This is a genomic window from Aeromonas sp. 603079, assembly GCF_049172135.1.
Taxonomy (GTDB): domain Bacteria; phylum Pseudomonadota; class Gammaproteobacteria; order Enterobacterales; family Aeromonadaceae; genus Aeromonas; species Aeromonas veronii.
In genome coordinates this window covers 172,407-216,122 of the sequence record NZ_JAAKPX010000004.1, presented here as the reverse complement: position 1 = coordinate 216,122, position 43,716 = coordinate 172,407, and the positions used below count along the sequence as shown (strand labels likewise).

Genomic DNA, 43,716 nt, shown 5'->3' with positions numbered 1-43,716 from the left:
GGGCTGGCCAAGACCATGCCCAAACGTACCCAGACCATTGAACTGCCGTTGTCAGCTGATACCGGCTTGATCCTGCCGGGGGCGTTGCTCGCCGTGGACGGTTGGAAGGGTTACAACCGGGGCGTCAGGGTCTCTGCTGCGTTGCAGAACAGGGCCATGACGGTGCGCCAGCAACTCAGTGTGGAGCGATTTGTATGAACCTGTTTAAGCGATTCCTTGAGTTGGTACCCGGCGCAGATCCCTTGCTGGTTGGTACCGTGACCGCAGTAGGTACCACGACCACGACTCTCAGCGCGTTGGCGGGTGGAACAGTCACAGTACGGGGCACCGGGGTAGCCATCGGCAAGAAGGCGTTTTACAGGGGAGGGGAGCTGGCAGGAGAGGCGCCGGATTTACCGACCTATGAAATAGAGGTTTAATGCCGGTTTAACCTGCTTATCAAACTGGGCGATTCCGGTGCCACCAAGTTTGATAAACTACTGGGCCTGTAGCTTTTCATTTTCCCCGTAACTCTTTTTCATTTTCGGCGGCGGGCTACATTTCTGGAGTTGCTCAATCCGGTACCCTATGTGGTAGTGCGCGACATAGCCATCGGCGGCATCGGTATTCTGGGGGCCATACGGCTGAAAGAGGGGGATGAGTTGGTGATTGCCATTCCCTCTGGCGAGAAGCTGCGCGGTCTGGTCGTGAGATCCCAGCCAGACCCGCTCTTTCCCAAACTCTATCGCACCGGTATTCGTCTGCATCGATATCCGACGGCCGAGCTGTTTGCCCGCTGGCAAAGTTACATTCAGCCGCAAGATAAAGCGGATTTCGACCATGAGTGTCAAGTCTTGAAACAGGTACGTGGCGCGTGAGCCAAATGCCATTTCAGTGGCTGTTTTCCCCACCTTCAGCATGATTTGTCGATGGATTCCGCAGATCAGCAGGCTTGGCTGTTCCGAGTGGTTTATCTTGCTGCATGTGTTTTCATCTTTATGTTTTTATTGAATTTTATCTGTGCCTCTGAAGTCACGGAGGATACGGATCATTTTCCCTTTTCGTGATCCCCCCCGAAGTAGTTCCCCCTGATATCCCTTAGTATCTGGCCAGCATGACTCCCTTTAGGGGGAGGATAACAAGAACAAAAAGGAATGATGGATGAGATCCGTGAGCAACCAGTGTCTGTTGATGCAGATCCAGCCGACCATCTTGCGCTTTGCCAAGATGCTCGCGAGTGTGCTGCAGCTTGAGGTCGAGATTGTGGATGCCGATATGGTTCGGGTGGCTGGTACCGGGCCCTATGGCAAGTTCTTCGGACGTCAGCTGGAGGGGGATTCCCGCCTGCTGCGCTATGTGATTGATAATCAGCGGGAGAAGATCGTTACCCACACCAGCGATGATCCCGTGTGTGACGGCTGTACCTGCAAGGAGAGCTGCCGTGAGCGCGCCTTCCTCGGGGTGCCCATCATGGTGGACGAGCGCTGCATAGGGGTGATCAGTCTGGTGGCCTTCAGCGACGAGCAGCAGGCGCGCCTCAACAACAATCTGCAGGATGTGTGCGACTATGTGCGCCACATCTCCACTATCTTTGTGGCCAAGTTGCTCGATTCACGCGGGCTGTCGGACGGGGTCAACAAGGTGTTCCTCAATCTGATGACCAATATGGATCAGGGTTGCCTGCTGCTCGATGACAAGAGTCAACTGCTCTACGCCAACGAGGCGGCACTCCATCATCTGGGTTGCCAGCAGGAACAGCTGCAGGGGCGCGAAGTGGGGATCCGCCCGCTCACCTTCTCCCAGCAGGGGCTGAGTGGTCATCTTCAGCACATCATCACTTTTGAAGGTCGTCAGGAGCTGATCATCGGCCAGCTACATCATGTGCAGGGCCAGCAGCTCTTTCTGATGGCGTTTCACCAGTCCCACTCCGGTCAGGTTCAGGAGCCGGATCCGGATGTGCGGATCGATCAGCTGATCGGCGAGAGCAAGCCGATGCGCACCCTCAAACGACTGCTGCACCGCATCGCCCAGAGTCCCTCCAGCGTGCTGATTTGTGGCGAGAGCGGCACCGGTAAAGAAGTGGTGGCCCGCGCCGTCCATCGCCTCAGTCCGCGTCAGGACAAGCCTTTTATTGCCATCAACTGTGCCGCCATTCCCGAACAACTGCTGGAGAGCGAGCTGTTTGGCTATGTGAAGGGCTCCTTTACTGGCGCCTCCAGCGGCGGCAAGCAGGGCCTTATTCAGGCGGCCCATCAGGGCACCCTGTTCCTCGACGAGATTGGCGACATGCCGCTCACCATGCAGGCCAAGCTGCTGCGAGTGCTGGAGCTGCGGGAGGTGACCCCCATCGGTGCCAGCCGACCGGTGCCGGTGGATATCCGCATCATCGCCGCCACTCACCAGCATCTCGATCAATACATCGCCGAAGGGAAGTTTCGCGAGGATCTCTACTACCGCATCAACGTCATCCCCCTCAACCTGCCGCCACTGCGGGAGCGGGAAGGGGACGTGGAGCTGCTGACCCACTACTTCCTCAACCTGCACACCAGCCGCATCGGCATCGTCTATCCCGGTCTGGCACCCGAGGTGATGGCGCTGCTCAAGGGGTATCGCTGGCCGGGCAACGTGCGCGAGCTCAGCAACCTCATCGAATATCTGGTCAACGTCAGCCAGGCGGGCGAGGTGATTGACGCCAGCCTGCTGCCCCCCAACATCATCCGCAATCAGGAGCCCCATCACGTCTCCGCCCAGTCGATCCCGGTGACCAATCTGGATGCGGCGTTCAATGTGCCTGCCACAGCGCCGCTCGCCGCCACGCCGGAGAAACTGCCTGAACCCGTCCCTGGTGAGAGCGGCCTTGAGAGCATGGAGAAACAGATGATAGAAGAGACCCTGCAGCGGCTCGGCAACAAGAAACTGGCCGCACAGGCGCTGGGGATTGGGATTGCTACCCTCTATCGCAAGATAAAGAAGTACGAGATTGCCGTGCAGAGCTGAGGCGCTGGCGACATCTATCCGGCCCGTGTCGTTTATCAGACGACACGGGTTTTTTATGGGAACAAGGTTCTGCGCCATTGCCGAATTGTGCTGAACGGAGTGGCGGGGCAGGGGAGTGGCGGCATGGCAGAATGCAAAAAGCCCGCTCGATTAGCGGGCTTTTTTAATCTGGTGCGTCCTAGTGGATTCGAACCACCGACCCCCACCATGTCAAGGTGATGCTCTAACCAGCTGAGCTAAGGACGCAGGGTGCGCAATGCGACTTTTATTTCTTTATGCAGAAGTGGTGGGTTTAATTGGATTCGAACCAACGACCCCTACCATGTCAAGGTAGTGCTCTAACCAACTGAGCTATAAACCCACATCTGCATTTCTTTCAAACTGAATGGTGCGTCCTAGTGGATTCGAACCACCGACCCCCACCATGTCAAGGTGATGCTCTAACCAGCTGAGCTAAGGACGCATAACAGCAATCTGTGATGGTGCGTCCTAGTGGATTCGAACCACCGACCCCCACCATGTCAAGGTGGTGCTCTAACCAGCTGAGCTAAGGACGCATCACAGAAAAAGTGGTGGGTTTAATTGGATTCGAACCAACGACCCCTACCATGTCAAGGTAGTGCTCTAACCAACTGAGCTATAAACCCACTTTCTCTTACTTCACTACGCCAGCGCTGCTGACGTGGTCGGCATACTACCCATGCCCCCCAAGGCTGTCAACAGGCCATATGCACAAAGGAGACTGTTTGCCCAGTTCTTGCGCAGCCTGTTGATTTTGCAGGCGAGTTGTCGCTCGCCAAGCCCTGTTACTGAGATCGCGACAGGGTAGTGCAGGCTTCCGGAGTGGCAAAACGGCCATAGATGTAGCGCAATCTCGCCCCCAGCATCAGGGCCGCACTGGTGAGGCCGACGATAAAGCCGATCCAGAAGCCCTGCGGCCCCATCCGCGGCACCAGCCAGTCGGTCAGACCCAGGATCATGCCGGTGGGCAGCCCCAGTCCCCAGTAGGCGACGATGGTGACGTAGAAAATCGCCTGGGTATCCTTGTAACCGCGTAGTGCGGCGGCCGCGACCACCTGCACCGAGTCGGAGATTTGATAAATGGCGGCGAAGAACAGCAAAATGGCCGCCAGGACGATCACCTGCTGATCATCGGTATAGATCGAGGCGATCTGCTCGCGCAGTAGCACCGTCATGGCGGCAGTGGCCGCGGCAATGGCCATCCCCAGCATCAAGCCGGTGCGAGCCGCTACCCGAGCGTGATGGGGCTGCCCTTCACCTATGCTGTGGCCAACCCGGATGGTGACACCCACCCCGATGGAGAGGGGTAGCATAAAGACCAGGCTGGAGAAGTTGAGCGCAATCTGGTGGCTCGCCACCGTCTCGGCACCGAAAGGAGCCAGCATCAGGGCTACCACGGTAAACAGGGTCACTTCGCAGAAGATCGCCATGGCGATGGGGAAGCCCAAGCGAAACAGTCGCCAGGTCCGGCTGCCGTTGGGGCGAGCCAGCTGGGAGAAAAGCCGGATCTCGGTGAAGTGACGGGAGAGCTTCACATAGAGGATCATCGCCAGCAGCATGGCCCACAGCACGATGGCAGTAGCCACGCCACAACCCACACCGCCCAGTTTCGGCATGCCGAAGTGGCCGTGAATGAAGATGTAGTTGGCGGGAATATTGACCGCCAGCCCGACAAAGCCGATCACCATGGTAGGCATGGTGTGGGAGAGCCCCTCACTGAAGTTGCGCAGCACCTGGAACATCACGAAGGCAGGCAGGCCCCACAGGATGGCGTGCAGATAACCAGTGGTCTTGGCAGCCATCACCGATTCCACATCCATAAACTGCAACGCCAGCGGGCTGTAATAGAGGGCGATCATCGCCAGCGGGGTGACGATCAGTGCCAGCCAGAAGCCCTGATGAACGGCCGGACGGATTGCCTCCCGTTTACGGGCGCCATTGAGCTGGGAGACGATGGGGGTGAGCGCCATGATGATCCCCTGCACCAGCAGGATCACCGGTAGCCAGAAGCTGGACGCCACCGACACGGCAGCCAGATCGACCGCACTCACCTGACCCGCCATCACGGTATCGACGAAGTTCATGGCGACCTGGGCCACCTGGGCGACCAGAATGGGGCTGGCTAGACGGACGAGCTGCTTCGCCTCGGACCAATAACGTTGCACTGACACCTCCGAGTGGATCAGATAAGAGTAAAAAAGAGCGGAAATCGGGAAGAGCCTTTGCACTTTCGGACGAAAGTGCAAAGGGTGGGGGAGGCATTCTAGCCTGAAAACGATACAGGGTGAAACGTTTGGCTTTGAATGTGGTCGATCAGGCGTCTTGGTGATCGCTGATCAGCAGGTTGGCAGCGGCATAGGCAGCCTGCTCGCGCAGCTCGGCGGGTACCCGCTCATCGACGGCGACCGCGTTGAGGGCGCGGATGGTGGCGGCGATGGCGTTTGGCACATAGCCCTGCTCACCGGAGCCAATCTGGTTATAGGCGATACGGATCGCTTCACAACATTGATATACCTGCATTTCTTTTTCCTTGTTTACCCGGATGTGAACGGCGTCACTATAGCGATCGGACGCAAGCTTGTCAGCCTGTACCCTTGTCTCACCCTCTGCCCGAGGTTAACCTGCCCTTTTTGCCGTAGCAGGAGACGAGAGATGTTCACTGGCATAGTGCAGGGGACCGCCGAACTGGTGGCCATCGAGGAGCAACCCAACTTCCGTACCCATGTTATCCGCATGCCAAGCCCGGCGTGGGGGGAAGGGCTGGTCCTCGGCGCCTCGGTCGCCCACAACGGCTGCTGCTTGACCGTTACCCGGGTAGAGGGTGAGCTGGTCAGCTTCGATCTGATGCAGGAGACCCTGCGTCTCACCAACCTCGGCAAGCTGCAGGTGGGGGACAAGGTCAACGTGGAGCGGGCTGCCCGCTTTGGCGACGAGATCGGCGGTCATGCCATGTCTGGCCATATCATCGGCATGGCAGAGGTTACCTCGGTGATCGATACACCCAACAACCGTCAGGTGTGGTATCGCCTTGCTCCCGAGCTGATGAAATATGTGCTGACCAAGGGGTATATCGGCATCGACGGCATCAGTCTGACCATAGGTGAGGTGCGCGAGCGGGAGTTTTGCGTCCACCTGATCCCCGAGACCCTGGCCCGCACCAACCTGGGTTGGGTCAAGGCTGGCTGGCAGACCAATATCGAGATCGATCCCCAGACCCAGGCCATCGTCGATACGGTGGAGCGGGTACTGGCGGCGCGCGCGGGTAACTGAAGGCACTGTCCAGTTATATGTTTAAAGGGAGCATTGTTGCCCAAATTGATGCAGCTTGAATGAAACTAACTGAGGACTCGGTGATCTGATCACCACTACCCTCTATCAAGTCTGCATCATGGGAGCGTCCCTGCCCCCCCATCACCAACGGGTTTGTAGTGGTCTAATCATCTTGGCCACCATCGTAGGGGGAGCAGTTATCACCATGGTCTGCTTAATGACCTGATGAGATCAGGTCGCTATCTCTATAACCTCCATCTACATAATTTCGATTCTATTAATGAAGCTGCTTTAATTTTCCATATTTTATTATTTTTATAATCAGAAATTTATTATTTGATTGTGCTAGTGGGGTCTCTTTTTTATATACTTCCATATGGTGCTGGTGTAATCGTTTACATCGGTGTGTGTTACGTCACAATATGCATCGTAATTAGTTCGTAATCTTGTCATGAGGCGAGGGCAGTCTGAGGACATTCTCTCAAGTCAATGGTTTATTATGGACAATGGATGGATATTTGATGAGTATAGAAAGATTGTTTGGATTGAATAGGAATATGGTAATGTTCGGTGCCATATTTTTTCTTTACTTTTTTATAATGGGAGCTTATTTTCCATTTTTCCCGATTTGGCTGCATGATGTCAATGATATCAGCAAGGCTGAAACTGGAATTGTCTTCGGCACTATTTCTTTATTTGCACTTCTATTTCAGCCAGTATTTGGGCTGATTTCTGACAAGTTAGGGCTGAAAAAGCATTTGCTCTGGATAATCATTGGACTACTGGTATTCTTCGCGCCCTTCTTTCTTTATGTATTGGCACCATTGCTGAAATTGAACATCTATCTCGGTTCTATCGTAGGGGGCATGTACATCGGTTTTGTATTTGCAGGCGGGGCTCCAGCCATAGAGGCTTATGTTGAGAAGATGAGTCGCTCCAGTCAGTTCGAGTTTGGCCGAGCAAGGATGTTTGGCGCAATAGGCTGGGCCCTTTGTGCCTCTATTGTAGGGATCATGTTTACCATCAACAATGAGTTCGTGTTCTGGATGGGGTCTGCTTTTGCTGTTGTAATGGCGGTTTTATTCTATTTTATCAACCCTGGTCGTGGTAGCACCAGTGAAGTGCTAGATAGTATTGGCGCCAATCAGAAAGGGTTTAGCGTAAAACTGGCAATGGGATTGTTAAAACAACCAAAATTCTGGTTCTTCACCCTCTATGTCGTCGGGGTGGCATGTACCTATGACGTATTTGATCAGCAATTCGCGAATTTTTTTACCGCATTCTTTGATACAAAAGAAGAAGGTACTCGTTACTTTGGTTATGTCACTACGATGGGGGAGTTACTGAACGCCAGCATCATGTTTTTTGCCCCACTGATTGTGAATCGAATTGGCGGAAAAAATGCCCTGCTAATCGCTGGGACCATCATGTCTATTCGAATCATCGGCTCCTCATTCGCCGAGACAGTTAGCCATGTCATTTTGCTGAAAACTCTACATATGTTGGAAGTTCCATTCCTGTTGGTCGGTACATTCAAGTACATCACTAGTGAATTTGATGTTCGCTTTAGTGCGACTATCTGGTTGATTGGCTATCAGTTCTTCAAGCAGCTAGCAACCATGTTTATGTCTGTGTGGGCTGGATCTATGTATGAGGTGATGGGCTTTCGTGAAACCTACTTGGTATTGGGCATTATTGCCGCAACTTTCACCTTTATTTCTGTCTTTACCCTCTCGGGAATGGGACCACTTGGGCTGTTAAAGGGTAGAACGATGGTTTTAAAAAAAGCCGCTAGTTACTAACCGACCATTTTGTAATCAGAGATTTGAAAAAGGTTATAAAAGATGAATAACAGTATGGCGTTACACCAAATCATTTGTCGTGCCGATTGGCAAACACAGGCTGTGACCAGTGTTAATCGTTTACCCACCCATACCCCCATGTTCAGCTGGCGCAGCGAAGCGGATGCCAGGGGTGATCTGGCCTCTTCCTCCCGTCTCTTGCTCGATGGCGAGTGGCGCTTCTCCTTCTTTGCCGCCCCCGAGCGGGTGCCCGAGAGCTGGCTGGCGCAGGATCTGGCGGATGCTTGCCCCATTACAGTGCCGGGTAACTGGCAGCTGGATGCCGCCTATCCGGCTACGCGGCCGCTCACCGATGACCCCATCTACACCAATATCAAGTACCCCTTTCCTTGCGATCCACCGCGAGTGCCAGCAGAGAATCCTACTGGCTGCTACTCCCGCGAGTTCGAACTGCCCGCCGACTGGCTGGCAAGCGGCCAGAGCCGGATCATCTTCGACGGGGTGAGCAGCGCCTTCCACCTCTTTTGCAACGGCCGCTGGGTCGGTTACTCCCAGGACAGCCGCCTGCCCGCCGAGTTCGATCTGACTCCTTATCTGCACACCGGTCGCAACCGGTTGGCGGTGCTGGTACTGCGCTGGTCCGACGGCTCCTATCTGGAAGATCAGGATATGTGGTGGCTGTCGGGGATCTTCCGCTCCGTCAGCCTGCTGCACAAACCGTCCCGCCATCTGATGGATATGCGGGTGGCCCCCGAGCTGGACGCCTGCTATCGGGATGGTCGTCTCAAGATTGCACTGCAGGTGGTCAATGGGGCCGGTCTGTCGGTGGAGGCCAATCTTTATGACGGTGGCGAGCGGGTTGCGACCCTGCGCCAGCCGATCGGCACCCAAGTCATTGATGAAAAAGGAGCATACGACGATCACGCCGAGCTGTGGCTCGACGTGGCAGCGCCGCGCAAGTGGAGCGCCGAGACGCCCCATCTCTATCGCCTGACCCTGACCCTGCTTGATGAGCAGGGTCAGGCCATCGAGAGCGAAGCGTGCGATGTGGGCTTTCGGGTGGTGGAGATCCGTGGCGGCCTGCTGCGGGTCAACGGTCAGCCGCTGCTTGTGCGCGGTGCCAACCGTCACGAGCATCACCCCGCCAAAGGCTATGCCATCGATCGCGCCACCATGGAGCGGGATCTGCTGCTGATGAAGCGCCACAACTTCAATGCGGTGCGCTGCTCCCACTATCCCAACCACCCCGACTTCTATCGCCTCTGCGATCGGCTCGGTCTCTATGTGGTGGACGAGGCGAATCTGGAGACCCACGGCATGACTCCGATGGGGCGGCTGGCGCGGGATCCCGCCTGGAGCAACGCCTTTCTGGAGCGGGCGACCCGCATGGTGGCGCGGGATTTCAACCACCCCTCCATCATCATCTGGTCGCTGGGCAACGAGTCGGGTTACGGCCCGGCCCACGATGTCATGTATGGCTGGATCAAGCGCAGCGATCCGAGCCGTCCGGTGCAGTACGAGGGGGGCGGGGCCGATACCCCGGCCACCGACATCATCTGCCCCATGTATGCCAGAACCCATCAGGATCAGCCCTTCCCGGCGGTGCCCAAGTGGGCGCTGGCCAAGTGGATCGGCCTGCCGGAAGAGACCCGGCCGTTGATCCTCTGCGAATATGCCCACGCCATGGGCAACAGTCTGGGGGGTTACGCCCACTACTGGCAGGCGTTTCGCGATCATCCACGCCTGCAAGGTGGGTTTGTCTGGGATTGGGTCGATCAGGGGCTCGACAAATACACCGCCGATGGTCGCCACTACTGGGGCTATGGCGGCAACTTTGGTGATGTGCAAAATGATCGCCAGTTCTGCTGCAACGGCCTGCTGTTCCCGGATCGCACCCCCCATCCCACCCTGTTCGAGGCAAAACGTGCCCAGCAGCCGTTCCGCTTCACCCTGCTCGAGCACACCCCGCTGCGGGTACGGATCGAGAGCGAATACCTGTTTCGGGAAACCGACAACGAGCGGCTTCGCTGGCAGCTGTGCGAGAACGGTCATGTGCAGCAGCAGGGGGAGATCTCCCTTGAGCTGGCGCCACAGGGAGTGGTCGAGTTGACCCTGAGCGGGACGCTGCCTCCCTTTGCGGCAGGCTCACTGGCCTGGCTCGATCTGGCCATCGTTCAGCCACAGGACACCCTCTGGTCGCAGGCGGATCACAAAGTCGCCCGTCAGCAGTTCACTCTGCCGACCCCCCTTGCCCTGCCTGCTCCCGCCGCTGCCGCCACCCTGAGCGAGCAGCCGGATGGCTGGTTGGTCACTGCCGCAAACAGCCAGTGGTGGCTCGACAAGCAGAGCGGCCGCATCACCAGTTGGCAAAAATCGGGGCAGGAGCAGTTGCTGGCGCCGATCATGGATCACTTCTACCGCGCGCCGCTCGACAACGACATCGGTACCAGCGAAGCGGATCACGCCGACCCCAACTCCTGGATTGCTCGCTGGCAGGGCTGTGGCCTCGGTCAGTGGCAGCACCGCTGTCTGGGGATCGCGGTCGCCGGAGGGGATATCCGGGTCAGCCATGGCTACTTCCACCGCGATGAGCTGCTGCTGGTGAGTCACTGGCATCATCACTTTACCGACGATGGCGCCATGAGCCTGGAGATAGAGACCGAGCTGGCACAGGTGCTGCCGTCGCTGCCGCGGATTGGCCTGCTGCTTCATCTGGCCGAGGTCCCGGCGCGAGCCGAATGGTTGGGACGCGGCCCTCACGAGAACTATCCGGATCGCCTGCTGGGCGCCGATCTGGGGCGCTGGAGCCTGCCGCTGGAGGCCATGCACACCCCTTACATTTTCCCGAGTGACAACGGCTTGCGCTGTGATACCCGCCAGTTGCAGCTGGGCAGCACGACGGTGAACGGCAGCTTCCATTTCAGTGCCAGCCGCTTCAGTCAGCAGCAGTTGGCCGCCGCCCGTCACCAGAGCGATCTGGTGGTTGAAGAGGGGCTGTGGGTCTGTCTCGATGGCGCCCACATGGGGGTGGGTGGGGATGACTCCTGGAGCCAAAGCGTGCGTCCCGAGTATCAACTGCTCGAGCGTCGTTACCGTTGGGGCTGCACCCTTTATTAAGTGAAGCCTGCCAGACCATCATGATGAAGCGCCGGGTATCATCCGGCGCTTCTATTTTATGGCGTGTTATAAACATACTTTCTACACCAGGTTAGATTCATGGAGAAGATTCGAGTTCACCAAGCTGGATATCTCATCTGATGGAGATAACAAACTCGTTATTTTCTGGTGTAGAAGCTATCTCATAAAAATCAAGTTTGTAAAAAGTGAGCCATGATGTTTCCCTTAGGGAAGTGTTGATTACTTAACCTCATCAGAACGGTTTTGCTATATTTTTATCGGAGGTTACCAAAAAACATTGCTGGCTTCATCACAGAGAAATATTTATCATACTCTTTATTAAAGATATTTATATAGAACTGTCACTATCGTGCAACCATGCCTATCAATAACATCAATATGAGATATAGCCTAGAGGCACAGAGTTTTAGTAATGAATCATTGTAAACACGACTCAGGTATATATCGTGTCACATGCAGCCAACTAATAACAATGCCAGTCATATATAACTGACTGGCATTGTGCATAGATAATTTAATACTGGTATTTAGTATGGCGACATTTTTTAGTCAATATATTTACCACCATACTTCGATATTAAAGCCGAAAGTCGCTTCGTTTTGACTACCGGCTTTATCGCCAGTCAACTTAACAGGTTTGCCATACACATCACCTTGACGACTCCACTCATTATCCAGTTCGGCATAGGTAGCAAATAAACGCAGGGTTGGTCGAGCCCAGACAGAGCGGCCAGCTTGGAACATTTGTGCCAACGTTACCTTGGAGAAGTTGTTCACACCTGAACCATTTTGAGCCTTGACGCGCTCGTAACCAATTTCAAGAGCCGTTGCTGTAAAGTCATTCCAACTATATTGCGGACGCATACCAGCACTGAACCAGTCACTGCCGTACTCATTATCAAGCTCTAGGCTTTGATAAGCTATTGAATAAAGAGCACTCCACTTGTCATTAAAAATGAGATCGCCATGGTTTATAACGCGGAAACTACTGCCATCATGGTCGACTCCAATCGCATATTTTACTGCTGATGCACCCTCGGCACTCATCAAACCGCCAGCCAATCCATCGATACCATACTGCATAGCGAACGTATTACTACCTAGAACCCACTTCTGCTGGTATAGCATGCTCAGCATTGCACCGCTATCCGTGATCTCCTGATTTGGATAACCTTTGTTATCAAACTGTTCGAAATGATCATTCTGGGCGAATACATAGTTCAAACCGAGCGTTATATGTGCACCACTGCTTATATTTATATCGGATAGTCGAACATCAAAGTGGTGTAACGAACGGATCTCGTCATGGTAGGCCCCATTTTCACCAAGGGCATTATAACTGCTCTCCGGGGTGAAATAGGCGAGATGAAGCTTGGTGCCGCTAACGTCAATATTTTCAATACCAAAGCCCTTGTTAGAGACATCCCAATACTTGACATCGATCATGTGAACTTCATGGCGCTGATAGAAGCGCTCCCCGGCCCAGACTACCGCGCCAGGCAAACTTGGCAATATATTATGAGCAGAAGACCAGACCTGTAATGTACCGACATCGCTCCACTTGTCGCCACTGCCAATATAATATGTGAAATCGAAGTAAGCCTCCTCTTGCCGCCACAAGTCAGCCTTGAAACCCAACTCCCACCAGTTCATCTCATTACCAAGACGATAGTTGCCATACCCCTCCTGGGCTCGTAGTACAGCATCCAGTTCTCCTTTACCCCCATTACGTTCATCGTTATTCGTGTTTATATTGCCCCACTTGGCATATCCCATAGTTGTGAAATTTTCAAATGCAGCCTGAGAAGACAAAGGCAGCATCGCTAATAAAAGCAGACTGAAGCAGTTTGATTTTTTTAGTTTCATGTATTTTCCTTATTTGTCAATATTAAATGGATTTTCTTTGCATCGTTAAGAGAATAAAAGGCACGACCTATTTCACCAGGTAACCTAGAGCTATTAATGTGAAAATGATGCGACTATCAGTGAGAACCTAAATGACGAACTCACTTATTTCTTGCAACTTGTTTTTCTCTATATTCAAACTCGACCCAGTGCGGCCAGTATCTCATCGTGAAATTTACCATTGAGCTTATAACTTGATTTATAAATCAGATAGCTCAGAAAAATTAGCAGACTCGGAATGCCTAACATCAAGACCTGCATTCCCAGCACAGTGCCTTCGCTTTGCAAAGTATTTGGGACATAGCCAACTATTGTTAGCCCAATACCAGTCAGGAAGCCGGCAAATGCACTGGCAGCTTTCACCAGCATGGTTTGCACCGAGAAGACGACACTTTCACTGCGCATGCCCATCTTGTATTCACCGTAATCAACCACATCTGCCAGCATAAGAGTTGACATCGCCAAGGCAAAGCCTGAGCCCAACTTCATTGCGGCTCCTGCCATTCCGATCAGTAGTGTATTCTCTGGCATAAAATGACCGGTAAGCAGCAAGATGACATAACTCATCAGTGGGAAAACACAAGCAAGGCGCCAAATCATGGGGCGAGATAGTTTGCTGACGATCAGTGGGAATAACACCAGTCCGATGATCTCGGCAGAGCCCGCAAATCCCATGAAGACGGCGAACATATCTTTATCGCCCATCGCATAAGTGAAGTAGTAGATAGCAAAACTACCGGCTAACTGCATTGCCAAGTTAAAGCACAACACAATACCTATCAAAGCCTTTAGTTGATCATTTTGGAAGATAATCGCTTTTACATCTTTAAAGTTGATCTTCTCAGACACCTTGGTCGCAATAGCGCTATCTTCTTTTACTTTCCATACGGTCAGCAAAGCACTCAAAATGAATATTAGCGCAATAATCATCGATACCTTGGCGAAGCCGGCACCACTATCGCCATCACCCAAAATATCGATAGCTTTCATGCCAAAGGCTCCCATAACAAACCAGGCAAAGCTTGCAAACAGGCGAGGGATCACCACAATCTGCTCTCGCTCTTTCTTATTGCTGGTTAGCGCGGGAATGAACGACCAGTAGGGAATATCCATGATTGTATATGTCATTCCCCAGAGGATATAACTGATAGCTGTATAAATGTATAGTGCGGTTCCTTCAAACTCATGGGTGAAGAAAACAGCTACCATCACGACTGAATTTATCAGGGTACCAATAACGATCCATGGTCTGAACTTACCATAGCGACTGCGAGTATTATCAACAATCATACCCATGATGGGGTCGTTGAACGTATCCCAAATTCTGGCGACTAAAAATAAAGTGCCTACGAATGCAGCTTCAAGGCCAACGACATCGGTATAGTAATACATTAAATAAATGTAAATTATCGAACATGCCAAATCTTTACCAAGGGCTCCTATACCATAGGAAAGTTTGGCGACATTGCTTATACTCATAAAGTTTCATCCTTATTGTGAGTGTCATGTGTGATTTTTCTTGATTAATACAATAACGTGAAATAATGAAGATTTAGTCTAAATATAATGAAAACCCAAAGGGTTATCTTGGCCGGTTTTTAATCATGTCGATGACATCGAGGACGGCCATAATTCAATGGCCGTTTCGCTCTGATTATTTGTGAATCGAGATAATTAAACTGTCAATTTATAACGCTGATATATCGATCAAGATGGCCGTAGTTGGATCAAGAATTGGCATTGCCAGACCTACTTGGCGCAGCCATTCGCCGCTTGATACGATACCAGCAAGGCTCCAGACGGGTTGCTTGTTAACCAGGCCATTATGAAAGTTATTCGGATGCGCGATGACGTTGACGCGATATTGTGTTTGCGCGATTAATCCCGGTATCCGTAAAGTGCCGCTGTGGGCATATGTAGGCATATCTAGCTGTGCAACCATCACTAATGCATGCTTGGCATCAGGAGTTATGACGGCATGGATTTTTTGAGCTTGTTGATCGTCGCTTTCAATACGGTAGGTGATTCCGCTATGAAGCAGGTTTCTATACTGCTTATGCAATGCGATGTATTTTGCAAAGCCAGCTTTCTCTTCGTCCGACTCTTTGACCGGATCGAGCTCTATTCCCATATGTCCAAACAAGGCTGTGATCCCGCGGAAGTCGATGTCGGATACTCTGCGAGTGGCATGGCAATGTCGAGCGCCAATATGAGAGCCCATCACTTCAGGCGGGAAAAAATAGCTAAACCCGCTCTGGATCTCCTGACGTTTGAGTGCGTCATTGTTATCAGATGGCCAGAAACGTTGCACTCGCTTTAGGATCTCATAATCGATACGGCCACCACCGGCAGCACATGATTCAATCTCGATATGTGGATGCCTTGTTTTAAGCTCGTCCATCAGTCGATAGACATTTTGTACCTGGCGTGTTTGGCAAGCTTGTCCGTGGTGAGCAGGCTGGACCATTTCACGGTTCATGTCCCACTTGAGATAGGCAATATCATAGCGGCTCAGCAGGTCATCAAGACGTTCCAACAAGTAGGCAAAGGCATCAGGATTCTGCAGGTCGATCAGATATTGGTTGCGACCTGTTGGTTGCTCATAGCCATCGAGTTCCATCAGCCAGTCGGGGTGTTGGCGATATAGATCAGAATCTTTGCTGATCATTTCTGGTTCAACCCAGATGCCAAATTCCATGCCCATGGCTTTGACATGTTCGATAACCGGCTGCAAACCATCAGGATATTTCTGCTTATCCAGGTACCAGTCACCCAGTGCCGCCCTATCATTGCAGCGGCCCTTGAACCAGCCATCATCAATGATGAAGCGCTCCACACCCATCTTGGCTGCCTCAGTGGCCATACACATGATGTAGTCTGGATCATGCTCAAAGTAGATACCTTCCCATGTGTTGAGATGTACCGGTCGGCATGTCTGATAGTTGCGTCGCTGCGGAAAGGTCAGGATGTGCTCACGCACAAACTGGTGAAATTGATGGCTCATGCCATTCAGGCCATCAGCACAATAGGTTGCATAGAGCCAGGGGGTCGTGATGCGTTCATCTTTTTGCAGGCAAATTTCCCCCGGGTAGTAGAGTGCTTCGGCCTGCAAGAAACGACGACCATCAGCCTTTACATCAACTCGCATTCGATGATTACCGCTCCAGGCCAGATGAGCTCCCCATACTTCTCCGTGCTGTTCATCAAATCCTTTGGTGCCGATGATGAGCGCCGGGTAATGTTCGTGAGACGTACGACCACGGCGGTTCTCTTGCTGGAATCCACCGTGCATCAGGATATGTCGATGCTGTTGGAACTCATTAACCCAACGCCCGTAGAATGACAAACACTCAATGGCGCGCATGGGTAATGGCAATGTTGTCGCGAGCCTGTTTACCGTGAAGGGCTCCTCGCTTTCATTGTTCAGGGTATGGCGCACGGCGACAATGTCAGAAAGAGGATCTATGGTGAGTTCAGTCAAGAGACACAGGCGAGCGACAGGATCATGACTGACAAGGCGTAGGGAATGTTCGTCGTGCTCGACAGACTGAATAGTGAAGACCGGAGACCAATCCTGACCATTTCTATGCCCTTCCAATGCAGGGGAGCTAAAGACGCCCGAACCGGAGTCCGGAAACAAAGTTAACGGGACATCGCAATCCAGTCGGCCAAAAGGCACTGGCCGATCAAGGGATAGGCAGCGCTCCGGGGGCGTCAATGTTAACTTGTTGCCCCAATAGATAATTTCAGCTCCTTGCGTCAGGTTAACGAGCATTTCCGTGCGTCGACCACTTATCTTGCAGATCTTTTCCATTTCTCTACCTTTGGCCTCTGAAAGAGGGGAGTAATTAATGCTGACGGCAGACAGAACAATAAAATGCCGATTAATTAATGTGGTTGGCGCAACAGTAGTGTAAACGATTCCACTGGTGTGACTAAAAAAAATCAATAGCGCTACCTGACTCACAAAAATGGCTTTTTTTTAGCCTTAATTGAATTTTATGGAGGAGTGGTACTGTTTTTTTTAGCACTGATGTCGTAAATGAAGAAAGAAAATAACCAATTGGCATAACATTAATTTATTATTTTAATATGAAGAGGTGTCGACCTCGTTTCTATTTATGGCGATGCACTCTCTTTTCATAGGAGGCACGAAAATTACTCGTGCTTTGCTTATGAAGTTTCTGTTCCGCGAGTAAATCACAGCTGATGTACTGTTTAATCGGAAACGTTTGCCAGAGTGGATCAATGTTCGAGCGGTGGTGACACAGAAATATACCAAGGTGAAGTAGGATGCTGATAAAAATTAAGATTCTTTGTTGGTGGATGTTTTTTGAACTTTAAAATGTATTAGGGGAACAGGGGTGCTCATGGACTGACATCGCAGCAAACCTGAACTCAAGCTGTATTATAAATAGATTTAATTGTGATGCTTGTCACGTTTTCTGAATTCCAGTTAAATGAGCATGCCTGATGCAATAGGGCTCAATGAGGTCTGTTTTGTTTGTGTTTATGGCTGATATAAAGAGAAATGCTATATGTATCAAGCTGATACCAAGGTGGGTTATTTAAATTAATTACATTTATTATTTATTTATTGTGACTTTAAAATTTAATATATAGATCTCAAATGCAGCCCCTCATATATAGTCCTGCCGCTAAAGATATACTCAAGGGTCTATTTATGAGTTTCACACCAAGTAAAGTCCATCAAAGCGTCTGGACTTATCTCTTTTTAGGACAGCAGGCATTATTTCCTGTGGCTTATGCGGCTGGGCAACTCTCCATGCCCGCAGCCAAGCAACCTGAACTTATCCGCTATCAGATCGCAAAGGGAGATACGCTTGGTTCTGTCTCACGCCAGTTTGGCACAACACCTCACCAACTGTTGGCATTAAATGGCAACCTGGCGCTAAACGCCCCTCATTTGCCGGTAGGTGACACTATCAATTTACCGCGTGCGTCCGTTTTACCTGCGCTGTCAGGCGCCAATCCACTGCATTTGACGGCGCCTACGCCAACCCCTGTGGATGTCGAGCAGAAGGTTGCCGAGCAGGCTGCCCGCTTGGGGCAGCTGTTTTCACCTGCCGAGTCAGAGATGCCGGCAGATCAGGAAAACCACAGTGAATTGGTTAAGGGGTTTAAACGAAGTCTGCGGCATCTACCGCCTTCCGCGCAGAGCGTTACACAGGATGCGACTGCACCGCATCATGGGTCAGAACAAGAGAAGCAGTATTGGCGTCAGCAACTGGTCACCCATTTTGAAGAGGAGGCCAATGCCTATGCAGCATCCTTGCTGGGGACGATGGGCACAGCCAGAACCCGGGTGACACTGGATGACGATTTCAATATGGTCACTGCCGAGGCGGATCTCTTGTTGCCGCTTGCGGAAGAGCAGCAGACCCTGCTGTTTACCCAGTTTGGTCTACGCCGAAATGGGCAGGCGCGCACCATTGCCAACCTGGGGGTGGGCCAGCGTCATTTCCTAGACCGCTGGATGCTGGGCTACAACCTGTTTGCTGATTATGACCTGACCAACCGGCACTGGCGTGCGGGAGTCGGGACTGAGGTGTGGCGTGACTATCTCAAGTTGGGTGCCAACTTTTATACACCACTGAGCAGTTGGCGTGACTCCCCACGGTTTGAGGGTATGGAAGAGCGCGCAGCACGCGGTATGGATGTGCGTCTTGAGGCCTATCTGCCGGCCTATCCGCAATGGAGCGCATCGCTCACTGCCGAGCAGTATTTGGGGGAGCGGGTTGACTTGCTGGGCGCAGATCAGCTTGAGCGCGATCCGCATGCCATCACTGCCGGTCTGCACTATAACCCCTTCCCGTTACTCAAGATGGATGTCGAGCAAGTTGAAGCGAGCGGCAGGCAACATGACACCCGTTTTACGCTGGGGCTGGAGTGGAAGCTGGGGGCCACGCTCTCGGACATGCTGAATCCGTCCCGTGTCGACAAGTCGCTGGCAGGTATGCGCCACGATCTGGTTGAGCGTAACAATGACATGGTGCTCGAGTATCGCGACAAGGTACTCCTCAAGGCCTCTCTCAACGACCAGTATTCTGCGGGAGAGGGGCAAGCCCTGACCTTGACGCTCAACATTCAGCATTCCCGCCAGATAGCCTCCATCCAGTGGTTTGGCGAGATCCTGGGGCTCAGTGGACTTGGCCCTGTCGATACGGTTGGGCAGGACAAACGTTCCCTTACACTTCCGGTCTTGCCCATCTATCGCATTGGCCAATCCAATCAATATCCGATCGTTGCCATCGTCACCGACATTGATGGCCATGAAGCCATCGCGGAAGGGGTTGTTGTCGTCTCGGAAGACTCTGGGCTGCAACCCGCTATTCAGTTGGCAGAACACTTTGTTCAACTTCGCCCCGGTGCTCACTACCACGTTGACTGGGGGGTGGTTGACCCCCGTCAGAAGCCTGCCAAAGCGCGAAATGGGATCCCGATTGAGAGTATTGAGGGGGATGTAGAAGCGGACCGCGATGGTTACCAGTACCGCTATCGCCTGACATTTCAGGGGCCTGCACAGGTACTGACGGGGCGTGAGCTGGTTGCGCCTGGGCAACCCAACCCCGGCACTCGGTATCGTCTGGATGTAGAGGTCACCTTCCCGAGTGGGCATGTGGCGCGTGACAGCATGGAGTTTGAGTTTATTGATGATGCAACTGTGCCGGGGGCCCCGACGTTGACAGTGACCGACAGCAATGGTGACGACAAGCCAGAGGCCACTGGTAAAGCGGAACCGGAATGTACGGTGACCATTACCTGGCCGGATGGCACGACCAGCACCACAACTGCAGATGAGGATGGCAACTACAGCCTGGAAGCCCCGACGGTGCAGGGGAGTGGCACCATTACCGCCACGGCTACCGACAAGCGCGGCAATACGGGGCCGGCTACCAGCGTGAACTACACCGACTCAACGGCGCCGGGGGCCCCGACGTTGGCTGCGACAGATCGCAACAGCGACAACAAGCCGGAGGTCAGTGGCAAGGCAGAGCCGGAGAGCACGGTGACCATTACCTGGCCGGATGGCACGACCAGCACCACGACCGCGGACGTGGATGGCAACTACACCCTGGAAGCTCCGACGGTGCAGGGGAGTGGCACCATTACCGCCACGGCTACCGACAAGAGCGGCAACACGGGGCCGGCTAGCAGTGTGAATTACCTCACGAGCTTGATGGGAGTGACGATTACCGGGCTGGTTAACGGCTTCCCTCAGGTGGGCTCTGTACTGACGGCCGTGCCTGACTGCGGCTCGAGCGCGTGCCGTGCAGGACTGACCTGGCAGTGGCAGGTCGAGGAGGGGGTCGGTACTGGACGTTTTGTGGATATCGCTGGGGCGACCAGTGTGACCTATTTACCCGTGCGAGAGGATCAGAAGAAACGGGTGCGCGTCATTGTTGCGGCGCTGTGAGCATCCGGAGTGGCGTTTATCGACGCCATGTAAGTCATTTTTTGTAGCCAAAAGGAAGAGAGCAAGTGATGAGAAAGCAAAAAATCGCGGTATCGATCGCAATGGTAATGTGGGGGGTAGCCAGTGGCGCCAGCGCGCTGACATCGGCTCCAACCGATACTGTGAAGGGGCGACCCCCAACGTTGACTGGAGTGTCATTCAACTATGTCGATGTCAACAACAACGGTCGAGTGGATGTAGGTGACAGCCTCAAAATTGAAGAACAAGGTTTTGATGATCCGGATATGGATGTTCAAGCACCGAGTGAGTACAAGTGGTATCGCGATGGCATTGATATGGGGGTAACCGGTGATAGTTATTCCCTGACTTTGGCAGATCTTGGTACCCAAATCACAGCAGGAGTGATTCCGCAAACCGATGCAACCACGACAGACCCTTATCAGGGGAATGAAGTTGCGGCGGCGGGGGGCTCTCCTGATGGCGATGGTTCTGTTGATGTGGTTGATCCCAATGAGGTGGATGCCGTCGAGATCGTCATTGCGGCCACTGACGCTGCGCTTGGTGGCAATCCGATTGTCTCGACCGAACTCAGGGCCAAGGTCACTACCAGTGCCGGTGGGGTTGGGGTTGCGAGTGATTACAACTACACATGGCAAATTGAGGATGGTGCAGGTGGCAACTACATCAACATTCCTGGGGCTGTCAGTGAAACCTACACCCCAAGCAAGGATGATCAGAAGCGCAAGCTGCGGGTTGATGTCACCAAGAAGTAAAGCCATCACCAGCCCCGGCTGGATGGGCATGATATTCGGACCATCGCCCGCAGCAAGAGGTTGATGGTTATCGGATGGATAACGGGTTGTCCTGCCTTGCCAGGGAAGGTGAGGTGGGCACATCAATCAGTAATACAGGGCGCCCGCGGGCGCCCACCATTTTAATCAGCTTGGCCTGTAAAAATGGCGAGGCTGGCTAGTTACAGCAGGTGATGGTGCTGTCGTAAACCGGAGAGTGTTTGAATGAAGGTGATATCTCGTTATTTGTCATATCTGGCACTGTGGCTGGTGCTGGGGCAAACGACAGGAGCAATGGCCGAAAGTGCCAACACCCTGTCGGTGCAGGGGCGTGCGCCAGTGGCATCTGGCGTGACACTGACTGGCCCGGCGGCGCCCTTGGTGGGGGATACCCTGCTGGGAACATATACCTTTAATGACCAGGATACTGATGAGGAACAGGGCAGTGTATTGCGCTGGCTGAATAATAGTGACATCGAACTCGCCAGAGGTGATCGCTATCTTTTGACCGATGCCGAGCGTGGCAAACAGCTTCGCTTTGCGGTCATCCCGGCCACCAATCCGGCGGTGACCGATCCGTCCGAGGGGGTCGAGACAAGCAGTTCGCTCTCTGCGGTGGTGCAGGGGCGGCCAGACCCCGCCAAATCCACCTTCAGTGTCGACAAGTCCACCATAGTGGCGGATGGGGTTGATAACGCAGTTTTGACGCTGACCCTCAAAGACGACAATCAAACACCGGTAATCGGCATCAGTGATCGGGTGGAGCTAGGTTATAGCGGTGTGGATACAGATGTTATCTCCCTGATGGAAAACGACCGGGGCAATGGCATCTATGAGTACATCCTGACGGGGACCAAGTCTGGCGTTGTCACCCTGATGCCACAGCTGGATGGCGCTCCCTTGACCACACTTCCTCCATCACTGCAGGTGACTCTGGCCGCCAACCCTGCCACCGCGAGAGTGGCCCAGCTGGTGACCACCACTGACAATCAGCCTGCGGATAACGTCAGCGCTGACCTGCTGACTGCGACTGTGCATGATATCGAGGGGAACCCCATGCAGGGCGCTAGCGTGATATGGTCGCATGGCAGCACCACGGCAACCTTGGGCGCAGCGACAAGTGTGACCGACAGTAATGGTCTGGCAACAGTGACCCTCATCAACACCCAGGCTGAGACGGTCGCCGTGACGGCAAGGGCTGAAGCCAATTCCGGTGACACGGGCATGACCAGTGATGCCAACTTCGCACTCTACCCGGTGCTCGATAGATTAGCCGTGGGCACCAATAATCAGCCCGCCAATAATAAGGCCTTGAACACAATAGTGGCCACATTCAAAGACCTTGCTGGGTCGGTTCTGGCAAATGTGCCGATCACTGTGCAGTTCAGTGCTGACAAGGGCACCGCCACGTTCGATAACGAGTCGCCATGGACGACCACTACCAATGACGTTGGTGAGGTGATCGTGTCACTGCGCAGCAGCGTGGTTGAGGATGTGGAGGTGACGCTATATGCGAAAAATAGCGATACCGTGCAAAAAGCGGCAACGGTCAGCTTTACAGAATTGATGATAACAAGATTCCTCAAGCCGGATCCGGCCACCATGAATTGGCTGGATGCCGACAACTACTGCAATAGCATCGGACGCCGTCTACCGACGGTAGCTGAATTGCAGGCATTGTTTGTCGAGATATCTCCTTCTTCTGGTGAGAATTATGCCTTGTGTCATGTTCATGGATGGCCACTGGCTAACAAGTGTGGTGGCTCTTTCGATGACTATTGGACGAGTGAGACGTACGACCCTCTTGCTGTTAGTGCACATGCCGCCGTCTATATGCACACAGGTCTCGTTGGTGGATTCGGTGACACACAGCCTAGCCAGGTAGCGTGCATACGTCGTTGAGGAGGCCTTGTTTCCCGGAACGATACCGATTGAATGGAACTAACCGGGGATAGTGGTGATGTGATCACCATTATCCCCTCAATTTTGCACTGCGGTTATTCACGCCATCACTACTGAACAACAAGGGTGATATCCATATACTACAGCTCGTTGAGCTTGGAATGGTTATAAAACCAACCCCATGCAGAAGTACAAATATGAAAGCTATCAGAGGACGGTTGTCGAGTTTTAATATATGTGGCTCAAAAAATAGAGCCTGAAGAATTAAACTTCACGTTGTAAAAAGATCATTCTTGGAGATTCAATCATTTGTATGGTTATCCATAAAATCGCATTAAATCAATGCGTTATGTTGCCATCATCTGTCTTGGTGAGTGGTTTTTATTATTTTATTAATCATCATCTTTTTGATGGCTCAACTTAAAATCTCAATCTGCCAAATTTGAAACATCATAGACCGGTCAGATTGGGGATGAAATGGAACAGGATAACAGTTGGAACATCGGTGAGGATGATATTGAGTGGTGGAATAGCTACACTCGATTATTTGTACAGGATATTTATAGCAAAGACCCTAAAAAAAGAATGGCTGGTTTCTATTTTAGACCACTCAGTATGGAGGCGGCTTCATTCTATCATTCCTGTGATCACGATTTGCTTTTGATGATCACCTGTGTACAAATGTCACTTCTTGAAGAGTGTTGCAAGGCATATCATCAAGCTGGACGTCGGCCATGTCAGTTATTTTTTAAGGCTGAACCACGAGTATTATCAAAAATATCTAGCCAGCTAATAGCATTGATGGATAGTCTGCGCTCTCAAAAGATAGAGTTGATTCTTGACTTGAATTTACCATATCATAAAAATGATAAGGAGTGGCAAAAGTCACTATTTAAAATAGTCGATAGTGGCCATATGGTTTGTCTGGGAGGGTATAACTGGAAAGATAACGAACCCAGAGATTTCCAGGTGGTTAAAGAACTATTTAAATATGTCAGATTAGGACCGCCTCCGTCTAATTTGGCGGAAGTTAATCACTTTATTGATACCTGCTTCTATGTTAAAGAAAAACTGGCAATGCAACTCATATTAGATAGAGTGCAAAGTCAGACAGATCTGGATATAGCTTGTCGGACACCATTTTTTGCATTGATGGGCGATTATATTTCAACTGCTCATTTAGCAAAAAATCTGGATGATGTCTCCTATAAGGTCATGTTATGAGTGCCATCAAGAATACTACACTTGTTATTGCATTGTGTACATTAACACTCTGTAATATGATTTATCAAGATGTATTCCATACATTGAAAAATGATGGGCATCATCATTCTGAATACAGCATTATCTGGGCACCTAATGCTTATCTGGTATTTTTTCTATGGGCATTTGGTCGCTGCATAGATAAGACAATATCACTAATATCAATTTTCATGACAGTAATAGGGTTCAACTTACTCTATTTTAGTAGCCAAAATTATCCTATGGGAATGGGGTCTTATTGGTCATCATTGATAATGTATGCTGTCAATAACACTGTATTTATCATTGGCTTTCTATTTGTGTTGAATTTTTGGCAATCATCAATATCTTTTCTTTCAAAAGACAATGAAGTGCTATCATTTTTATGGCTCCATTTTGGTGGAGCCTTATGTACTCTTATTGCAAGTGTATCTGTCCTGGTTTTCCCTAGTTCCTCAGAAAAATTGGTATATCAGCTGTTTTCCGCAAACCTAATGGCATTTACCTTTTTTACATCATATCTTTTTTTGTCAGAGCAATTCATTCCTGACAACAAAAACCTGAAGATGATGAACTTTTGTTTATTGGTGTCACTGTCATCAATTGTTTTTTTTATAGTAAATGAGTTTTTTCATACCTTATCAAAGGAAACGTTTGCATTAATCTTGATGGCATCATTTATTTGTCTTTTTATTAAATCCAGACCCTATGTGAGAATTGTTATTGCGGCGTTGGTCTCAGCTTTTTGCGCTGCTGTAAATGTAGCTTTGGATTTATCTCTTTATGATTTTATTTTATTTTACAGTATATGCATTAGTACCAGCATTATCTTGATAATGCGGAAGAAAGAAACACACATTATACATGCGCTGCAGAAAACGGTAGATGAGCTTAGAAAAAGTAAACTAATAGACCCTTTGACTGGCTTGCTTAACAGAGAGGGATTCAGGAGCGTATTAAGTGAAAAATGTAACACCAATGAAGAGTTTCTGGTCGCATATGCAGACCTTGATAAATTTAAAGAAATTAATGATTTTATGGGACACGCTGCAGGTGACCTTGTATTAAAGATATCTTCAGCAAGAATGTCATCAATCTTAGGTATGAATAGCCCTGTCGCACGCCTTGGTGGTGATGAGTTTGCTTTTGTTATTCCTGGTGAGAAAAGTGTAGCCCTGCAGCGTTATCAGGAACTAATCGAAAAAATAACGCAGCCCATCGCAATAGGAGAGCGCACATTTTCAATTGGTATTTCTATTGGAGTTAGCGCTTATCCTCATCAAGCAGTTACAGTAGAAGAGTTGCTTGATAAAGCGGATATGGCCATGTATGCAGCCAAATGCTCCCATGATCGTGCGCCAGTGTATTTTGAAGAAAAGATGGACTACCGAAAAAATCATGAGACATTTTATTTGCAAAGAACATTTAATATAGAGTTAATGTTGGGGGAATGTTATGCGGTATTCCAGCCGCTACACGATATTGAGCAGGGGAGAATAAAGTCATTTGAAGCATTACTGCGACATCCTAATTTTAGCACGGTTGATATAATTCAGTGGGCTGAAGAATATGGCCATATGAATGCACTGTTTGAACTTATGGTACAATGCGCAGTAAATTTTATTCTAAAGTCAGGTTATCCCGTTACAGTCAACATATCTCCCTCTCAGATCATCTTCAATTGTGGGATAATTAGAAACTTAATGGAAAAGGTGATCATAGAATGTAAATTGCCACGAGGTTCATTAAATTTAGAAGTTACTGAGTCGGTACCAATCGTTGAGCAGGCAGTGTTCATTAATGCGGTTGGCCAAATAAAAGAACTCGGAGTAGAAGTTTACCTTGATGACTTTGGTACTGGCTATGCCTTTTTTTCTACACTAAGTATGGGGGCTTTTGATGCAATCAAGATTGATAGGAATCTAGTGTCTGGCATTAATAACTCACTATCCATGCAGCGCCTTTTGAACTCCATATTAACTTATGCGAACGAAGCGGGTATGTACGTTATCGCTGAGGGTGTTGAAGAAGAAGACGAGCTTTGGGTGTTGAAAAACTTGGGGGTAAAATATGTGCAAGGGTACTATTTCTCAAAACCAATGAAAGAAGAGGCCATGTTAAGCTACATAAAAGATTGGCTCTAAGCCGATAAAGAAGGCGTCAATCGATATAAAATTAAAAGCTATGCTACTTAATATCATTGGCTAGCAAGAATAGCATTACCAAAATCCCAACTTGCCAGCCATATTTACCTTGTAAACACGATACGATGGGTTTCTTAGAAGAACCCAATCGTATTGCCCCGCATGAATTTGCTTCGCCGAGTATATATGAGCATCGGTAAACCTTACATTTAGACCATCATCAAAATCGAATATAGGTTTGGATAGTTCTTTTGAATAAACTACAAAAAAAAACAAATCGTCTTTCTTTTTTGCCAAGATTCCTTTAAAAAGTTTTTTCTCTCCACTAATCTTGTTCCATGCGATTGTTTCTACAATGCCGAATCGACATGTGCTTATATATTTCATCTTTACATCATTTGCCTCTGAGTTATAATTGCACCCCATACCATTGATAACCGGAATAATAATATAAGTATGGAGGACTATGAAACTAGTCAACGCTATGAACTTTAATGTCTTGATCATTGTTGTCATATCCATAAAGATAAAGACCAGATTTCTTTTGTATATTGTCAGATATTGACTTTTGCTTGCTTTTATTTAGCTCAAAAACGCCACATATCTTTGTTTTTTCACTTAACTGATAGCAGTAAAGTTCACCTGAAGAAAAGAAATATATGATACCTAATGACAGGATCGCTACGCAATACAGCGAGAATAGTGTTTTGACAAATATTTTTTTAAAATAACTGGCATGATTTTCTTGCGCTATGATCTTTGCGTTAATTTTGGCCATATCAATAATGGCCTCATCTACTTCATCTGAACTTGATTCGGTTGTTTTATTCTCTGTATTTATCTCATTTTTATTTTTTGACGAGTCACAAGGAGGTTGCAGAGCAATCATGCTAGATTGGATCTTGTCTGCTGCGCCATGAAGTATATAACCTCTCCGGTGAACGGTTTCTATCTTAAAAGCCCCGTCAGTTTCTTGTAGTACTTTTCTGATGTTTTTTATAGCAACTGCCAATGAATTGGGAGAGACGAACTTGTTAGGCCACCCTTCTTCAATCAGTTCCTCTTTACTGGAAAACTGATTTAATTTTTTTAGTAAAGCGGTAAAAATCAGTGTCTCGCTTTTGCTTAATCGAGCAATCACTTCTGAGTTCCATGTGACGTCACCTGAGACGGGGTTGTAGTCCAGCATGCAAAACCACCAATGATTAAATTTTACGTTATAAACAAGGCTCTCATCCAGTGAAAGCTAATCCTTAGACCTCTATCTACGATAGCCTTACTTTTAGTTATTCTATAAGTAACATTACTATAGTTGCAATACTCTTATTCAAGCACCCTGTATATTATTCGTTCTCAATAGTGAGACATCGCTCATCATAGTTTCAGTATTAATTAGTTTATCTAATCCATTAATTATAAAAATTTTAAGTGAGGTGTCTCACTATAAACCTTGACACAAATCTTAACCGTTTATTTGTTGCGTAGTTTTACAACAGATGGAGATGTTTATAAAGAAAAATAAGCAGGATGTGAGAAGTTGCTTTGATTGTCATCTGAATATTTATTGTTGTGGTAAATTTCTTGGTGTTATATTAACTTGTTAGTGGTTGTTGATAATGCTGTTAAATATATGCCAGCTTGACAATAAATATTAAATCATGTCTAGTTTAAATCTGGCTTGATACGTTATGGTAAATAAAGCTATCAAGTGACTGGTAGACATATCTAATGTCGGTTCCTGAGATAATCAGAGGCGGTAACGTAAAAATACAGTTATCAAAGCTGGTGACAACTCTCTGCGATGATCTGGCAAATAGCTACATAGCTATCGGATAATAGATAGATCTAAATTAACTCCCTATTAAATCATATCTTTTCATGTAAATATGCGTCGAATCAGCATTATATTTAACCAGCATTGTATTCTTTATGTCATGTGAGGATACTCATGAACTCTTTTTATATATCAGTGATATAAGATTAATTAAGTCGTTATTTCATGGTTTTGAGTATTGAATAATACAGGAGATGGCCTTTGAAAAGGTTGCCTGTTACTGAGCATTCGGAGTGATGAATGAACAATGAAATTACTATGACAGATGAGATGGTGTTGGTGTAACTAATTGAAAAGAAAGGATTTTTTATTTTTATAAATTTATTATTTTAGCATCACTACATTTTGATTAAAACATAGGATTATTGCTGCTTAGTTATCAGGCATATGTGAATCTGTATTGGTCGAGGTGAAATGATATGTATATAAAAATGGTAAATAGAGATAAGGGAGTTACCTTTGATCTTCAAAATGGTATTGTCGAATACAAAGCATTGGGGGGATTGTTGGTACAGTCTAGGCTGGGTAAAAAAGACAGGGATGTATTGATTTATTTGATAAATAACGTAGGGCGATTGATCTCAAAAGATGAAATTTTACATAGTGTATGGACTAATCGTATTGTCTGCGACAATACCGTTTCGGTTTCATTGTCAAATATTAGAAAGTTCTTGAGGAAAGCAGATGAAGATTGCTCATGCCTGACAAATGTCTCTGGGTCTGGTTATATATTCAATCCAGCCAAATCGGGATTTAGATTAGAAAAACAACTGAAAGTAAATGAGTTTGCTGTTTGATTATTGATATTTATTGTCGGTGCTGGTTATTAATTATATTGGTGAGGCCATTGCTGTAAGGGTTACTGTTAGTATGAAATAGTCGTGGCAAGCTACAGTAGCCCAACGCCATTTCACGAAAAATACTGAAGCATGATAAAGTTCAGGTATGAATACGCTGTCAAGCCTTATTTTAACTATCTTGCCAATCAGGAATTATATTTTTCGGTTTGTGGAGCGTGGAATATTATTGTTTTTATCTATGGATAACTGCAGAAAATTAATGCCTGGTTGTACAGCTCAAAGATGTGATATCAACATGCACGATCTCTATTTGTTCTCGCTGGTCACCAAGACAGAAAACCTGATTGATGAAGACAGCATAACCTCTCGCCTGCTTTTCATATCTGAAACCTCTTCAGCCATCCGAAGCACCGCGCGACTGCATTTAGCTGCAATAACGAGCTTTGTTTAACACCAGTGTGCGGAACCTTATGGTGTCGCGACTGCTCGCACATGCTGTGCGATGACCGCTTTTATCCTTCTACGCCGGTTGGGTGTATCCCGGCAATCCCATCGAGCAGCAGGTCTTGTTCGCGTGAAAGAGGCCCGGTTGAGCGGTAGTAGGGATACAAGGGCTCTATAAGCCTCTTTGCACTGCTTTTTGCAAAACCGTGATGAGGTAAACCATGGGATTAATGACTAGATTTATCAGTAGCAAGGAGTAAAACGACACCCTTGCATCATCACAAAACAGCATGGGACAGGGATCATGAACAGAGCGCAGGAAGCCGGTTCGTGCTCGCTTCAGGTGGATCTCAGACAGGTCGTTTATGCCTTGTCTGCGTCACTGGATCTGGTAGGAATTGGCGATGTGGCCCATGGTAAACGGGTCGGGATCATGGCGGCCGAGTGTGGTCGGGTATTGGGGCTGGATACAGCTGAATGTTGTTTGTTGTTTGAGCTCGGCGTGCTGCACGATATTGGTGTCTCCTCGACCATCACCCATCACCATCTGGTTAGTGAGTTCGATTGGGAGTCCTCCCAGCGTCACTGCGAGGTAGGATATCAGCTGCTCAAGGATTTCCGCTTGCTGGCCCCGTTGGCACTGCCTATCCGTTATCATCATACCCACTGGCATCTCTTGCGCGAGATGGCCGATGTGGACCCCCAGGTTGCTCGTCAGGCCAACCTTATCTTTCTGGTGGATCGTTGCGATGCGCTGGCTGCCCCATTCTATGGCGATGGCTCATTGTTAATGCATACACACGAGATCCGTGCTCGCCTGCAGGATTGCCGTGACGAATTCTTTGCCACCGATCTGTTGGATGGTTTTCTCCAAGCCTCCCGCTCGGAGGCGTTCTGGTTGCAACTGGAGGCGCGAGCCATCAATGATTACATGCACGAGATGCTGAGGCAGCGGGAGTCCTGCATCACCGATAATGGTGAGCTAAAAGCGTTGGCCAGGATCTTCTCGGGTATCGTTGATGCCAAAAGTCCATTCACTATGACGCACTCCCTCGGAGTGAGCCGTCTTTCGCGTGCCCTGGCCGAGCGGCTGGGGGTTAGTAGTGTCCATTGTGACATGCTCGAAATTGCAGGGCTGTTGCATGATCTCGGCAAGTTGAGGGTTCCTGATGAAATATTGGACAAACCTGCCGGCTTGACGCCGGAGGAGCGGGCAATCATCAATACCCACAGTTTCGAAACCTACCAGATCCTGCGTCATATCGAAGGGTTTGAGGAGATAGCCTGCTGGGCGGCCTATCACCATGAGGAGCCTGACGGGGAGGGCTATCCGTTCCATCTGCCGGCATCCGCCATGGCGCTCGAAGCGCGCATCCTGCGGGTGGCCGATATTTTCCAGGCCATGGTGCAGGACAGACCTTATCGACGTGGGCTGCCTGCTCGTGATGCTCTGGCTTTTATGCATCAACTGGCGGCTCAGGGTCGGGTAGATCCTGTCGTGGTGGCGACGTTGGCGGATTATCTGCCACAGATGATGGCTGCGGCCATGCCGGCCAATGAAAACAGATATGCAATCGGTTGATGGGGGAGGAGAGGCTGACCCATCCGGCAGTGAGCCAGCTATGCTTGGAGCAAGCCGTGCGTGGTGCCGGTACTGACGCGCAAGACGCCAGCCTGATTGGACTATGGATAGGGGAATTGATATGGAATCGCTAAAAGCCAGGGATTATATGCAGAGCAGACCTATAACCTTCACTGCAGACATGATGGTGCAGGCTGCGGTCGAGAAATTTTTGAACAGTCATCAGTTGGGAGGGCCAGTGGTGGATGGGCAGGGACACTTGATCGGCTGGATCTCCGAGCAGGATTGCATTGCAGTGATGCTCAAGGAAGCTTATCACTGTGAGCAGGTCGCTCAGGTCAAGGATGTGATGCGCAAGGAGGTACTGACTGTTGAGCCAGATACCAGCATCCTCACCCTGGCGGAGATGATGATGGGACAGAAACCCAAGATCTATCCGGTGGTGGAGGAGGGCAGGCTGCTCGGGGTAATCAATCGCCATAATGTGATGCAGGCTATCCATGCCCAGTTGACCACCTGTTTTGTACACAATCACGGCTAAGGGCTGACCGGATGCAACATGCAACAGAAGCAGGCCAATGGCCTGCTTCATTGTTTTGGGAGATGGTGCGTTCACCCATCCGTAGCCTGGTATGGAGGCTAATTTGCCTCTCCAGTGTCTCATGTTAAGGCTTGCACCTGCTGTCTGTGCTCTTTAGGATCTCCCCCAGCTATCGATATGGCCCCCTTGTCGGGCACTCTTTTAAGGAATTCGTACCTTGTCTCTCTCTATCGAGGCGCTGCGCCGCCGTCTCTCTGCCTGCATGAACCTCGACGCCCGCCGTCTCTCCAGCCGTCTGCACGGTGCCAAGAAGTTGCCCGAGGGCAAACAGGCTGCGGTACTCGAGACCATTGCCGCCGATCTGGATGCGGCGCAGGCGCGTTACCAGTCCCGTTTGGCGGGCGTACCCAAGGTCACCTATCCGGACAACTTGCCGGTCAGTCAGAAGCAGGCGGAGATCGCCAAAGCCATTGAAGAGCATCAAGTGGTGATCATCGCCGGCGAAACCGGCTCGGGCAAAACCACCCAGATCCCCAAGATCTGTCTGGCGCTGGGGCGCGGGGTGAAGGGCTTTATCGGCCACACCCAGCCGCGTCGTCTGGCGGCCCGCACTGTGGCGGCCCGTATTGCCGAGGAGATGGAGTCCGAACTCGGTCACTACGTGGGTTACAAGGTGCGCTTTACCGATCAGGTTAGCGAGCAGACCCACATCAAGCTGATGACCGACGGTATCCTGCTGGCCGAGATCCAGAACGACCGGATGCTCACCCAGTACGACACCATCATCATCGATGAGGCCCACGAGCGCAGCCTCAATATCGACTTCATCCTGGGCTATCTCAAGCAACTGCTGCCCAAGCGCCCGGATCTCAAGGTGATCATCACCTCGGCCACTATCGACCCGCAACGCTTCTCCCGCCATTTCAACAAGGCGCCGGTGATAGAGGTCTCTGGCCGCACCTATCCGGTAGAGGTGCGCTACCGCCCGCTCACCAGTGATAAAAGTGAAGGGCTGGAAGAGCGCGACGAACTGCAGGGGATCTTCGACGCGGTGGAAGAGCTGGCCCGCGAGGGGCTCGGGGACATCCTTATCTTCATGAACGGTGAGCGGGAGATCCGCGATACCGCCGATGCCTTGCGCAAGCTCAACCTGCGCGATACTGAGGTGCTGCCGCTCTACGCCCGCCTCTCCAACGCCGAGCAGAACAAGGTGTTCCAGCAACATGCCGGACGGCGCATCGTGCTCGCTACCAACGTGGCGGAGACCTCGCTGACGGTGCCGGGCATCCGTTACGTCATCGATCCGGGTACCGCCCGTATCAGCCGCTACTCCTGGCGCACCAAGGTGCAGCGCCTGCCCATCGAGCCGGTTTCCCAAGCCAGCGCCAACCAGCGTAAAGGGCGTTGCGGTCGGGTGGCGGATGGTATCTGTATCCGCCTCTACTCGGAGGAGGATTTCAATAGCCGTCCCGCCTTTACCGACCCCGAGATCCTGCGCACTAACCTGGCCTCCGTCATCCTGCAGATGCTGGCGCTCGGCCTTGGCAATATGGAGGCCTTCCCCTTCGTCGAGCCGCCGGAGTCACGCCATATCAAGGACGGCCTGACCCTATTGAAAGAGCTGGAGGCGGTGCGCGAGCTGCCCGCCACCGGCGATCGTGAAGCCAAACTGCAGCTGACCGATATCGGTCGCCAGCTCTCGCGCATTCCCCTTGATCCGCGTCTGGCGAAGATGGTGATCAGCGCGGCGCAGACCGGCTGTTTGAGCGAGGTGATGGTGATCACCTCCGCCCTCAGCATTCAGGATCCCCGCGAGCGGCCCATGGAGAAGAAGCAGGCCGCCGACGAGCAGCACAGACGCTTTGAGGACAAGGATTCCGACTTCCTCGCCTTCGTCAATCTGTGGAATTACCTGAAAGAGCAGCAGGATGCCCTGGGCAGCAATCCGTTCCGCCGCATGTGCCAGAAGGAGTTTCTCTCCTACCTGCGGGTACGGGAGTGGCAAGACATCCATTTCCAGCTGCGTCAGACGGTGAAAGAGCTTGGTTTTAAAGCCAACCATGAACCGGCGGATTTCAAGACGGTGCATTGCGCGCTGCTGACCGGCCTCTTGAGCCATATCGGCAACAAGGATTTGGAAAAGCCCGAGTTCCTCGGTGCTCGCAATGGCCGTTTCCACCTCTTCCCAGCCTCGGGCTTGTTTAAAAAGCCGCCCAAGTGGGTGATGGCCGCAGAATTGGTGGAAACCTCGCGTCTCTACGCTCGTATCAACGCCAAGATTGAACCCGAGTGGGTGGAGCCGCTGGCGGGGCACCTCATCAAGCTGCACCACAGCGACCCCCACTGGTCGAAGAAAAACGGCGCCGTGATGGCCAAGGAGAAGGTGACCCTCTATGGCTTGACTCTGGTCAACGAGCGCACCATCAACTTCAGCCGTATCGATCCGGCGCTGTGCCGCGAGTTGTTTATCCGCCGCGCCCTGGTGGAGGGGGATTTCGAGACCCGTCACCGTTTCTTCAGCGACAATCGCAAGCTCCTGGCCGAGGTGGAGGCGCTGGAACACAAATCCCGTCGTCGCGACATCCTGGTGGATGACGAGGACTTGTTCCGCTTCTACGATGCCCGCTTGCCGGAGGAGGTGATCTCCGCTCGCCATTTCGACAAGTGGTGGAAAGAGGCGCAAAAGCGGGACGCCGAGCTGCTCAACTTCGAAAAAGAGATGTTGATGAAGGGGGATGCTGCCCACATCAGCGATCTCGACTACCCCAACTTCTGGCTGCAGGGGCGCCTCAAGCTCAAGCTGACCTATCAGTTCGAGCCAGGGGAAGCCGCCGATGGCGTGACCCTGCATATTCCGCTGCCGCTCTTGAATCAGGTAGAGGTGAAGGGGTTCGAGTGGTTGATCCCGGGGCTACGTCACGAGCTGTTGGTTGCCCTCATCAAGTCGATGCCAAAGCCGATGCGCAAGAACTTTGTGCCAGCGCCGAACTATGCCGATGCGCTGCTCGCCAGTATCAACCCCGAACAGGGGCCGCTACTGGACGAGATGGAGCGCCAGCTGCGGCGGATGACTGGCGTGACCGTGCCCCGTGAATCCTGGGACTGGAATGCGGTACCCGATCACCTGAAACTCACCTTCCGGGTGGTTGACGACAAGCACAAGAAGGTAGCGGAAGGCAAAGATCTGGAGGCATTGAAAGAGTCGCTGCGTGGCAAGGTGCAGGAGACCCTGTCGCAAGTAGCGGACGATGACATCGAGCAGTCCGGCCTCACCCTGTGGAGCTTTGGCGAGCTGCCGAAGGAGTACAGCCAAAAGCGCAGCGGTTTCGAGGTGAAGGCCTATCCGACGTTAGTTGATCAGAAGGATTCGGTCGCCATCCAGCTGGTGGAGAGCCCGGTGGTGCAACAGCAGCTGATGTGGGCCGGTCAGCGCCGGTTGGTGCTGCTCAACGTGCCATCGCCCATCAAGTACCTGCAGGAGAAGCTGCCCAACAAGGCCAAGCTGGGGCTCTATTTCAACCCGTTTGGCAAGGTGGCGGAGCTGATTGACGACTGCATCGCCTGCGGCTGCGACAAGCTGATCGAGCAACATGGCGGGTTGGCCTGGGACGAGGGCGGTTTCGAGGCGCTCAAGGAGTATGTCCGCGCCGAGCTCAACGATGCGGTGGTGGAGGTGGCCAAGCAGGTGGAAGCCGTGCTGACGCTGTCCCACGAGATCAAGAAACGGCTCAAGGGCAAGATGCAGCTCGACACCGCCTTTGCCATGTCCGATATCCAGCAGCAGCTGAGCAACCTCATTCACAAAGGGTTCGTGACCGAGACCGGCTGGCAGCGACTGCCGGATCTCTTGCGTTACCTGCGGGCCATCGAGCGTCGTCTCGAGAAGCTGGCCATCGATTCCAACCGGGATCGGGTCTACATGCTCAAGGTGCACAGTGTGGAGTCGGAGTACAAGGCGCTGCTGGCCAAGATCCCCAAATCCCAGCTGGTGCCCACCGAGGTGGCCAATATCCGCTGGATGATCGAGGAGCTGCGGGTGTCGTTCTTCGCCCAGAATCTGGGCACCCCTTATCCGGTCTCCGATAAACGGGTGCTTAACGCCATCGCTCAGTGCTAAGCTGCTATCTAACTGTTTTAACAGCATGATAGCGCGTGATAAGAAGGGGTTGCCGGTCAGGTAGCCCCTTCAAACCGCAAGTCAGGGAGGCAAGGATGCTGGGGGTCTGGTTGAGTGTGGCGCAGGTGGTGATCAGCGGTTATCAACCCATTGCGGAACAAACCTGGGTGCAGTTGAACCCGGAATATTACCCGCTGGCGCGCACGCCACCAGCGATGTTTGTGGCCTGGCGTGGCAATCAGTTTCCGCCGCTGGCCCAAAAGCAGAAGCATGGTCGCTGGCAGATCCTCTTTCCCGCTCGGCTGGTCCCCCCTTTCGATCTGTTCGAGGGGGAGGCGCAGCTCTCCAAAACCTATCTGGCAAGACTGCGGCGCATCGACGAGATGGCTTACGGGGTCGCCCCCGGCCAGGTCGCTGCAACCGTGCAGCATGGCAGTGTTTCACCTTTTGAGCCATCGCAACTCATAGCGCCCTTTATCGCCGAGTTCAACGTTCCTCGTGCCATGCCGGTTCAGTTGGCGGTCGCCCCCCGCTACGAAGCAGAGCCATTGCTGGCGTTGCTTGGTGCCGCAGTTGGCGAGAGGGGGAGTCGCAGTGATGGTCTGCTGGCGGCCAGCGTGTCATCTGATAGCACCACACTGACACTCTCTGCGCCGGCGGTTGGCGAGGGGCGCTCAGTGTGCCATCGGGTCGCGGCGGGTGAGACGCTGTGGCGCATCGCCAATCAGCTATCCAGCAGGGTGGGGGCAGATACTTACAGCTATCTGCTGGCCTTGGCCGCAGAAAACAGGGCGGGCCTCGGTAACAGTATCCGGGTCAAAACCGGGGAGGGGCTCTACTGTCCTCGCGCCGAGACGCTTGCGCAGTTTGATGCGTTGAGTCCGGCCCAGCGGCAACAGCAATTTGCTCGTCTTGAGCAGGGGCGTTAAAGCGCGGGATGAGCCTTGTATCCGCTATTGGCCCATGGTAGTATTCGCGCTCGTTTTGCGAGGTGCTGACCGGTCGCAGTTTGCACCATACATTCCTTTAAAAGAGATACATACTATGTCTTTCGTATTCCAAGCTGAAGTCCGTTCTGACCTGGGGAAAGGTGCGAGCCGCCGCCTGCGTCAAGCTGACCAAGTTCCTGCCATCGTTTACGGTGCAGGCAAAGAAGCCCAGTCCATCACTGTTGACCACAAGAAATTCATCCTGGCCCAAGAAAAGCCGGAATTCTATGAGTCCGTACTGACTCTGGTTATCAACGGCGAAGAAGTTAACGTGAAAGTGAAAGCTATCCAGCGTCACCCGGTACGTTACAAGCTGGTTCACCTGGACTTCGTTCGCGTTTAATCACGAACCGTCAGGTAGCAGAAAAGCCACTCTCAGGAGTGGCTTTTTGTTATCTGAAGCATGAGAAGGGGATCTCACGGCCCCCTTCTTTAACGACCCAGTTGCTGCAATGCCTGTTGACAGCGCCGCTCCGCGGCATCCAGCTCCAGCAGCACCATCCTGATATCTTCCATCTGCTGCTGCAGCGTCTCCCGCTTTTCGGTAACCAGCCCGAGCATGGTTTGCAGCTGGGTGCGGCTGCTCTTGTCGGCATCATAAAGATCAAACAACTCCCGGATCTCGGCCAGACTGAAACCGAGCCGCTTACCACGCAGGGTCAACTTGAGACGAACCCGATCCTGCTTGCTGTAGATGCGGGTCTGCCCTTCTCTGGCGGGATTGAGTAACCCTTGATCCTCATAGAAACGGATGCTACGCGTCGTAATATCAAATTCCCGAGCCAGTTCACTGATGCTGTAGCTCCGGGCTTCATCCTTGTTTTTGTTCATATAAACTTCTTGGCGAGCTAAATCCTGCTGGCACCTTACCTAAACGTAAACTGCACTGCAACTCTTGTTCCCATGGCATAGAAAACCTATGTTATGACCAGGTAACTAAAAGAGGCGGGCAAATGGATATTGCAATTGTGGCGGCAAAACGTACGCCAATGGGGGCGTTTCAAGGGGCACTGGCAGAGGTGGCGGCCCCGGAGCTGGGGGCCTGTGCCATTGCCGCTGCGTTGGCACAGGGCGGGCTTGTTCCCGAGCAGATCGATGAAGTGTTTATGGGCAATGTGCTCTCGGCAGGTGTGGGACAAGCGCCGGCAAGGCAGGCGATGTTAAAAGCGGGATTGCCAGAGAGTGTGCCTGCTACCACGGTCAACAAGGTGTGTGGCTCCGGCATGAAGGCGGTGATGCTGGCGGCAGATTCCCTTCGTCTGGGCGATAACAAGGTTGTGGTGGCTGGGGGGATGGAGAGCATGAGCAGGGCCCCCTATCTGCTGGATAATGCCCGCAATGGTTTTCGGATGGGCCATCAACAGCTGTTTGATCACCTTTTCCTCGACGGATTGCAGGATGCCTATGATGGCCAGTTGATGGGAATACACGCCCAGCGCAGCGCCGATCATGCCAGTTTGACCCGCATTGCCATGGATGAGTTTGCCCTTGCGTCGTTGCAGCGTGCCCGCGCTGCGCAGCAAGCCGGCGCGTTTGCATCCGAGCTGGCAAGTGTCTATCGCGGTGATCGCTTGTTGCTGGCCGAAGACGAACAACCGGGCAAAGGGAGGCCGGAGAAGATCCCGACCCTGAAGCCTGCATTTGGTAAAGATGGCACCATTACGGCGGCCAATTCGAGCTCCATCTCGGACGGCGCGGCGGCGCTGATATTGATGGATGGTGCCACTGCGCAAGCTTGGCAGGTACCTGTATTGGCGCGGATCGTCGGTTATCAGAGCCATGCGGCATTGCCGGCCGAGTTCACTTCCGCTCCCGTTGGCGCAATATCCAGACTGCTGGCTCGTCTCGACTGGTCAGTGGATGAGGTTGACCTGTTCGAAGTCAACGAAGCCTTTGCCATGGTCACCATGCTGGCCATGAGCGGGTGCGGGATCCCCCATCACAAGGTGAATGTTCATGGTGGCGCCTGCGCATTGGGTCACCCGCTTGGCGCGAGTGGAGCACGTATTCTGGTGACGCTGATCTCGGCATTGAGGTTGCGGAGAGGGAGACGAGGCATTGCGTCTCTTTGTATCGGTGGCGGAGAGGCGACCGCTATTGCGGTAGAGATCCCTTAATCGCCGGTATCCATCGCTTGCAGTTGCTCGTTCACCCAGGTCGTTGCCGCGAGATAAAGGTGGCTTACCTTATCTTCATTCAACCCCAGGCGGGCTGTTCGGGCCGTGACTTTGGGCCAGTTGGCATTCTCGTAGTCTTCACAAAATGCGAGATAGAAACCGAGAGTGCCTTTGCGCTCGAGCAGCGCCAGCCGGATATCCTCGATCAGGGGGATAGTCCCCAGCAGCTTGTCCATCGGCTGCTCCATAAGCACATCCAGTAGCGAAAAGAGACCGGTGATAAACGCTTGCTGAGCCTGCAGGGTCGGCGCATGGGTATGCGCCAGCAACTCGCAGAAACGGGCACGGATCATCGACATCTGGTAGAGCTCGGCACTTTTCCCCTTGCCTGCACTGGTCGCAGCCACCAGTGAAACAAAACGCTTTAGCTGGGTATTGCCCAAGTATATCGCAGCCTGGCGAAACGAGGAGATGGGGTTGGCATGGCCTTTGAGATGATTGACATAGCGCAGCAACTTGAGTGACAGAGAGATATCCTGGCTGAGCAGTTGCTCGATCTTGTTGATATCGGGTTCTGTCTCGTTGACCACATTGAGCAACTGCATGACCACGACCTGGGCGGGCTCCATAGTGGCTTGTTTGACCATCTCGGGGCGGCTGAAGAAAAAGCCCTGAAACAGCTGGATCCCCAGCTTTTTGGCTCGTTCGAACTCAGCCTTGTCCTCAACTTTTTCTGCCAGATAGGTGAGTCCCAGCGCCTGATGGCGCTTGATGAACACCCTGATCTGCAACAGGGGCGTGTCACGCAGATCAAACTTGATGATGTGGATAAACGGGAGGAAGCGCTCCCAATCCGGCGACATGGTGAAGTCATCGAGTGCCAGCTGATAGCCCAGTTTGTGCAACTGCTTCACCTTTTCCAGCAGGGCATCATCCGGAGGGGCATCCTCCAGAATTTCGATCACCACCTTTTCGGGTGGCAGGCACTCGGCCAGTCCTTCCAGTAACAGTGAGTGGGGAAAATTGATAAAGCAGGGGCGGCCACCCAACAGCTGATCGATATTCTGTTGCAGAAACTGCTCGACCACCAACCGGGAGGTGGCTTGTTGTGAGGAGATGCTCGGGAAGACATTATTCAGGCTATCGCGAAAGAGCAGCTCATAGGCATGGGTATTGAGGTCTCTGTCGAGGATCGGCTGTCTGGCTACGTAGGAATACATGCCTTGCTCCAGTATGGGTACTGGGTTGATTTTATGGTGTTGCAGAACACTATGCCAGTTTTGACCCTGTTCGGTAAGGCAATAATTGGCATAGTGTTTTTCTGCAGGGAGGGAACTTAGAAGAGATAACTCATTTGGGCGCCAGCCAGCCAGGCATCTCCCTCGGAGGTGCCCTGGAAGGTGGAGGTGCTCTGCGGGTTGCCCGGTTGCAACTCCATTTTTTCAGTAACATCAACCTTCTTGCCATCGATCAGGGTTAACCCCAGATCCATGGTCAGGTTGGGGGTGAACTGATAACCCATCCCCAGGCTGTACCAGATCCGGTCGGCATCAGGAATGGAGATAGTACGGCGATCCGCTGGTACCGGGCTCGCATCGTAAGCAACTCCCGAGCGCAGCTGCCACTGGGGAGTCAGTTGATAGGTCATCCCGATCGCATAGCGCCAGCTATCTTCCCAGTGTTCATCCTTGATATGCATGTTGGGCAGTGTATCCAGATCGGCTTCCAGCTGGACAAATTTGCTCCAGTTGGTCCAGTTCAGGCTGCCATGGATCGCCAGTTTTTCGGTCAGCTGGTGAAATGCAGCAAGCTCTGCCGTTGCGGGTAGCGGAAGATCCAGAGAACCTGTGTCTTTTAGCTCCTTGCCGTTGGGCAGGCCAAGAATGGCATCACCCGAGAGTGTCAAATTGACATCGTGGCGGTATGAGAGCCCAATCCGGGTTTGCTCCGACAACTCCAGCAAGGTGCCGACATTCCAGCCCCATGCCCAGCCATCCCCTTGCAGATGTTTTGCTATCAGATTGCGAGAGGGGAAGGTGCCACCGACTTCGCCCTCGCCCTGAATAGCAGAGATCCCTGCGCCAATTGACCACATCTCATTGATGCGATAGGCAAGAGAGGTTCCCAAATCCATGGTCTTGATATCGGAAACATTGCCAAAGTGGCCGGCACTGTAGTTATCCGGCATCTTGATGCCAAGACCATAGTAAGAGGTGGCCGAGAAGCCGAGGCGCCACTGCTCATTCAGCGGGATGATGAGATAGGCGTTGGGCACCCAGGCCGAGGCCGCGATATCGTGTGCACTCGCATCGGAGGTGACGATGCCGGCTTGCGTCGGCAAACGTGTGTGGCCTTCGATATTGACGTCAGGGCTGACATAGATAGCTCCGCCAGACAGCGCCATCTGATCGAAACGGGTCATGGCTGCGGCATTGCGGGAGAGTACGCTGGCGTTATCCGCAATGGCGGCTTCACCGGCAAAAGCGCGTCCCAGGCCCGTGGCGGATTGTTCAGCCAGCTGGAACCCGGCGGCATGGGTTTGACCCGCGATCACCAGCAGGGCGATGGCGGACGGTTTGATGATGGAATGCATGGGAAAATCCTTGCTGTTACCCGAGGTTTCAATAGGTCATATGGATGGAGGCAGGATTTTATATGGTATGACCAGTAAGGCAACGCTCATGGTGGTTATCCGGAGAAAACAAGATTTAATGCTGGGATGATGTAGTCTAATAGCTTGATTGAAAAAGAAAAATAAACACGTGTGTGCTACAGCTGTGCGCTGAAACTGTTTTTTCGGATAAAAAAAGAGCGCCTGTCGGCGCTCTTTTCGGTGGCGTTCTAATCAGAACTTCATATTGAACTGGGCAGAGGCCAGGAAGGCATTGCCGTGGGAGGAGCCTTTCCAACGCAGAGGGTCTGAGTGGTTACGCAGACCTTCGTTGACATCAACCTCTTTACCGTCCAGATAGGCCATACCAAAGTCAATGCTCATATCAGTATTGATATGGTAGGTCGCGCCAGCGCTATACCAGACACGGTCAGAATCCGGGATGCTCAGGCTGCGGTATTCGGGCTCGATTGGGCTGTTGTCATAAGCAAAGCCAATACGCGCTTCCCAAGCCGGGTTGATATACCAGGTACCGCCGATTGAGTAACGAGTAGAGTCTTTAAACTTCTCATCCTTTTGCAGACATACGCCGCCAGCGCATTGGCCGCTGGTTGCTTTCAGCTCCTGGAAGGCACTCCAGTCAGTCCAGTTGACAGAGTAGTGAACGGCGAATTGCTGATTCAAACGGTGATAACCGGCAAACTCGGCCTGAGCAGGGAGATCCAGTTTCAGATTGCCATCAACAGTGCGGTTCCCTGAAGTGAGCCCCTGGAAGTCACCATCAAAGCTCATATCGACCTGTGAACGGTAGGTCAGAGCAAAGCGATGGTTCTCATTGACTTCGTACAGAGTGCCAACGTTCCAGCCAAAGCCCCAGGTATCGCCTTTCAGGTGAGCCAAGCGAGTATCTGTTGCCAGCGGGCCACCCTGGCTCGGTGGGTTCAGCGGACCCAGCAGACCAGCATAGCGGTTGAGTTCGGCAGCACCGTAAACGGCGTTGATACCGGCACCCACACTGAAGTGCTCATTGATGCGATAGGCGATGTTCGGGTTGATATTGAGAGTCATCAGTTCAGTATCACCGGCACCGGCACCAGCCGGGAAGGTTTTGGAGTACTCGGTAGATAGCCCGTAATTTGAGAAGAGGCCGATACCCCAAGCCCACTGGTCATTCAGCGGCTGAATAAAATAAGCGGCAGGAACGAATGCTGACGGAGCAATACCTGATTCGCTGGCAGGAACTGTACCCAGAGGCGTAGCAACGCTGCCATTCACATCGACATCCGGCTTGATGTAGGTGCCGGAGACAGAAACCGCCATCTTGTCGAAGGTGGTCATGGCAGCCGGGTTACGGGCCAGCACGGAGGCGTTGTCGGCGATAGCCGCTTCACCGGCATAGGCGCGACCCAGACCGGAGGCCGAGTGCTCGTTCAACTGGAATGCCGCGGCATGGACTTGACCGGTGGCCAGCGCGATGGTGGCGGCAATCAGGCTCTTCTTGAAAATAGTTGTCGTCATGGTGTTCTCTCTTGTAGGCAGATTTTTTTGCCGATATTGGCTGCACGTTCAATGCAAACCTCGACAAAATCCGTTTTTATTTCAGCTTCTTCCCAATCAATTCTGGCGTGATTCTATGGATCTGGTAGGAGGTAAGAAATCAGACCAGTGACAGCAGAATACATAAAAGTGATCGATGTGTTAATCATTTGTTTTAACTTGCTGTTTAATTCATCATTTTCAGGGTCTAAAGGCGGAATATTGACCTGGATTGCCGATCTCCGTCACAAAAATAATTTTGTCAATTTTTCGAAATCTTGAGGCAAATGAGTGACAAAGGGGAGTAAACAGGGAGGGAACAGGCAGCGTCTCGTGACCGCCGCCTGCTATTGAGGATGGCTCTGAGGTTGTTAACCAGCGATGTTAAATGTCCCACTGCAGACGTGACTGCAGGGCGTTGGCAACAGGGGCAAGTGGCTCTTTCATCTCGCCAATCAGTACCATATTGGCGCCTTTGAGCTGGACTATCTCCCCTTTGAGGGTGCCATCATCAAA

30 protein-coding genes, 5 tRNA genes and 2 pseudogenes (1 of these 37 cut by a window edge) are annotated in these 43,716 nt (G+C 51.7%); 19 read left to right on the top strand and 18 right to left on the bottom strand.

The window, feature by feature from the left end; genetic code table 11:
* From G5287_RS04330 to G5287_RS04315, 4 genes and pseudogenes are all read left to right on the top strand, one after another.
* Nucleotides 1-198, top strand: a pseudogene (locus tag G5287_RS04330) (hypothetical protein); the annotation flags it as partial.
* The gene (locus tag G5287_RS04325; RefSeq protein WP_021229456.1) at nucleotides 195-419 is read left to right on the top strand and encodes a hypothetical protein; all 225 of its coding nucleotides are present in this window, start codon (nucleotides 195-197) and stop codon (nucleotides 417-419) included. The pseudogene G5287_RS04330 and the gene G5287_RS04325, both read left to right, overlap by 4 nt.
* Nucleotides 420-548: 129 nt before the next feature.
* Nucleotides 549-857: a hypothetical protein gene (locus G5287_RS04320; protein WP_421230907.1), complete on the top strand. Its 309-nt coding sequence runs from the start codon at nucleotides 549-551 to the stop codon at nucleotides 855-857.
* Between the two features lie 283 nt (nucleotides 858-1,140).
* Entirely contained in the window at nucleotides 1,141-2,976 is a 1,836-nt protein-coding gene (locus G5287_RS04315; RefSeq protein ID WP_227096458.1) for a sigma 54-interacting transcriptional regulator, read from the top strand.
* Between the two features lie 169 nt (nucleotides 2,977-3,145).
* Here the strand turns inward: G5287_RS04315 and G5287_RS04310 are convergent.
* From G5287_RS04310 to G5287_RS04280, 7 genes are all read right to left on the bottom strand, one after another.
* Nucleotides 3,146-3,222, bottom strand: a tRNA-Val gene (locus G5287_RS04310).
* Between the two features lie 38 nt (nucleotides 3,223-3,260).
* A tRNA-Val gene (locus G5287_RS04305) sits at nucleotides 3,261-3,337 on the bottom strand.
* 25 nt (nucleotides 3,338-3,362) lie between these two features.
* Nucleotides 3,363-3,439: transfer RNA gene (locus tag G5287_RS04300), tRNA-Val, on the bottom strand.
* A gap of 17 nt (nucleotides 3,440-3,456) precedes the next feature.
* Nucleotides 3,457-3,533: transfer RNA gene (locus tag G5287_RS04295), tRNA-Val, on the bottom strand.
* A 13-nt stretch (nucleotides 3,534-3,546) separates the two neighbouring features.
* Nucleotides 3,547-3,623 (bottom strand) — tRNA-Val (locus G5287_RS04290).
* Between the two features lie 159 nt (nucleotides 3,624-3,782).
* Entirely contained in the window at nucleotides 3,783-5,162 is a 1,380-nt protein-coding gene (locus G5287_RS04285; protein ID WP_421230906.1) for an MATE family efflux transporter, read from the bottom strand.
* 148 nt (nucleotides 5,163-5,310) lie between these two features.
* On the bottom strand, nucleotides 5,311-5,517 hold the full coding sequence (locus G5287_RS04280; protein WP_421230905.1) for a YaeP family protein: 207 nt from the start codon (nucleotides 5,515-5,517) through the stop codon (nucleotides 5,311-5,313).
* Between the two features lie 132 nt (nucleotides 5,518-5,649).
* Between G5287_RS04280 and G5287_RS04275 the strand changes: the two genes are divergently transcribed.
* From G5287_RS04275 to G5287_RS04265, 3 genes are all read left to right on the top strand, one after another.
* Nucleotides 5,650-6,267 (top strand): riboflavin synthase subunit alpha, encoded by a 618-nt coding sequence (locus G5287_RS04275; protein WP_139478531.1) that lies wholly within the window; start codon nucleotides 5,650-5,652, stop codon nucleotides 6,265-6,267.
* Between the two features lie 521 nt (nucleotides 6,268-6,788).
* A complete protein-coding gene (locus tag G5287_RS04270; protein ID WP_421230904.1) occupies nucleotides 6,789-8,069 on the top strand; it encodes an MFS transporter in 1,281 nt (426 codons plus the stop codon).
* A gap of 54 nt (nucleotides 8,070-8,123) precedes the next feature.
* A complete protein-coding gene (locus G5287_RS04265; protein WP_421230903.1) occupies nucleotides 8,124-11,186 on the top strand; it encodes a beta-galactosidase in 3,063 nt (1,020 codons plus the stop codon).
* Between the two features lie 579 nt (nucleotides 11,187-11,765).
* On the opposite strand, the gene G5287_RS04260 is transcribed toward G5287_RS04265, so the two are convergent.
* The 3 genes from G5287_RS04260 to G5287_RS04250 all read right to left on the bottom strand — a co-directional run bounded on the left by G5287_RS04260 (nucleotide 11,766) and on the right by G5287_RS04250 (nucleotide 16,926).
* Nucleotides 11,766-13,073 (bottom strand): carbohydrate porin, encoded by a 1,308-nt coding sequence (locus G5287_RS04260; RefSeq protein WP_227342780.1) that lies wholly within the window; start codon nucleotides 13,071-13,073, stop codon nucleotides 11,766-11,768.
* A 174-nt stretch (nucleotides 13,074-13,247) separates the two neighbouring features.
* Nucleotides 13,248-14,591: a melibiose:sodium transporter MelB gene (gene melB, locus G5287_RS04255; protein ID WP_227342782.1), complete on the bottom strand. Its 1,344-nt coding sequence runs from the start codon at nucleotides 14,589-14,591 to the stop codon at nucleotides 13,248-13,250.
* A 208-nt stretch (nucleotides 14,592-14,799) separates the two neighbouring features.
* Nucleotides 14,800-16,926: an alpha-galactosidase gene (locus G5287_RS04250; protein ID WP_421230902.1), complete on the bottom strand. Its 2,127-nt coding sequence runs from the start codon at nucleotides 16,924-16,926 to the stop codon at nucleotides 14,800-14,802.
* An 816-nt stretch (nucleotides 16,927-17,742) separates the two neighbouring features.
* Between G5287_RS04250 and G5287_RS04245 the strand changes: the two genes are divergently transcribed.
* The 5 genes from G5287_RS04245 (at nucleotide 17,743) to G5287_RS04225 (ending at nucleotide 26,629) form a co-directional block, all read left to right on the top strand.
* Complete coding sequence (locus G5287_RS04245; protein ID WP_421230901.1) at nucleotides 17,743-20,550, top strand: inverse autotransporter beta domain-containing protein; 2,808 nt, start codon at nucleotides 17,743-17,745, stop codon at nucleotides 20,548-20,550.
* Between the two features lie 68 nt (nucleotides 20,551-20,618).
* Nucleotides 20,619-21,323: a ZirU family protein gene (locus G5287_RS04240; protein ID WP_421230900.1), complete on the top strand. Its 705-nt coding sequence runs from the start codon at nucleotides 20,619-20,621 to the stop codon at nucleotides 21,321-21,323.
* A gap of 243 nt (nucleotides 21,324-21,566) precedes the next feature.
* A complete protein-coding gene (locus G5287_RS04235) occupies nucleotides 21,567-23,243 on the top strand; it encodes an Ig-like domain-containing protein (protein ID WP_421173064.1) in 1,677 nt (558 codons plus the stop codon).
* A 477-nt stretch (nucleotides 23,244-23,720) separates the two neighbouring features.
* Nucleotides 23,721-24,467: a hypothetical protein gene (locus G5287_RS04230; protein WP_216953520.1), complete on the top strand. Its 747-nt coding sequence runs from the start codon at nucleotides 23,721-23,723 to the stop codon at nucleotides 24,465-24,467.
* The gene (locus tag G5287_RS04225) at nucleotides 24,464-26,629 is read left to right on the top strand and encodes a putative bifunctional diguanylate cyclase/phosphodiesterase (RefSeq protein ID WP_421230899.1); all 2,166 of its coding nucleotides are present in this window, start codon (nucleotides 24,464-24,466) and stop codon (nucleotides 26,627-26,629) included. The genes G5287_RS04230 and G5287_RS04225 overlap by 4 nt, the downstream gene beginning before the upstream one ends.
* A 75-nt stretch (nucleotides 26,630-26,704) precedes the next feature.
* On the opposite strand, the gene G5287_RS04220 is transcribed toward G5287_RS04225, so the two are convergent.
* Together G5287_RS04220 and G5287_RS04215 are read right to left on the bottom strand one after the other, a co-directional pair.
* Nucleotides 26,705-27,016 (bottom strand): hypothetical protein, encoded by a 312-nt coding sequence (locus G5287_RS04220; protein WP_216953522.1) that lies wholly within the window; start codon nucleotides 27,014-27,016, stop codon nucleotides 26,705-26,707.
* Between the two features lie 85 nt (nucleotides 27,017-27,101).
* Complete coding sequence (locus G5287_RS04215; RefSeq protein WP_227342793.1) at nucleotides 27,102-27,818, bottom strand: winged helix-turn-helix domain-containing protein; 717 nt, start codon at nucleotides 27,816-27,818, stop codon at nucleotides 27,102-27,104.
* 1,064 nt (nucleotides 27,819-28,882) lie between these two features.
* On the opposite strand from G5287_RS04215, the gene G5287_RS04210 reads away from it, so the two are divergent.
* Nucleotides 28,883-29,260 carry a winged helix-turn-helix domain-containing protein gene (locus G5287_RS04210; RefSeq protein ID WP_216953524.1) on the top strand — a complete coding sequence of 126 codons (378 nt, stop codon included), beginning with the start codon at nucleotides 28,883-28,885 and terminating at the stop codon, nucleotides 29,258-29,260.
* Between the two features lie 259 nt (nucleotides 29,261-29,519).
* Here G5287_RS04210 and G5287_RS04205 read toward each other — a convergent pair.
* A pseudogene (locus G5287_RS04205) lies at nucleotides 29,520-29,791 on the bottom strand (hypothetical protein); the annotation flags it as partial.
* A gap of 220 nt (nucleotides 29,792-30,011) precedes the next feature.
* On the opposite strand from G5287_RS04205, the gene G5287_RS04200 reads away from it, so the two are divergent.
* The 5 genes from G5287_RS04200 (at nucleotide 30,012) to rplY (ending at nucleotide 37,279) form a co-directional block, all read left to right on the top strand.
* Nucleotides 30,012-31,289: an HD domain-containing phosphohydrolase gene (locus G5287_RS04200; protein WP_421230898.1), complete on the top strand. Its 1,278-nt coding sequence runs from the start codon at nucleotides 30,012-30,014 to the stop codon at nucleotides 31,287-31,289.
* A 121-nt stretch (nucleotides 31,290-31,410) separates the two neighbouring features.
* A complete protein-coding gene (locus tag G5287_RS04195) occupies nucleotides 31,411-31,830 on the top strand; it encodes a CBS domain-containing protein (RefSeq protein WP_227342797.1) in 420 nt (139 codons plus the stop codon).
* Nucleotides 31,831-32,047: 217 nt separating this feature from the next.
* On the top strand, nucleotides 32,048-35,947 hold the full coding sequence (hrpA, locus tag G5287_RS04190) for an ATP-dependent RNA helicase HrpA (RefSeq protein WP_421230897.1): 3,900 nt from the start codon (nucleotides 32,048-32,050) through the stop codon (nucleotides 35,945-35,947).
* Between the two features lie 95 nt (nucleotides 35,948-36,042).
* Nucleotides 36,043-36,876: a hypothetical protein gene (locus G5287_RS04185; protein ID WP_421223400.1), complete on the top strand. Its 834-nt coding sequence runs from the start codon at nucleotides 36,043-36,045 to the stop codon at nucleotides 36,874-36,876.
* A 115-nt stretch (nucleotides 36,877-36,991) separates the two neighbouring features.
* Nucleotides 36,992-37,279 carry a 50S ribosomal protein L25 gene (gene rplY, locus G5287_RS04180; RefSeq protein WP_005345280.1) on the top strand — a complete coding sequence of 96 codons (288 nt, stop codon included), beginning with the start codon at nucleotides 36,992-36,994 and terminating at the stop codon, nucleotides 37,277-37,279.
* 89 nt (nucleotides 37,280-37,368) lie between these two features.
* Here rplY and G5287_RS04175 read toward each other — a convergent pair whose 3' ends face one another.
* Nucleotides 37,369-37,767, bottom strand: a complete 399-nt coding sequence (locus G5287_RS04175; RefSeq protein ID WP_216953528.1) for a MerR family transcriptional regulator — start codon at nucleotides 37,765-37,767, stop codon at nucleotides 37,369-37,371.
* A gap of 122 nt (nucleotides 37,768-37,889) precedes the next feature.
* On the opposite strand from G5287_RS04175, the gene G5287_RS04170 reads away from it, so the two are divergent.
* Entirely contained in the window at nucleotides 37,890-39,053 is a 1,164-nt protein-coding gene (locus G5287_RS04170) for an acetyl-CoA C-acyltransferase (RefSeq protein ID WP_421230896.1), read from the top strand.
* On the opposite strand, the gene G5287_RS04165 is transcribed toward G5287_RS04170, so the two are convergent.
* The 4 genes from G5287_RS04165 to G5287_RS04150 all read right to left on the bottom strand — a co-directional run.
* Nucleotides 39,050-40,273 (bottom strand): EAL and HDOD domain-containing protein, encoded by a 1,224-nt coding sequence (locus G5287_RS04165; RefSeq protein WP_216953530.1) that lies wholly within the window; start codon nucleotides 40,271-40,273, stop codon nucleotides 39,050-39,052. The genes G5287_RS04170 and G5287_RS04165 overlap by 4 nt on opposite strands.
* A gap of 116 nt (nucleotides 40,274-40,389) precedes the next feature.
* Complete coding sequence (locus G5287_RS04160; RefSeq protein ID WP_227342804.1) at nucleotides 40,390-41,646, bottom strand: OmpP1/FadL family transporter; 1,257 nt, start codon at nucleotides 41,644-41,646, stop codon at nucleotides 40,390-40,392.
* Nucleotides 41,647-41,898: 252 nt separating this feature from the next.
* Nucleotides 41,899-43,182: an outer membrane protein transport protein gene (locus G5287_RS04155; protein WP_227342806.1), complete on the bottom strand. Its 1,284-nt coding sequence runs from the start codon at nucleotides 43,180-43,182 to the stop codon at nucleotides 41,899-41,901.
* Between the two features lie 402 nt (nucleotides 43,183-43,584).
* Nucleotides 43,585-43,716, bottom strand: partial view of a DUF3379 domain-containing protein gene (locus tag G5287_RS04150; RefSeq protein ID WP_227342808.1) — the 3' portion only. It continues 648 nt past the right edge of the window; the window shows 132 of its 780 coding nt (coding positions 649-780); its start codon lies beyond the right edge, outside the window; the stop codon is at nucleotides 43,585-43,587.

Excerpts from the sequence above, each read along its gene's own strand:
- G5287_RS04325 (WP_021229456.1), top strand. The coding sequence starts at position 195 with ATGAACCTGTTTAAGCGATTCCTTGAGTTGGTACCCGGCGCAGATCCC.
- G5287_RS04315 (WP_227096458.1), top strand. The coding sequence starts at position 1,141 with ATGAGATCCGTGAGCAACCAGTGTCTGTTGATGCAGATCCAGCCGACC.
- G5287_RS04280 (WP_421230905.1), bottom strand. The coding sequence starts at position 5,517 with ATGCAGGTATATCAATGTTGTGAAGCGATCCGTATCGCCTATAACCAG.
- G5287_RS04275 (WP_139478531.1), top strand. The coding sequence starts at position 5,650 with ATGTTCACTGGCATAGTGCAGGGGACCGCCGAACTGGTGGCCATCGAG.
- G5287_RS04270 (WP_421230904.1), top strand. The coding sequence starts at position 6,789 with ATGAGTATAGAAAGATTGTTTGGATTGAATAGGAATATGGTAATGTTC.
- G5287_RS04265 (WP_421230903.1), top strand. The coding sequence starts at position 8,124 with ATGGCGTTACACCAAATCATTTGTCGTGCCGATTGGCAAACACAGGCT.
- G5287_RS04260 (WP_227342780.1), bottom strand. The coding sequence starts at position 13,073 with ATGAAACTAAAAAAATCAAACTGCTTCAGTCTGCTTTTATTAGCGATG.
- melB (WP_227342782.1), bottom strand. The coding sequence starts at position 14,591 with ATGAGTATAAGCAATGTCGCCAAACTTTCCTATGGTATAGGAGCCCTT.
- G5287_RS04250 (WP_421230902.1), bottom strand. The coding sequence starts at position 16,926 with ATGGAAAAGATCTGCAAGATAAGTGGTCGACGCACGGAAATGCTCGTT.
- G5287_RS04245 (WP_421230901.1), top strand. The coding sequence starts at position 17,743 with ATGCAGCCCCTCATATATAGTCCTGCCGCTAAAGATATACTCAAGGGT.
- G5287_RS04240 (WP_421230900.1), top strand. The coding sequence starts at position 20,619 with ATGAGAAAGCAAAAAATCGCGGTATCGATCGCAATGGTAATGTGGGGG.
- G5287_RS04235 (WP_421173064.1), top strand. The coding sequence starts at position 21,567 with ATGAAGGTGATATCTCGTTATTTGTCATATCTGGCACTGTGGCTGGTG.
- G5287_RS04230 (WP_216953520.1), top strand. The coding sequence starts at position 23,721 with ATGGAACAGGATAACAGTTGGAACATCGGTGAGGATGATATTGAGTGG.
- G5287_RS04225 (WP_421230899.1), top strand. The coding sequence starts at position 24,464 with ATGAGTGCCATCAAGAATACTACACTTGTTATTGCATTGTGTACATTA.
- G5287_RS04220 (WP_216953522.1), bottom strand. The coding sequence starts at position 27,016 with ATGAAATATATAAGCACATGTCGATTCGGCATTGTAGAAACAATCGCA.
- G5287_RS04215 (WP_227342793.1), bottom strand. The coding sequence starts at position 27,818 with ATGCTGGACTACAACCCCGTCTCAGGTGACGTCACATGGAACTCAGAA.
- G5287_RS04210 (WP_216953524.1), top strand. The coding sequence starts at position 28,883 with ATGTATATAAAAATGGTAAATAGAGATAAGGGAGTTACCTTTGATCTT.
- G5287_RS04200 (WP_421230898.1), top strand. The coding sequence starts at position 30,012 with ATGAACAGAGCGCAGGAAGCCGGTTCGTGCTCGCTTCAGGTGGATCTC.
- G5287_RS04195 (WP_227342797.1), top strand. The coding sequence starts at position 31,411 with ATGGAATCGCTAAAAGCCAGGGATTATATGCAGAGCAGACCTATAACC.
- G5287_RS04185 (WP_421223400.1), top strand. The coding sequence starts at position 36,043 with ATGCTGGGGGTCTGGTTGAGTGTGGCGCAGGTGGTGATCAGCGGTTAT.
- rplY (WP_005345280.1), top strand. The coding sequence starts at position 36,992 with ATGTCTTTCGTATTCCAAGCTGAAGTCCGTTCTGACCTGGGGAAAGGT.
- G5287_RS04175 (WP_216953528.1), bottom strand. The coding sequence starts at position 37,767 with ATGAACAAAAACAAGGATGAAGCCCGGAGCTACAGCATCAGTGAACTG.
- G5287_RS04170 (WP_421230896.1), top strand. The coding sequence starts at position 37,890 with ATGGATATTGCAATTGTGGCGGCAAAACGTACGCCAATGGGGGCGTTT.
- G5287_RS04165 (WP_216953530.1), bottom strand. The coding sequence starts at position 40,273 with ATGTATTCCTACGTAGCCAGACAGCCGATCCTCGACAGAGACCTCAAT.
- G5287_RS04160 (WP_227342804.1), bottom strand. The coding sequence starts at position 41,646 with ATGCATTCCATCATCAAACCGTCCGCCATCGCCCTGCTGGTGATCGCG.
- G5287_RS04155 (WP_227342806.1), bottom strand. The coding sequence starts at position 43,182 with ATGACGACAACTATTTTCAAGAAGAGCCTGATTGCCGCCACCATCGCG.